General features: G+C 70.2%; 51 protein-coding genes (1 of these 51 running past the window's edge). 29 read left to right on the top strand and 22 right to left on the bottom strand.

Features of this window, described 5'->3' with window-relative positions:
* Positions 1-57: 57 nt before the first annotated feature.
* The 6 genes from sucD to AC3IF1_RS07515 form a co-directional block, all read right to left on the bottom strand.
* Positions 58-948, bottom strand: a complete 891-nt coding sequence (gene sucD, locus AC3IF1_RS07540; RefSeq protein WP_243967786.1) for a succinate--CoA ligase subunit alpha — start codon at positions 946-948, stop codon at positions 58-60.
* 14 nt (positions 949-962) lie between these two features.
* Positions 963-2,141, bottom strand: a complete 1,179-nt coding sequence (locus AC3IF1_RS07535) for a malate--CoA ligase subunit beta (RefSeq protein ID WP_243967787.1) — start codon at positions 2,139-2,141, stop codon at positions 963-965.
* Positions 2,142-2,440: 299 nt separating this feature from the next.
* Positions 2,441-3,082, bottom strand: coding sequence for a methenyltetrahydrofolate cyclohydrolase (fchA, locus tag AC3IF1_RS07530; RefSeq protein ID WP_489216929.1), 642 nt, complete (start codon positions 3,080-3,082; stop codon positions 2,441-2,443).
* Positions 3,083-3,092: 10 nt separating this feature from the next.
* A complete protein-coding gene (locus AC3IF1_RS07525; RefSeq protein WP_243967789.1) occupies positions 3,093-3,956 on the bottom strand; it encodes an NADP-dependent methylenetetrahydromethanopterin/methylenetetrahydrofolate dehydrogenase in 864 nt (287 codons plus the stop codon).
* Between the two features lie 274 nt (positions 3,957-4,230).
* A complete protein-coding gene (locus tag AC3IF1_RS07520) occupies positions 4,231-5,172 on the bottom strand; it encodes a D-2-hydroxyacid dehydrogenase (RefSeq protein ID WP_243967790.1) in 942 nt (313 codons plus the stop codon).
* A gap of 103 nt (positions 5,173-5,275) precedes the next feature.
* A complete protein-coding gene (locus AC3IF1_RS07515; RefSeq protein WP_243967791.1) occupies positions 5,276-6,484 on the bottom strand; it encodes an aminotransferase class V-fold PLP-dependent enzyme in 1,209 nt (402 codons plus the stop codon).
* A 516-nt stretch (positions 6,485-7,000) separates the two neighbouring features.
* Here AC3IF1_RS07515 and AC3IF1_RS07510 point away from each other — a divergent pair.
* From AC3IF1_RS07510 to rnhB, 3 genes are all read left to right on the top strand, one after another.
* The gene (locus AC3IF1_RS07510) at positions 7,001-7,816 is read left to right on the top strand and encodes a UDP-2,3-diacylglucosamine diphosphatase (protein ID WP_489216926.1); all 816 of its coding nucleotides are present in this window, start codon (positions 7,001-7,003) and stop codon (positions 7,814-7,816) included.
* Between the two features lie 11 nt (positions 7,817-7,827).
* Positions 7,828-8,874, top strand: a complete 1,047-nt coding sequence (locus AC3IF1_RS07505) for a glycosyltransferase family 4 protein (RefSeq protein ID WP_489220346.1) — start codon at positions 7,828-7,830, stop codon at positions 8,872-8,874.
* Positions 8,875-8,960: 86 nt separating this feature from the next.
* Complete coding sequence (gene rnhB / locus AC3IF1_RS07500; RefSeq protein WP_489220345.1) at positions 8,961-9,566, top strand: ribonuclease HII; 606 nt, start codon at positions 8,961-8,963, stop codon at positions 9,564-9,566.
* 4 nt (positions 9,567-9,570) lie between these two features.
* Here the strand turns inward: rnhB and AC3IF1_RS07495 are convergent, their stop codons facing one another.
* Positions 9,571-10,698, bottom strand: coding sequence for a PA0069 family radical SAM protein (locus AC3IF1_RS07495; protein ID WP_489216924.1), 1,128 nt, complete (start codon positions 10,696-10,698; stop codon positions 9,571-9,573).
* Between the two features lie 149 nt (positions 10,699-10,847).
* Here AC3IF1_RS07495 and AC3IF1_RS07490 point away from each other — a divergent pair, with 149 nt between their 5' ends.
* A complete protein-coding gene (locus AC3IF1_RS07490; RefSeq protein WP_489216922.1) occupies positions 10,848-11,378 on the top strand; it encodes a glycosyltransferase family protein in 531 nt (176 codons plus the stop codon).
* A gap of 135 nt (positions 11,379-11,513) precedes the next feature.
* Entirely contained in the window at positions 11,514-12,962 is a 1,449-nt protein-coding gene (locus tag AC3IF1_RS07485; protein WP_243967798.1) for an amino acid permease, read from the top strand.
* Between the two features lie 265 nt (positions 12,963-13,227).
* On the opposite strand, the gene moaB is transcribed toward AC3IF1_RS07485, so the two are convergent.
* Positions 13,228-13,785 (bottom strand): molybdenum cofactor biosynthesis protein B, encoded by a 558-nt coding sequence (gene moaB / locus AC3IF1_RS07480; RefSeq protein WP_243967800.1) that lies wholly within the window; start codon positions 13,783-13,785, stop codon positions 13,228-13,230.
* Positions 13,786-14,568: 783 nt separating this feature from the next.
* On the opposite strand from moaB, the gene AC3IF1_RS07475 reads away from it, so the two are divergent.
* The 5 genes from AC3IF1_RS07475 (at position 14,569) to AC3IF1_RS07455 (ending at position 18,386) form a co-directional block, all read left to right on the top strand.
* Positions 14,569-15,480: an aspartate/glutamate racemase family protein gene (locus AC3IF1_RS07475; protein WP_489216919.1), complete on the top strand. Its 912-nt coding sequence runs from the start codon at positions 14,569-14,571 to the stop codon at positions 15,478-15,480.
* Between the two features lie 122 nt (positions 15,481-15,602).
* Positions 15,603-16,250 (top strand): maleylacetoacetate isomerase, encoded by a 648-nt coding sequence (gene maiA / locus AC3IF1_RS07470; protein ID WP_243967803.1) that lies wholly within the window; start codon positions 15,603-15,605, stop codon positions 16,248-16,250.
* 148 nt (positions 16,251-16,398) lie between these two features.
* Positions 16,399-17,730, top strand: coding sequence for an NAD(P)/FAD-dependent oxidoreductase (locus tag AC3IF1_RS07465; RefSeq protein WP_489220344.1), 1,332 nt, complete (start codon positions 16,399-16,401; stop codon positions 17,728-17,730).
* 36 nt (positions 17,731-17,766) lie between these two features.
* Complete coding sequence (locus tag AC3IF1_RS07460; RefSeq protein ID WP_243967804.1) at positions 17,767-18,078, top strand: EthD family reductase; 312 nt, start codon at positions 17,767-17,769, stop codon at positions 18,076-18,078.
* Positions 18,075-18,386, top strand: a complete 312-nt coding sequence (locus tag AC3IF1_RS07455; RefSeq protein WP_489216916.1) for a hypothetical protein — start codon at positions 18,075-18,077, stop codon at positions 18,384-18,386. The genes AC3IF1_RS07460 and AC3IF1_RS07455 overlap by 4 nt, the downstream gene beginning before the upstream one ends.
* A gap of 193 nt (positions 18,387-18,579) precedes the next feature.
* Here AC3IF1_RS07455 and AC3IF1_RS07450 read toward each other — a convergent pair whose 3' ends face one another.
* The 4 genes from AC3IF1_RS07450 to AC3IF1_RS07435 form a co-directional block, all read right to left on the bottom strand.
* Entirely contained in the window at positions 18,580-18,789 is a 210-nt protein-coding gene (locus tag AC3IF1_RS07450) for a pentapeptide MXKDX repeat protein (protein ID WP_489216914.1), read from the bottom strand.
* Between the two features lie 114 nt (positions 18,790-18,903).
* Positions 18,904-22,230, bottom strand: coding sequence for an ATP-binding protein (locus tag AC3IF1_RS07445; protein WP_489216912.1), 3,327 nt, complete (start codon positions 22,228-22,230; stop codon positions 18,904-18,906).
* A gap of 170 nt (positions 22,231-22,400) precedes the next feature.
* On the bottom strand, positions 22,401-23,663 hold the full coding sequence (locus AC3IF1_RS07440; protein ID WP_489216910.1) for an O-antigen ligase family protein: 1,263 nt from the start codon (positions 23,661-23,663) through the stop codon (positions 22,401-22,403).
* A 184-nt stretch (positions 23,664-23,847) separates the two neighbouring features.
* A complete protein-coding gene (locus AC3IF1_RS07435) occupies positions 23,848-24,861 on the bottom strand; it encodes a CobW family GTP-binding protein (RefSeq protein ID WP_243967809.1) in 1,014 nt (337 codons plus the stop codon).
* A 294-nt stretch (positions 24,862-25,155) separates the two neighbouring features.
* Here AC3IF1_RS07435 and AC3IF1_RS07430 point away from each other — a divergent pair, with 294 nt between their 5' ends.
* The 3 genes from AC3IF1_RS07430 to AC3IF1_RS07420 all read left to right on the top strand — a co-directional run bounded on the left by AC3IF1_RS07430 (position 25,156) and on the right by AC3IF1_RS07420 (position 31,332).
* Complete coding sequence (locus tag AC3IF1_RS07430; protein WP_243967811.1) at positions 25,156-26,481, top strand: efflux RND transporter periplasmic adaptor subunit; 1,326 nt, start codon at positions 25,156-25,158, stop codon at positions 26,479-26,481.
* A gap of 16 nt (positions 26,482-26,497) precedes the next feature.
* Positions 26,498-29,647, top strand: coding sequence for an efflux RND transporter permease subunit (locus tag AC3IF1_RS07425; protein ID WP_489216907.1), 3,150 nt, complete (start codon positions 26,498-26,500; stop codon positions 29,645-29,647).
* A 143-nt stretch (positions 29,648-29,790) separates the two neighbouring features.
* Entirely contained in the window at positions 29,791-31,332 is a 1,542-nt protein-coding gene (locus AC3IF1_RS07420) for an efflux transporter outer membrane subunit (RefSeq protein WP_489220343.1), read from the top strand.
* Positions 31,333-31,339: 7 nt separating this feature from the next.
* Here the strand turns inward: AC3IF1_RS07420 and AC3IF1_RS07415 are convergent, their stop codons facing one another.
* The 4 genes from AC3IF1_RS07415 to AC3IF1_RS07400 form a co-directional block, all read right to left on the bottom strand.
* Positions 31,340-32,131 (bottom strand): flagellar hook basal-body protein, encoded by a 792-nt coding sequence (locus AC3IF1_RS07415; RefSeq protein WP_243967814.1) that lies wholly within the window; start codon positions 32,129-32,131, stop codon positions 31,340-31,342.
* A 133-nt stretch (positions 32,132-32,264) separates the two neighbouring features.
* On the bottom strand, positions 32,265-32,732 hold the full coding sequence (locus AC3IF1_RS07410; protein ID WP_489216905.1) for a secondary thiamine-phosphate synthase enzyme YjbQ: 468 nt from the start codon (positions 32,730-32,732) through the stop codon (positions 32,265-32,267).
* Positions 32,729-34,618: a cisplatin damage response ATP-dependent DNA ligase gene (locus tag AC3IF1_RS07405; RefSeq protein WP_489216903.1), complete on the bottom strand. Its 1,890-nt coding sequence runs from the start codon at positions 34,616-34,618 to the stop codon at positions 32,729-32,731. Before AC3IF1_RS07405 ends, AC3IF1_RS07410 begins: the two co-directional genes overlap by 4 nt.
* Positions 34,615-35,673 carry a ligase-associated DNA damage response exonuclease gene (locus AC3IF1_RS07400; RefSeq protein ID WP_243966658.1) on the bottom strand — a complete coding sequence of 353 codons (1,059 nt, stop codon included), beginning with the start codon at positions 35,671-35,673 and terminating at the stop codon, positions 34,615-34,617. The genes AC3IF1_RS07405 and AC3IF1_RS07400 overlap by 4 nt, the downstream gene beginning before the upstream one ends.
* 68 nt (positions 35,674-35,741) lie before the next feature.
* On the opposite strand from AC3IF1_RS07400, the gene AC3IF1_RS07395 reads away from it, so the two are divergent.
* Positions 35,742-36,689: a class I SAM-dependent DNA methyltransferase gene (locus AC3IF1_RS07395; protein WP_489216900.1), complete on the top strand. Its 948-nt coding sequence runs from the start codon at positions 35,742-35,744 to the stop codon at positions 36,687-36,689.
* Positions 36,690-36,757: 68 nt separating this feature from the next.
* Positions 36,758-37,552 carry a YoaK family protein gene (locus tag AC3IF1_RS07390; RefSeq protein WP_243966656.1) on the top strand — a complete coding sequence of 265 codons (795 nt, stop codon included), beginning with the start codon at positions 36,758-36,760 and terminating at the stop codon, positions 37,550-37,552.
* An 8-nt stretch (positions 37,553-37,560) separates the two neighbouring features.
* Here the strand turns inward: AC3IF1_RS07390 and arfB are convergent, their stop codons facing one another.
* Both arfB and AC3IF1_RS07380 read right to left on the bottom strand, forming a co-directional pair.
* Positions 37,561-37,992: an alternative ribosome rescue aminoacyl-tRNA hydrolase ArfB gene (arfB, locus tag AC3IF1_RS07385; protein WP_489216898.1), complete on the bottom strand. Its 432-nt coding sequence runs from the start codon at positions 37,990-37,992 to the stop codon at positions 37,561-37,563.
* A 140-nt stretch (positions 37,993-38,132) separates the two neighbouring features.
* On the bottom strand, positions 38,133-38,429 hold the full coding sequence (locus AC3IF1_RS07380) for a BolA family protein (protein ID WP_243966654.1): 297 nt from the start codon (positions 38,427-38,429) through the stop codon (positions 38,133-38,135).
* Between the two features lie 109 nt (positions 38,430-38,538).
* On the opposite strand from AC3IF1_RS07380, the gene AC3IF1_RS07375 reads away from it, so the two are divergent.
* The 4 genes from AC3IF1_RS07375 (at position 38,539) to cobT (ending at position 42,780) form a co-directional block, all read left to right on the top strand.
* On the top strand, positions 38,539-39,162 hold the full coding sequence (locus AC3IF1_RS07375; protein WP_489216895.1) for a J domain-containing protein: 624 nt from the start codon (positions 38,539-38,541) through the stop codon (positions 39,160-39,162).
* Between the two features lie 208 nt (positions 39,163-39,370).
* A complete protein-coding gene (gene cobS, locus AC3IF1_RS07370) occupies positions 39,371-40,354 on the top strand; it encodes a cobaltochelatase subunit CobS (RefSeq protein WP_489216893.1) in 984 nt (327 codons plus the stop codon).
* 17 nt (positions 40,355-40,371) lie between these two features.
* Entirely contained in the window at positions 40,372-40,866 is a 495-nt protein-coding gene (locus tag AC3IF1_RS07365) for a DUF29 domain-containing protein (RefSeq protein WP_489216891.1), read from the top strand.
* A gap of 6 nt (positions 40,867-40,872) precedes the next feature.
* Entirely contained in the window at positions 40,873-42,780 is a 1,908-nt protein-coding gene (cobT, locus tag AC3IF1_RS07360; RefSeq protein WP_489216889.1) for a cobaltochelatase subunit CobT, read from the top strand.
* A gap of 218 nt (positions 42,781-42,998) precedes the next feature.
* Here cobT and rpmB read toward each other — a convergent pair whose 3' ends face one another.
* The gene (gene rpmB / locus AC3IF1_RS07355; RefSeq protein WP_243966648.1) at positions 42,999-43,301 is read right to left on the bottom strand and encodes a 50S ribosomal protein L28; all 303 of its coding nucleotides are present in this window, start codon (positions 43,299-43,301) and stop codon (positions 42,999-43,001) included.
* A 352-nt stretch (positions 43,302-43,653) separates the two neighbouring features.
* Between rpmB and AC3IF1_RS07350 the strand changes: the two genes are divergently transcribed.
* The 8 genes from AC3IF1_RS07350 to AC3IF1_RS07315 all read left to right on the top strand — a co-directional run bounded on the left by AC3IF1_RS07350 (position 43,654) and on the right by AC3IF1_RS07315 (position 52,161).
* Positions 43,654-44,604, top strand: coding sequence for a DUF3108 domain-containing protein (locus AC3IF1_RS07350; RefSeq protein ID WP_489216886.1), 951 nt, complete (start codon positions 43,654-43,656; stop codon positions 44,602-44,604).
* 79 nt (positions 44,605-44,683) lie between these two features.
* Positions 44,684-44,974: a DUF1330 domain-containing protein gene (locus AC3IF1_RS07345; protein ID WP_243966646.1), complete on the top strand. Its 291-nt coding sequence runs from the start codon at positions 44,684-44,686 to the stop codon at positions 44,972-44,974.
* Positions 44,975-45,185: 211 nt separating this feature from the next.
* Positions 45,186-45,515, top strand: a complete 330-nt coding sequence (locus AC3IF1_RS07340; RefSeq protein ID WP_489216884.1) for a hypothetical protein — start codon at positions 45,186-45,188, stop codon at positions 45,513-45,515.
* Positions 45,516-45,632: 117 nt separating this feature from the next.
* Positions 45,633-49,016, top strand: coding sequence for a helicase-related protein (locus tag AC3IF1_RS07335; protein WP_489220342.1), 3,384 nt, complete (start codon positions 45,633-45,635; stop codon positions 49,014-49,016).
* Between the two features lie 11 nt (positions 49,017-49,027).
* Positions 49,028-49,327 carry an RNA-binding S4 domain-containing protein gene (locus AC3IF1_RS07330; protein WP_489216882.1) on the top strand — a complete coding sequence of 100 codons (300 nt, stop codon included), beginning with the start codon at positions 49,028-49,030 and terminating at the stop codon, positions 49,325-49,327.
* Between the two features lie 216 nt (positions 49,328-49,543).
* Positions 49,544-49,882: a ferredoxin FdxA gene (gene fdxA / locus AC3IF1_RS07325; RefSeq protein WP_489216880.1), complete on the top strand. Its 339-nt coding sequence runs from the start codon at positions 49,544-49,546 to the stop codon at positions 49,880-49,882.
* Positions 49,883-50,375: 493 nt separating this feature from the next.
* Complete coding sequence (locus tag AC3IF1_RS07320; RefSeq protein ID WP_489216878.1) at positions 50,376-50,975, top strand: CarD family transcriptional regulator; 600 nt, start codon at positions 50,376-50,378, stop codon at positions 50,973-50,975.
* A gap of 310 nt (positions 50,976-51,285) precedes the next feature.
* Positions 51,286-52,161 carry an RNA polymerase factor sigma-32 gene (locus tag AC3IF1_RS07315; protein ID WP_243966638.1) on the top strand — a complete coding sequence of 292 codons (876 nt, stop codon included), beginning with the start codon at positions 51,286-51,288 and terminating at the stop codon, positions 52,159-52,161.
* 166 nt (positions 52,162-52,327) lie between these two features.
* Here the strand turns inward: AC3IF1_RS07315 and AC3IF1_RS07310 are convergent, their stop codons facing one another.
* From AC3IF1_RS07310 to secB, 3 genes are all read right to left on the bottom strand, one after another.
* A complete protein-coding gene (locus tag AC3IF1_RS07310; RefSeq protein ID WP_489216876.1) occupies positions 52,328-53,560 on the bottom strand; it encodes an MFS transporter in 1,233 nt (410 codons plus the stop codon).
* A complete protein-coding gene (locus AC3IF1_RS07305; protein ID WP_489216874.1) occupies positions 53,533-53,922 on the bottom strand; it encodes a DUF4865 family protein in 390 nt (129 codons plus the stop codon). Before AC3IF1_RS07305 ends, AC3IF1_RS07310 begins: the two co-directional genes overlap by 28 nt.
* A gap of 187 nt (positions 53,923-54,109) precedes the next feature.
* Positions 54,110-54,610: a protein-export chaperone SecB gene (gene secB / locus AC3IF1_RS07300; protein WP_243966634.1), complete on the bottom strand. Its 501-nt coding sequence runs from the start codon at positions 54,608-54,610 to the stop codon at positions 54,110-54,112.
* Between the two features lie 333 nt (positions 54,611-54,943).
* Here secB and AC3IF1_RS07295 point away from each other — a divergent pair, with 333 nt between their 5' ends.
* Complete coding sequence (locus tag AC3IF1_RS07295) at positions 54,944-55,657, top strand: Tim44/TimA family putative adaptor protein (RefSeq protein ID WP_489220341.1); 714 nt, start codon at positions 54,944-54,946, stop codon at positions 55,655-55,657.
* Between the two features lie 19 nt (positions 55,658-55,676).
* Positions 55,677-56,013: the beginning of a murein transglycosylase A gene (gene mltA / locus AC3IF1_RS07290; RefSeq protein ID WP_489216872.1), read on the top strand. 848 nt of this gene lie beyond the right edge of the window; only the first 337 of its 1,185 coding nucleotides appear in the window; the start codon lies at positions 55,677-55,679; the stop codon falls past the right edge of the window.

Here is a 56,013-nt window from a genome sequence, read left to right as displayed (position 1 = left end):
TCCCGCCCCGCATCGCGGGGCACCCTCCCCCGCAGAGGGGGGAGGGTTGAGGGGCCGCTAAGCCGCCCGGGCCAGCACGTCGGCCACGGTCTGACCGAACGAGCCCGGATCCGGCGCCACCGTCAGACCGTACGAGCGCATGATCTCGGCCTTCTCGGCGGCGCTGTCGCCGGCCGCCGAGATGATCGCCCCGGCATGGCCCATGCGGCGGCCCTTCGGCGCCGTCAGCCCCGCCACGAACCCGATCACCGGCTTCGACATGTTCTCGCGAATCCAGGCCGAGGCCTCGGCCTCCTGCGGGCCGCCGATCTCGCCGATCATCAGCACCGCGTCGGTATCCGGATCGGTCTCGAACAGGGCGAGGTGGTCGAGGAACGACGAGCCGTTGATCGGATCGCCGCCGATGCCCACCGAGGTCGAGATCCCGAGCCCCAGTTCCTTCAGCTGCGCGGCCGCCTCGTAGCCGAGCGTGCCCGAGCGGGAGATCACCCCGACATTGCCCGGCAGGTAGATATGGCCGGGCATGATCCCGAGCATCGCCTTGCCGGGGGAGATGATGCCGGCGCAGTTCGGGCCGACCACCAGGGTGCGCCGGTCCCGGGGGTAGCGCATCAGGTAGCGCTTCACCCGCATCATGTCCTGGGCCGGGATACCATCGGTGATCGAGCAGACCAGCCGCAGGCCGGCATCGGCCGCCTCCATGATGGCGTCGGCCGCGAACGGCGGCGCCACGAAGGTGATCGAGGTCGTGGCGCCGGTGGCCGCCACCGCCTCCTTGACGGTGTTGAACACCGGAAGGCCGAGATGGCTGCGCCCGCCCTTGCCCGGGGTGACGCCGCCGACGACGTTCGTGCCGTAATCCAGCATCTCCTTCGCGTGGAAGGTGCCCTTGTCGCCGGTGATGCCCTGGACGATGATCGGGGTGGTCTCGTCGATGAGGATGCTCATGGCGCGGTCTCCCCTCAATGCTTGGTCTTGGCCGCCGCGCAGGCGTCGACCGCCTTGCGGGCCGCCTCCGACAGCGTGTCGGCGGTGATCAGGTCGAGGCCGCTCTCGGCCAGGATCTTCTTGCCGGCTTCCACGTTCGTGCCGGCGAGCCGCACCACGAGCGGCACGTCGATCTTCACCTCCCGGGCGGCCTGGATGACCCCCTCGGCGACCCAGTCGCAGCGGTTGATGCCGGCGAAGATGTTGACGAGGATCGCCTTGACGTTGCGGTCCGAGAGCACGAGCCGGAAGGCCGTGGCGACCCGCTCAGGCGAGGCGCCGCCGCCGACATCCAGGAAGTTTGCCGGCTCACCGCCCGCGTGCTTGATCATGTCCATGGTGGCCATGGCCAGACCGGCGCCGTTGACGATGCAGCCGATCTCGCCCTCGAGGCCAATGTAGCTGAGGTTGTGCTCGGCGGCCTGGGCCTCGCGCGGGTCGCCCTGCGAGGGGTCGTGCATGTCGGCGATGCCGGGCCGGCGGAACAGGGCGTTGTCGTCGAAGCTCATCTTGGCGTCGAGGGCCAGCACCCGGTCGTCCTTGGTGACGACGAGCGGGTTGATCTCCAGCATGGTGCCGTCGCAGTCGCGGAACGCCCGGTAGGCGTTCATGATGGTCTTCACCGCGGCCGAGACCTGCTTGATGTTGAGCCCGAGCTGGAAGGCGATCTCCCGCGCCTGGAACTGTTGCAGGCCGACCGCCGGCTCGACCACGACCTGGATGAGCGAATCCGGCTCGTTGGCGGCGATCTCCTCGATATCCATGCCACCGCGCTGGCTGGCGATGACCCGCACGCGCTCGGCCTTCCGGTCCAGCACGTAGCCGAGGTAGAGTTCGCGCTCGAACGGGTCCGCGGTCTCGACGTAGACCCGCTGCACCGGCTTGCCCTCGGGGCCGGTCTGGTGCGTGACGAGGCGCTTGCCGAGGAGATCCTTGGCGGCGTCGCGGACCTCGTTGTAGGTCCGGCACAGCTTGATCCCGCCGGCCTTGCCGCGGGCGCCCGCGTGGATCTGCGCCTTCACCGCCCAGAACGAGCCGCCGAGCTCGGTGGCGGCGTAGACCGCCTGGTCCGGGCTGAACGCGATGGCGCCCTTCGGGACGGCCACGCCGAAGCTCGCGAGCAGCTCCTTGGCCTGATACTCGTGAACGTCCATTCGGCGCCTCCTCCGCGGTTCGTTGCCGCCGTTGATGCGCTCTACTTTAGTTGAGTGGAAGGATTACGCCCGTCAAATTTTTTGAGATGCCGCTTCACGGGGGCTTTTTCGCAAACGCAACACGGATCGTATTCTATGGTGCATTGCAGCATACAGAAAAACAACGAGGCCGGGGCGTGATGCACCCGGCCTCGACTGTTGAGTCCGTGATTTGGGCGCATGCGCCGCCGATCGGGAGCTGGCCCTTCGGCACGCGCCCTGCCCTCCCCCCTCTGCGGGGGAGGGCAAGCGCGGCGCTGTCAGTTCACCTTGGCCTTCACCACGCCGTACACTTTCTCGCTGAGTGCGCCAGCCTCCGAGAGCAACTCCTCCAGCTCCGTCAACCGCTCGTCGGCGAAGTCGCGGTCGTCCAGCCCCTTGGCGTTGACGTAGACGTTCAGCGCCGCGCTGCGGAGGCCCGCATAGGCCGAGAGCACCGCCACGCCGGCATCCGACACGACGTTGAGATTGCCCTTCTCGGCGGTGATCGCCGCGAGGTCGATCACCGCCCGGCAGGCCCGGCAGCAGGCGAGCGGCACGTCGCAGGCGGTCTTGAGCGCCGCCTGAATCTTCTCGGCGCGCGCCGCCTTCTCGTCGTCGGTGGCCTTCGGCAGGCCGTAGGCGCCCATGACGGCGTCGAAGGCCTGGACGTCCTCGCCGATCATGCCGGTGAGAACGACCCGCAGGCCCTCGGATCGGGCCAGAACGTTCTTCAGCTCGGCCTCGACCTCGACGTACTTCTTCTTGCCGATGGTGAGGTTGCAGACCATCGACACCAGGGCCGCGCCCATGGCGCCGGAGATCGCCGCCGCACCGCCGCCCCCGGGGGTCGGGGCGGCGCTCGCGAGCTCCGCCAGGAACGTTTCGATGCTGTCGGTCTCGGGGCGATGCGTCTCGGTCATCACCGCCTCCTCAGGCCATCGACTTGGCGAGCGCATAAATCTCCTCGGCATCGAGCACCTGCTCGGTGCTCTCGAAGAGCTGGCCCACGCAGGCCCGGTGCAGCTTGAGCTTCAGGCCGCCGATCCCGAGGGCGCCGAAGGCCTTCTTGCCGTTGCGATCCTTGCCCTTGTCCATCACCTCGATGCCGCCGATGCCGGTCGGGGGCTGGGCGTTGTAGTCGGCCACGAACTCGATCGACGGGTCCTGCGCCCAAGCCGCCTCCGGCAGCAGCTCGACGCCGATGGCGCCGGCCGTGAACACGAGGTTGGTGCCCTTCACCAGCGCGACGCGGGAAGCCTCGTCGGGGGTCGCGGCGGCCTTCACGTTGACCTTGAAGCGGGTGTTGATCTGGTCCGCGGCAGCCTGGGTCTTGTCCAGCGACCGGCCCGCGATCGTCACCTCGGCGCCCTCGCCGGCGAGCAGCGCCGCCGAGCGCATGCCGACCGGGCCGGTGCCCGCCAGCACGACCGCCTTCTTGCCCTGCAGCGAGCCCGCGGCCTTGGCCACCAGCGCCACGCCGGCGGCGGCCGTGGTGTTCGAGCCGTTGGAATCGAGCATCACCGAGACCCGGAACGGGCCGAAGAAGCGCTTCTTGACCGCTTTGAAAAGCTCCTCGCCCGCCGCCATGCTGCCGCCGCCGACGAAGATCGCCGTGGACTTCTTCTCGGAGCCACCCCGGGTGTAGATCGTGCCGTCGACCAGCGCGCCGACATTGTCGGGGGTCACGCCGCCGTAGCCGGCGATGTGGTCGGCGCCGCCGTCATAACCGACCACCGTGTCGAACACGTTCGGGACCGCATCGGTGTCGAACAGGAACAGCAGTTTTTTTGTCATTTCGTCTCGGACCTTTCCGTCGCGCCTGTAGGGCGCCGTCGTGGTGTCTTTCCGATCATGATTGGCGTTCGGGGCGGGATCCGCGCCCCTCCCTCCCCCCATTGCGGGGGAGGGTGGCCCCCGAAGGGGGTCGGGAGAGGGGAGCGACGGTGCAGGACGAGACTATGCCCTCCGTGCCGGTCGCGCCCTGTCCGGAACCCGGGTTCCCCTCTCCCGACCCCTGCTGACGCAGGGGCCACCCTCCCCCGCAGAGGGGGGAGGGAGAACCCCCGCCTTACTCGACCACGTTCTGCGGCTTGCCCGCCACGAACGCCTCGACATTGTCGACGAGCTGGTCGGCGAGGATCTGCATCGCCTCCTTGCTGGCCCAGGCGACGTGCGGCGTGACGATCAGGTTCGGCAGGTCGGCCTCGCACAGGATGTTGCCGTCCTTGGGCGGCTCCTGCGCCACCACGTCGAAGCCCGCCCCCGCGATGGTGCCGTCCTTGAGCGCGGCCAGAAGCGCCGCCTCGTCCACCAGCCCGCCCCGGGCCGTATTGATCAGGATGGCGTTCTTCTTCATCCGCTTGAGCTCGGCGGCGCCGATCAGCCCCTTGGTGTCGGGGGTCAGCGGCACGTGCAGCGTGATCACGTCGGACTGGGTGAGGATCGTCTCGAAATCGACGAGCCCGTCCTGCGGGAACACGTCGTAGGCCAGCACCTTCATGCCCAGCGCCTCGGCGCGCTTGCCGATCGACTTGCCGAGCGCCCCGTAGCCGACGATTCCCAGCGTCGAGCCGGCGATGTCGTAGATCGGGTAGTCGAAGTAGCAGAACTGCTTGGACTTGGCCCAGTCGCCCCGCCGCACCGAGTTGGCGTAGGGCACGATCGCCCGGCGCAGGGCGAACATCAGCCCGACCACGTGCTCCGGCACGGTGTTGAACGCGTAGTTGCGGATGTTGACGACCGTGACCCCTTGAGCCTTCGCCTGGGCCTTGTCGACCACGTCGGTGCCGGTGGCGGCGACCGCGATCAGCTTCAGGTCGGGGAGCTGCTTCAGCGTCTCGGCCCGCATCGGGACCTTGTTGATCAGCGCGATCTCGGCACCCTGGAGGCGGGACACCGTGTCCTCCGGCGTCCAGGTCGAGTCGTGCTCGACGTATTCGTGCGGGAAGTCGAACGGTCGGACCCTGGCATCGAGGGATTCACGGTCCAGGAACACGATCTTCTTGGTCATAGGACCCCTCTCGGACGACGGGCGGTTTCCTCGATAGTCTTGTTCTTACTTGCGCGTCGGGGCGGGTCCGGCAACCCGGTCCCGCCCCGATCGCGTGCGCGGCTTACGCCTTATGTAGCGGATTCTCGCGCAGGTAGCTGGACGCGGCGGCGACGCCGGAGCCCGGCGTGACCGTGATGCCGCAATCGAGCATCGCCATCTCGGCGCCCGCGATGGCACCGAGCAGCGACAGCTCGTTCAGGTCGCCCAGGTGGCCGATGCGGAACACCTTGCCGGCGACTTTCGACAGGCCGGCACCCAGCGAGAGGTTGTAGCGGTCATAGGCGTGGGTAATCACCTTGGCGGCGTCGGCGCCCTCCGGCACCACGATCGCCGTGACCGTGTCGGAGTTCCACTTGGGCTCCTTGGCGCAGGGCTTCAGGCCCCAGGCCGCCACCGCCTGGCGGGTCGCCTCGGCGAGCACGTGATGGCGGTGGTAGATGTTCTCCAGCCCCTCCTCCTTCACGATCGCCAGGGCCTCGCGCAGGCCGTAGAGCAGCGGCAGGACGGGGGTGTAGGGGAAGTAGCCCGTGGCGTTGGCGGCGAGCTGGTCCTTCCAGGCGAAGTAGGCGTGGCCGAGCCGGTCGTTGCGGCCGGTTCCGCCCTCGGCGATCTTCAGCGCCTTGGGGCTGATGCAGATCAGGCCGAGACCGGCCGGCAGCATGAAGCCCTTCTGCGAGCCCGCGATGGCGCAGTCGACCTTCCACTCGTCCATCTTGAACGGCAGCGAGCCGATCGACGAGATGCCGTCCACGAACAGCAGCGCCGGGTGTCCGGCGGCGTCGATCGCCTTGCGGACCGCGGCGATGTCGCTGGTGACGCCGGTGGCGGTCTCGTTGTGGACGACCATCACGGCCTTGATGGCGTGATCCTTGTCGGCCCGGAGCGCCTCCTCGATCTTCTGCGGATCGGCGCCGGTGCCCCACTCCTCCTCCTGGACGACCACGTCGAGGCCGAGGCGCTGGGCCATGTCGACCCAGAGGTGGCTGAACTGGCCGTAGCGCGAGGTCAGCACCTTGTCGCCGCGGCACAGGGTGTTGGACAGGGCCGATTCCCAGATGCCGGTGCCCGAGGACGGGAACAGGATGATGGTCCCGGCGGTCGAGCCGAACACGATCTTGGAATCCTGGAGGAGCGGCTTCACCAGTTCGGGGAAGCTCGGCGAGCGGTGATCCTCCGACGGCACGTGCATGGCGCGCAGCACGCGGTCCGGGATGTTGGTCGGACCCGGGATGAAGAGGTGGTTACGACCGGGGCGCCGGGTTGCGGCCATGATGTTTCCTCCGAAAAATTCGTTGCGCGCGGGCACGGGCCCGCGCCGGGTGGTTCGAGCGTCCTCGGGAGTCGGTCCGGCGCCGGCGGACGCGGCTCCCGCCGCGCATGCCCGAACGCCATCTCCGCCGTAGATCGGGGGGCGCAGCGGAGCGGCAGGCGGCCTCACGCCGCTCGCGTCGCGACACGCCCCCGCGTGCCGGTCGCCTCCGAAATGCCGTCCCGTCCGACGGCCCCAGGGCCGTCCTCGCCGCCTTCCTGTCATGCCCGACGTGGCTCGCGCCGAGCCGCCGGTTATTTGGCATTATGAGGCGGTGACGCTCGAAAGGAAAACCGGAAAAACTTCCGGAACTTGGCAAAAAAATTTTTTGTGCGCCGCAGCGATGCCGATCTGCGGTTGAGAAGCTTTGCCGCACTGCACCAGAACGCCCGGGGCGCCCAGCCCGGCGCGTCATCAAACTGAGACGTGATCCCGGTCAGGATTCCGGCATCGTTCAGCCCCCGGGAGAGGATTGCCGTGGCCGAGGTTGAGGAGATGCCGGTCCGGGTCCGGACTCTGTTCCTGTCCGATCTGCATCTCGGCACGCGCGGCTGCCAAGCCGGGCTGCTGCTGTCGTTCCTGAAGGATTACGACGCCGACACGATCTACCTCGTGGGCGATATCGTGGACGGCTGGCAGCTGCGTTCCGGCTGGTACTGGCCTCAGGAACATAACGACGTCGTGCAGAAGCTCCTGCGCAAGGTCCGCAAGGGCACGCGCATCGTCTACCTGCCGGGCAACCACGACGAGTTCCTGCGCGACTATGTCGGCACGAATTTCGGCGGGATCGAGCTCGCGGAGACGGCGATCCACGAGGCGGCCGACGGGAAGCGCTACCTCGTGATCCACGGCGACCAGTTCGACATGGTGGTCCGCCACTCGCCCTGGCTCGCCCATCTCGGGGACGGGGCCTACACGCTGGCCCTGACCCTCAACACGCTGATCAACCGGGTGCGGCGCCGCCTCGGCCTGTCCTACTGGTCGCTCTCGGCCTGGGCGAAGCTGCGGGTGAAGAACGCGGTGAGCTTCATCGGCCGGTTCGAGACGATCCTGGCCGAGGAGGCGCGGCGGCAGGGGGCCGACGGGGTGATCTGCGGCCATATCCACCATGCGGCCGACCGGCCGATCGGAGACCTGCGCTACCTCAACACCGGCGACTGGGTGGAATCCTGCACCGGGCTGGTGGAGCATTACGACGGCCGCATCGAGGTGCTGCACTATCCGAGCCTGCTGCGCGCGCGTGAGGCGGAGACCGTGCCGCAGGCGGTTCCCGGCCGGCGCGCGGTGGCGTGAGGGCGCCCACCGTGAAGCTCCTGATCGCCAGCGACGCCTGGCATCCGCAGGTCAACGGCGTGGTGCGCTCCCTGGAGCAGATGGTGCGCCGCGCCCCCGAGCACGGGTTCGCGACGGCGTTGCTGTCGGCGGCGGATTTCCCCTCGCTGCCCCTGCCCGGCTATCCCGAGATCCGCCTCGCCCATGCCGGGCGGGAGCGGGTGGCGGCGCACTGGCGGGGGGAGCAGCCGACCCATGTCCACATCGCCACCGAGGGCCCCGTGGGCTACGCGGTGCGGCGGCATTGCCTGGCCAACGGTCTGCCCTTCACCACGAGCTACCACACGCGCTTTCCGGAATACCTCGCCGCCCGTCTGCCCGTCCCGGAGGCGTGGTCCTACGCCTATCTGCGCTGGTTTCATGGGGCCGCCCGCGGCACGATGGTCAGCACCGCCTCACTCCAGGGCGAATTGGCCGACCGGGGCTTCACCCGGCTGATGCGCTGGACCCGCGGCGTCGATACCGAGCGGTTCCGCCCCGCCGCCCCCGGCGCGACGCCGCCGGCCGAACTCGCCGGCCTGGAGCGGCCGCTGTTCCTGTATGTCGGCCGGCTGGCGGTGGAGAAGAACATCGCGGCCTTCCTGAATCTCGACCTGCCCGGCACCAAGATCGTGGTCGGGGACGGGCCGGACCGGGGACGGCTCCAGGGGCTGGCGCCCGGCGCGCGGTTCCTGGGCACCCGCACCGGCGCCGCGCTCTCGGCCGTCTACGCGGCCTGCGACGTGTTCGTGTTCCCGAGCCTGACCGACACGTTCGGGATCGTGCTCCTGGAGGCCCTGGCCTGCGGCCTGCCGGTGGCGGCCTTCCCGGTACCGGGCCCGAACGACGTGATCGGCGGCACCCGGGTGGGGGTCCTGGACCAAGACCTGGGGGCCGCCGCGCACGCCGCCCTCGACCTGTCCCGGGCCGAGTGTCGGGCCGAGGCCCTGCGCCGGGGCTGGGACGTGAGCGCGGCCCAGTTCTTCGGCAATATCATCGAGGCCCATGGCGGCGAGCGGCGGACCCGGGACGCGGCCTGACGGGTGACGGCGCCCGCGCGCAATGGCAGGAGGGGGCCATGCCCCCCATCGATACGCCCCCCGTCAGCAGGCCGACCGCCCGGGGCATGCCCCGCGCCCCGGCGCGGCCGTTCGATCCGTTGCATGCCGCCGCCTATCCCGCGGTGATCGGCTGCGACGAGGTCGGGCGCGGGGCGCTGTGCGGCCCCGTCGTGGTGGCCGCGGTCTGGTTCGATCCGGCGGCGCTCCCGCCGGCGCTGCTCGCAGCCCTCGACGACAGCAAGCGCCTGCCCGAGCCCGAGCGGGACCGGCTGGCGCCGCTGATCCGCGCCCAGGCCCGCGTCGCCGTCGCCGCGGGGTCCCGGGCGCTGATCGACCGCATCAACATCCGCGCCGCGACCCTCGACGCCATGGCGCGCGCGGTCGCCCGCCTCGGGATCCCGGCGCCGGTCCTGGTCGATGGACGGGACGCGCTGCCCGACTGGCCCGGCCGGGCGGTCGTGGGCGGTGACCGGCTGGTGCCGCAGATCGCCGCCGCCTCGATCGTCGCCAAGGTTTTTCGCGATGCGCTGATGCGGCGCCTGGCCGCGCGCCATCCCGGCTACGGCTGGGAGCGCAACGTCGGCTACGGCACCGCCGTCCACCGGGCCGGCCTGACCACCCTCGGCCGGAGCCCGCACCACCGGCTCAGCTTCACCCGGGGCTTCGGATGACGCCTCAGAACAGCGCCAGCTGCGCCCCCGGCTTGCGGAACGCCGCCCGGTTCAGCGGCATCCGCCCGAAGGCGAAGCCGAGCCGGGTGCCGGCGAGCCGGACCCGCGCGCCGAGCATCTCGGCATAGGCCCCCTCCCCGCGGAAGCGGTGCCCGAAGCGGGGATCGTTCTCGCGGCCGCCCCGGACCTGACGCAGCAGCGCGAAGGCGCGGTCCTTCCGCTCCGGGTAATGCTCGACGAACCAGTCGGCCATCAGGTCGGCGACTTCGCCCGGGAGCCGCAGCAGGGCATGGCCGATGCGGCTCGCGCCGTGCGCCCGGGCGCGGGCGAGGATCGCCTCGATCTCGTGATCGGTCAGGCCCGGGATGATCGGCGAGACATTGACCATCACGGGCACCCCCGCGGCGCTCAGGCGCGCCATCGCGGCGAGCCGCTTGTCGGGCCGGGGGGCCCGGGGATCGAGGCGGCGGGCGAGGGCCGGATCCAGGGTCGGCAGCGAGAGTGCGACCAGGACGAGATCCTGCGCGGCCATCTCGGCCAGGAGGTCGAGGTCGCGCAGCACGAGGTCGGATTTGGTGGTGATGGCGACGGGATGGCGCGCGTCCCGGAGGACCTCCAGCACCGCCCGGGTGATGCGGTGATCCCGCTCCACCGGCTGATAGGGATCGGTGGCCGTGCCGAGGGCGATCGTGTCCGGACGATACCCCGGCGCCGCGAGTTCCCGGACGAGGAGCCGGGCGGCCTCCGGCTTGGCGAAGATCCGCGACTCGAAATCGAGCCCCGGCGACAGGCCGAGATAGGCATGGGTCGGGCGGGCGTAGCAGTAGATGCAGCCGTGCTCGCAGCCGCGATACGGGTTGATCGACCGGTCGAACGGGATGTCGGGCGATGTGTTGCGGGCGATGATCCGGGCCGAGCGTTCGGGCGTGACCTCCGTGCGCAGGGGCGCCGGATCGTCGGCCTCCCAGGCCGCCGCCCCATCCGCCTCTCGGAACGCCTCGCGCCGGGCCGCCTCGAAGCGGCTGGCGGGATTGGCCGTCGCCCCGCGTCCGCGCCGCCGGCCCTCCGGCGGCGTGCTGGCGTCGAGTCGCCGGTCGGGGCCGAACTTGGACGCGTCCGCTGGTGCCGCCATGATGAACCCCCTGTTTCACGTGAAACATACCGTGAACACCGAGCGTTTCAGCGCCTGTTTTTAAGGCAAACGTGGCTTGTGCGCGTCTCTCGGTCGCGTCGGTACTTCGAGGCGGCGGGTCAACGGTTTACGGCAGCGCAAAATCGGTTATGCGCGCGCTGATGCTCTCCGCGGTGACCTATCTGGCCAACCCGTCCGATCCGGACGCGATCGATCGCCTTGCCGACACGCTCAGCGTCCTGGTGGCCGGCGTGGCCGGCGGCCTGGTCGGCGACGCCGTGATCGTGGCGGGGCAGGCGAGCGACGCGGTGGCGGCCGTCGCCGAGGCGACCGGCGCGACCCTGATCCTCCACCCGGCCGGCAGCCCCTACACGGCGGGCGCCGCCGCGGCCCGCCGGGACTGGATTCTGTGCCTGGAGGCCGGGGACGTCCCGGCCGAGGGCTGGATCCGCACCCTCGACCGTTTCGTCGGCACCGCCCGGCCGGAGATCGGTCTCGGTCGCCTGCACCGCCCGGCCGCCGGCTGGCGCGGCCGCCTCGTCGGCCGGTTCGAGACCCTGGCCGGTGCCCGGCAGGCCAGGGCCGGCGACGTGGTCCGGCGCGAGGCGCTGCGGAACGGCCCGGTCTTCGCGAAGCGGCTCAAGGTCCGCCCGCTGATCGCGCGTATCGACCGGGCCTGATCGCCTTTATACGACATTCGCTTTGTCCTTTAGCGTCGAATGTCCGTGAAACGCCTGGCGCGATGGCAGAAAACTTGCTGAACTGATGGATCTGGCGGGAGGCCTGCCCGGCTGCGCCGTGAAGGGGATGCTGCGATGGATGCGTCGGGCCTGATGGGGCGGAAATCCGTCGATTCCATTATCGAGAGCGGCGAAGGCGAACAGCAGCTCTCGAAGACGCTGGGCGCCCTCTCGATCACCGCCATGGGCATCGGGGCGATCATCGGCGCCGGCATCTTCGTCCTGACCGGCACCGCCGCGGCGCATTATGCCGGGCCGGGGATCATGCTGTCCTTCGTGCTCGGCGGCATCGCCTGCACCTTCGTCGGCCTGTGCTACTCCGAGATGGCGGCGCTGATCCCGGTCGCCGGGTCGAGCTACACCTACACCTACGCGACGCTGGGGGAGTTCTTCGCCTGGCTGATCGGCTGGGACCTGATCCTGGAATACGCCATGGGTGCCGCCACGGTGGCGGTGGGCTGGTCGGGCTACGTCACCAGCATCCTGAAGGACGCGGGCCTCGTGATCCCGCCCCAACTCGCCCACGCGCCGGGCACCGCGATCGAGGGTGGCGGCACCGCCCTGTTCAACCTGCCGGCCGTGGTGATCGTGGCGCTGATCACGCTCCTGCTGATGCGCGGCACGAAGGAATCGGCCCGCCTCAACAACATCATGGTGGCGGTGAAGCTCACCGTGGTGGTGGCCTTCATCGCGCTGGGCTGGGGCCATGTCGACACGGCGCATTGGAGCCCGCTGATCCCGCCGAACGAGGGGTCCTTCGGGCAGTTCGGCTACAGCGGCATCCTGCGCGGGGCGGGCGTGGTGTTCTTCGCCTTCATCGGCTTCGACGCGGTCTCCACCGCCGCCCAGGAGGCGAAGAAGCCCCAGAAGGACATGCCCATCGGCATCCTGGGCTCGCTCGCGATCTGCACGATCCTGTACGTGCTGGTGGCCGCCGTGCTCACCGGCCTCGTGCCCTATAAGGACCTGAACGTCCCCGACCCGATCGCCAAGGGCGTCGACGCGATCGGCATCGGCTGGTTCTCGATCCTGATCAAGCTCGGGGCGCTCACCGGCCTGACCACGGTGATCCTGGTGCTGCTCTACGGCCAGAGCCGGATCTTCTTCACCATGGCCCAGGACGGCCTGCTGCCGAAGACCTTCTCGCACGTCCACCCGACCTACCAGACGCCCTACCGCAGCCAGGCGCTCATCGGGGTCGCGGTCGCCCTGGTGGCGGCTCTGGTGCCGATCGACATCCTGGGCGAGATGGTGAGCATCGGCACGCTGGCCGCCTTCATCCTGGTCTGCGGCTCGGTGATCTACCTGCGGCGGACCGACCGGGCCATGAAGCGCCCGTTCCGGGTCCCCGCCGTGCCGGTGGTGCCGATCCTGGGCATCCTGTTCTGCCTGTTGCTGATGATCGGGCTGCCGCTCGACACGTGGCTGCGGCTGGTGATCTGGATGGCCATCGGGCTCGTCGTCTACTTCTTCTACGGCCGCAAGCACTCGGTCCTGCGCCGCAAGGAGGGGAATGCCGCGTAGGCGCCGCCCGGGACCGAAGGTCGGTCGGACGGCTCCCGATCGCGGACGCATCGGTTCGCGAAGCAGGACGCGGATTCCCCCCTGCGGGGGCTCGCGGATCTATGCATCGCGTTCGGCAGCAGGCTTTTGAGACGCCGGGCTATCTCCCCACCCCGCAAGGGCTACGGACGGCACAGGTTTTGACCGTCGCCGTAATCACGCCCTAGGCGCAGAAGGCGATGTGTGAAGCCGTTGGCCGCCGCGGGGGAAGCGGAGGCGCAACGCCTCACACCGAAAGACTCGCCCCCCGCCGCAGGTGCTCGTCGAGCCGCGGCATGATCTCCACGAAATTGCAGGGCCGGTGCCGGTAGTCGAGCTGCTGGGCCAGGATCCCGTCCCAGGCGTCCCGGCAGGCGCCCGGCGAGCCCGGCAGCACGAACACGTAGGTCGCCCGCGCGACCCCCGCGGTGGCGCGGGACTGCAGGGTCGAGGTGCCGATCTTGTCGTAGGAGATCCGGTGGAACACCGCCGAGAAACCGTCCATGCGCTTCTCGAACAGCGGCTCCAGCGCCTCCGGGGTGACGTCGCGGCCGGTGAAGCCGGTGCCGCCGGTGGTGATCACCACGTCGACCCCCGGGTCGCGCAGCCATGCCTCCACCTGCCCGCGGATCGCCGGGATCTCGTCCGGCACGATGGCCCGGCCCGCGAGCCGGTGGCCGGCCTCCGTGAGCCGCTGGACCAGCGTGTCGCCGGAGCGGTCGTCCTCCGGGCGGCGCGTGTCCGACACGGTGAGTACCGTGATCGCCAGGGGGATGAAGCGGCGTGTGTCGGTCTGATCGGCCATCGTGAGGACTCTCCGGGACGCGGTCCGATATGGGCCGCAGGCCCCCCGTTGTCGCCCCCCTGACCTGCCGCCTCGGATTCGGATCCGTCGATGCGGGCGGCTCCGGGATGGGCACCGGCATCCCGAACCAGGCGCATGGCAACGCCGGGATATTATTTTCGGACTGAAACTATTTTTTCAGTATCGACCACGATCATGCGATCACAAAAATGTGATACTATGAATTGATCAAGAAAGACTCGTCGAACATCGTGCTCGAATCATACAAGACCGCGCCGGGACTGCATCGGGCGCGCGCACCGTGTTCAATGGTCATGCCAACGCGATCAACACAGTGACGGAGTTATATTGAATCCTGAGACACAAACAGAAATGAAGGGTTTGAAATTCCTTGGCGCGCAGCCATCATGCGCATGCCGCAGCGTCTCCGTGCGCTGCGGATCGCCACCGACAGAGCCGATCGGCCGTCGTTCGCGCGTCGATACCGGAGCCGAGACCGCCTCCCGGCTTTTCAACACCGACACGACCGAGGTTCTGCGCGCGAATCGAGGCCGGATCGCCGTCCCGCTCTTGGAGCTGTCGAGCTAGGGGCGACAGCATTCCAAGCGCGGGCCTCGGTCTCATTCGCGTCCGACACCGCTTCCGCAACCCGCACGTCACGCTTCGCCCGGGACCCGACACGCACCGGTCGTCGATGCACCGCACATGTACCCGCGCATCCGAGCGGATTTCGCTTCGGACGCCAGACCATTCGACATGACGCCGAACAGGGGGGAGCGCACGATGACCGTCACCGTGAGGAGGTTGGGCGTCCTAGGCGGGCTCAGCCGGTCTTCGACGATCCGATGTCACCAGATGCTCAATCGCGAGGTGCTGAAACTGACGGGCAACCGCGCTGCCGCGGACCTCGTGACGTGGAGTCTCGATCCGGACACGATCATCCGCCTCCTCTCGGCGGAGGGGCCGCCAACGATCGCCCGTCAGATCGAGGAGGCCACCGCGAACCTTCTTCTCGAAGGCATCGATGGCCTGATGATCGCCAGCGATACCATTCACTGCGCCCTCGAGCAGGACCCGATTCATCTTGCCGTGCCGGTGATCCAGATTCGAGACGCGTTGGCCGAAGAGCTCCGACGCTGGCCCCTGGAGCGGATCGGTTTCATCGGAACCTCGGTGACGATGAGCAGCGCCTATTACCGCGACCTGATCGCGGGCGCCGAAGGCGTGGATGTGGTGCTGCCCAGTCAGAGCCTATGGGTGAACATCGATTATTCGATCTGCAATCGAATCTACAACGGCGAGAGCACGGTGCTCGAAATCGAAACCTACAATCAGATCATGTCCGAATTCGAGGCGCAGAACGTGGACATGATCGTCGTCGCATCGCCGGAGATTGCTCTGGCGTTCAACAAGCCGAAGCCGATTCCGGTGCTGCACACGGTCGAGATCTGTGCCGCGGCGGCGGCGCGATGGTGTGTCGCCGACCGCGACACCGCCCGATCGACGATACCCTTGTACGACGAAGTTCGGCGCGCGTCGCCGGGATCCGGCAACGCCCCCGCGAGCGACCTGTCGAACATCCGGTTCAAGAAACCCAAGCGGGGCGCTTTTTTCGATCGCCGCAAGGGCAAGGCCGGTGCTTCATCCCGCGCCTCGAAAGCGTCATCGGGCGGGCAGCGGCCGTCCGGCTCGTAGCGGCGCCCACCCGGGCGGGGCGATGGCCAACCGCGCCGGCCGTCGCGACTTGCCGCGGACAACGAAGTACGGTGTCCTCGCGCACGTAAGTGTCGAACACATCGCAATTCGGAATCCAGTCCATGCACATGTACGGCAACTGGCGCTCGGCCGCCGCCTTCCGGGTGCGAATCGCCCTGAAGCTGAAGGGCATCCCCTACGAGGAGACCTTCATCGACCTCGACGCGGGCGACCAGCACAAGCCGGAATTCCGGGCGATCAACCCGCAGGGGGCGGTGCCGGCCCTGTTCGACGGCGACGGGCCGCCGCTCACCCAGTCCCTGGCGATCCTCGACTATCTGGAGGAGACGCAGGGGGGCGTGCGCCTGCTGCCGGAGGAGCCCCGGGCGCGGGCGCGGGCGCGCTCCCTGGCGCAGGTCGTGGCCTGCGACACGCACCCGCTCTACGTGCCGCGGGTGCGCACCTTCCTGATGGAGCATTACGATCTACCCCGGGAGCGGATGCTCGACTTCCTGCGCAACGCCTTCGAGACCGGCCTGAAGACCCTCGAAGCGCGGCTGACCCGGGAGCCCGGAACCGGCCGGTTCTGCCAGGGCGACGCGGTCAGCCACGCCGATCTGTGCCTCGTCAGCCTCTGGGTCGGCACCGGCATCTTCGGTGTGGACACCGCGGCCTATCCGACGGTCGGGCGGATCGCCGCAGAATGCCTCGCCCTGCCGGCCGTGGCCGAGGCGCATCCCCTGCGCCAGCCGGGCGCTCCGGGCGCGTGATCCGGTCCCGATGATGGGAACTCCGGCGAGGCATGCTCGTCAGCGTGCTCTTGCCGTGCTGTTGGCGGGCAGATGTGGCAATCGGACACCCGACCCGTGTAAGCAGGGCGGCGTTCTAATCCCGGTACGGGAGCATTGAAGAGTGGCTATGGCATCGGTCGAGAACGAGTCCGGTCTGCATCGCGTCGTCGTGGTCGGTGGCGGCGCCGCCGGGCTCCAGCTGGTGACGAAGCTCGGCGACAAGCTCGGGCGGGGCAAGCGCGCCCACATCACGCTGGTGGACCGTGCCCGCACCCATATCTGGAAGCCCCTGCTCCACGAGGTGGCGGCCGGCAGCCTCGACGTGGGCCACCACGCGGTGGATTACCTGCACCACGCCCACATGCACGGGTTCCGCTACCGGATCGGCCGCATGACCGGGCTCGACCGGCAGACGCGCACGGTCCAGCTGGCGGCCAGCCACGATTCGGAGGGCCGCGAAGTCACGCCCGAACGGGCGGTGCCCTACGACACGCTCGTGATGGCGGTGGGCTCGACCACCAATGATTTCGGCACCCCGGGCGTCGCCGACCACGCCATCGCCCTGGATACCCAGGATCAGGCGGTACGCTTCCATCAGCGCCTCGTGAACGCATCCCTGCGGGCCCACACCCAGGCCGGCCCGGTCCGGGCCGGCCAGCTCCACGTCGTGGTGATCGGCGCGGGCGCCACCGGGACCGAGCTCGCCGCCGAGTTGCACCGGACCCTGCGCCACGTGGTCTCCACGGGGCTCGACCGGATCGATCCGGGCAAGGACATCCGCATCACCCTGGTGGAGGCGGCCGAGCGGATCCTGCCGGCGGTGCCGCAGCGGCTCTCGACCGAGGTGATGCAGCTCCTCGACAAGATCGGCGTCGAGGTGCGCGTGAAGGCCCGGGTGACGGAGGTGCGGACGGACGGCGTGCAGCTCGCCGACGGCACCTTCATCCCCTCGGAGCTGGTGGTCTGGGCCGCGGGGGTGAAGGCGCCGCCGTTCCTCCAGGGCATCGGCGGCCTGGAGACCACGCGGACCAACCAGCTCGTGGTCACCCCGACTTTGCAGACGACCCGGGACCCCGACATCTTCGCGCTGGGCGACTGCGCCTACTTGGTCGAGGCCGGCTCGGACACGCCGGTGCCCCCCCGCGCCCAGGCCGCGCACCAGCAGGCGAGCCACCTCGTCGGCCAGATCCAGGCCAAGATCGACGGCAGGCCGCTGAAGCCGTTCCGCTACAAGGATTTCGGCTCGCTGGTGTCGCTCGGCGAGTACTCGACGGTCGGCAGCCTGATGGGCTTCGTGCGCGGCAAGAACATGCTGATCGCCGGCCTCTTCGCCCGGATGATGTACCGCTCCCTCTACAAGATGCATGAGCGGGCGCTGCACGGCACCGCCAAGACGGTGCTCGACACCCTGGCCCGCGCCCTCACCCGGCGCACCGAGCCGCGGGTGAAGCTGCACTGACCCGTTCCCGATTTCCCGACAGGAGAGACGACGGCCATGATTCTGGTGAGCGTGATGTACCCCGCCGGCCCGAGCTTCGACATGGGCTACTACCTCGGCCACCATATGCCGCTGGTGCGGCAGCGCTGGTCCTCCCTGGGTCTCCACGACGCGAAAGTGGTCAAGGGCGCCGGTACGCCGGACGGGGGCACCGCTCCGGTCCAGGTCATGGCCCTGCTCACCTTCGAATCGGTTGAGGCCTTCCAGAAGGCCGTGGCGGCCCACGGCGAAGAGATCTTCGCCGACATCCCGAACTTCACCCCGGCCCAGGCCCAGGTGCAGATCAACGACTTCGCGGAACACCCGTGATCGACATCGTCAAGGCGGTTCAGGGGGCCGATCCCAGTCTCGGCACCTACGTGGTCGTGCTGCGGGGCGATTCCCGGGCCCTGGACGGGCCGGAACGCCTGACCGCGGATGCGCAGGCCTGGATCGGGCAGAACGCCCCGGGCGGCCGTCTGGCCCGGGTGACGGTCCGGCTCGCCCCCTATCCGGGGGCCGAGCCGACCGAGCGCAGCGTGAGCGTGATGGCCTTCGGCAACGCCCGGGAACTGGCGGCCTTCGCCACGACCTGGACCGGTGATCCGCTGCCGGAGGAGGATCCGGAGCGCGCCTGATTTGCGCCTCCGGCCACGGTCGAAACGTGATCAGGGCGGGCGTGCGCAGGACCACGCCCTGAGGGGTACGTCGGCGGGATGCGCATCGCGACGATAAAACGGCGCCGCAGCCGAAAGGGGAAGCGCCCCCTCGGCTCGGCCCGAACGGGCTCGGAAGCCAAAAACGGCCGCCCGTCCTTATTCCGGGTCGCTTCTACTTCTTCATCGTATCCTTGCTCGTGTCATCCTTGCCCATGGTTCCCTGCCCCATGGCATCCTTCTTCATCGAATCCTTATGCATGGCGTCTTTGCCCATCGAATCCTTGTGCATGGCATCCTTGCTCATCGACTCGGCGGCGTAGGCAGGAGCCACGACCATTGCCGAGGCAAGGACGGCGGCAATCACGCTGAACGGAATGCGCATTTCAGTATCCTCTCGTTCAGTGCCTTATTGGCACCTGACGAGACTTCGACGGTTCGATATCGTCGGTTACATCGATGCGATTGACTTCCATCGGCCGAAGATCCGGTCGCGGCCTCACGCGGCGCGCAGCTGCCGGATCGCCCGCAGGGCCGTCGCGCGCTGCACCTCCAGGCGGCGGATCAGCGGCATCAGGTCGGCCCCCGCATGGGCGGCCGCCTCGACCTCCCGGCACAGGCTCGACAGGCCGACGAAGCCCAGGAGCCCCGCTGCCGCCACCAGGGCGTGCGCGTCGTGGGCGATCTGGAGCCGGTCGGTCTCGCTCGGACGGAACCGCTCGGACAGCTCGTTGGCCAGGAGATCCAGCAGCGCACCGACCCGGTCCGTCCCGAAGCTCGCCTCCATCTCCGACAGAACCGCGGCGTCGAGGACGGCGGAATCCACCGGCGCGCTGCGCCGGGGCTCCTCCGGCCGCGCCGCACGGCGCGCCCCCGGCGCCGTCCAGCGGCTGATCGTGGCGAAGAGGTCGGCCCGGCGGAACGGCTTGCCGACGTAATCGTCCATCCCGGCCCCGCGCAGGTCCTCGATCTGGGTCGGCAGGACGTTGGCGGTCATGGCCACGATCGGGATGTCGCAGGCGGGGGGCGCGAGGGCGCGGATCCGCCGGGTCGCCGTGAGCCCGTCGACCCGGGGCATCTGGACGTCCATGAGCACGAGGTCGTAGGCGCGCCCGGCCGCGACCGCCGCGGCGACCGCCGTGATCGCCTCGGCTCCGTCCCCCGCCACGTCCACCGCGTAGCCCTGCGATTCGAGGACCGCGCAGGCGAGTTCCTGATTGAGCGGCACATCCTCGACCAGCAGGAGTCGCAGCGGCGTCGCCGAGCCCGCCGGCGCAGAGTCCGTCGGCCGGAGAGCCGCCGCGCCGGTCTCGGCCCGCGCGCTCGGGGCGTGGGCCGCCGCGGCCGCCCGCGGCAGGGTGAGCCGGAACCAGAAGGTCGACCCCGCGCCCTCGCGGCTCTCGACGCCGATCTCGCCGCCCATCAGCGTCACGAGGTGGCGGGAGATGGCCAGTCCGAGGCCGGTGCCGCCGAAGCGCCGGCTGATCGAGCCGTCGACCTGGCTGAAGCGCTTGAACAGGCGATCCTGCCGGTCCGGCGAGATGCCGATCCCGGTATCGGTCACGGCGAAGCGGATGACGTCGCCGGAGCTGCCGTCGGGGGCCGGGCCCGCGCCCTCCCGCTCCACGGTCACGGTGACGGAGCCCGCCGGCGTGAATTTCACGGCGTTGTTCAGCAGGTTGAGGAGCACCTGCCGCAGGCGGCCCGGATCGCCGATCACGCTGTCGGGCAGGCCCGGATCGATCCGGGCTTCGATCGCGAGGCCGCTCCGGATCGCGCTGCCGCGCACGATCGAGACCGCGGCGTCGACGGTGGAGATCAGCGGGAAGGCGACCGGATCGAGGGACAGCTCGCCGGCCTCGATCTTCGAGAAGTCGAGGATGTCGTTGACGACGGTGAGCAGGGCCGCGCCGGAACTCTGGATCAGCTCCAGGCGGCGCCGGTCCTCGTTCCGGATCGTCCCCTCGTCGAGGAGCAGGTCGGCATAGCCCAGGATGCCGTTGAGCGGCGTGCGGATTTCGTGGCTCATGGCGGCCAGGAACTCGCTCTTGGCCGCACTCGCCCGTTCCGCCTCCGCGCGGGCTGCCTCCGCGTCCCGGGTGGCCGCCCGCAGCGCGGCCTCGGCCGCCTTGCGCTCGGTGATGTCGAGGTGGAGGCCGACCATGCGCTGCGGCAGCCCCTCGGGCCCGAACAGCGTCCGCCCGCGCGCATAGAGCCAGCGCCGGCCCACCCGGAACTCGGCCGCGTAGGGCGTGGTGGTCTCCACCGCCCGCCGGACCTCGTTCCAGACGTCGCCGACATCCTCCGCATGCAGGAGCGCGGTCCATTCCGCGGCGGGCAGCACGTGCGGCGCGCCGGTCTCCGGGAGCCCGTGCATGCGCGCGCTCTCGGGGCTCAGGGTGGCGAGCCCGGTGCGCATGTCCCATTCCCAGGTGCCGGCCTCCGCGGCGTCCAGGGCGATCCCCAAAAGGCCCCGGGCCTCCTCGACGGCGAGCCGCGCCGTGACGATGTCGTCCACGTCGAGGGCGGTGCCGAGCCACTCCGCCACGGCGCCATCGGTGGGATTGAGGCGGATCGGGATCAGCGAGAGCTTGTGCCAGCGGTAGACGCCGTCATGGCGCCGGATCCGCCACTGGCCGCCATAGCCCGCGCCGCTGGCGAGCGCCCGGTTCCAGGCCGCCTCCATGGCGGCGGCATCCTCGGGATGGTTGCGGGCGAGGCGTTCGGCCCGCTCCGGCCCGATCGGCCCGTAATAGGCCTGGAACTGCGCGTTGACGTAGGTCGCCTGCCCGTCGCCGACCCGCATGGTCCAGACCAGGAGCGGCAGCGTCTCGGCCAGGCCGCGGTAGCGCGATTCGCTGCGGCGGACCTCGTCCTCGGCGCGGCGCCGCTCGGTCACGTCGATGAGCACGCCGACCAGGCCGGCGGCGGCGCCGTCCCCCCGGTACTCCCCGCGCACGACCACGTCGCGGATCCCGCCATCGGGGCGCAGCAGCCGCGCCTCGAAGTCGAAGCGCGTCCGGCGCGCGATGGCGTCGGCCACGATCGCCGCGAGCCGATCTCGGTCCTCGGGATGGTAGACCTGCGCGAACACGTCGAGGCGCGGCGGCGGCGTCCCGGGATCGCGGCCGGCGATCTCGTAGAGGCTGGCCGACCAGACCGGCTGGCCCTCGGCCAGCTCGACCCGCCAGTTGCCGATGCTGGCGAGCTGCTCGGCCATGGTGAGCTGATGATTCGCCGCCTCCTGGGCGCGGGCCCGGGCGTTGATCTCGCGGTGCTGCTCGCGGATCACGGCCTCGCGGATCGCCGCCTGCGCGATCTCGTGGCCGCGGCGGGCATTGGCCTCGGTGAGCCGCAGATGGGCGAGGACGATCTCGGCGAGGTCGCGCAGGGCCGCCGCCTCGTCGTCGGAGAAGCCGTCGCGGGGCTCCGGATCGATCAGGCAGAAGGTGCCGATCCGCAGGCCGGGCCGCAGGCTCAGGGGCAGGCCCGCGTAGAAGCGGAAGCCGTCCGGGGCGGCGACCCCCGGGAGGTCGCGGAAGCGCGGATCGGCCCGGGTGTCTGGCACGACCAGCAGGCCGTCGCCGCGGATCGTGTGGTCGCAGAGGCTGCCGGCGCGCGGGATCGCCCCCGGCACGTCGATGCAGGGGGTCTTGGGCCACAGGTCGGTGTCGTCAATGAAGGCCACCAGGGCGCTGCGCACCTTGAACAGGCGGCGGGCGGTGCGGCAGACGGCGTCGAAATGCGGCTCGGGCGCCGTGCCCAGGATCCCGAGCGCCCTGAGGGCCGCGACCCGATCGTCCTCGCTGTCCCGCTCTGTGTTCAACTGACCGTCTCCGGGTGCGCGGCACGGTGATCCGTTCGGCGGCCGACGAGCGATGCCGCGCCCGGGGCCGCGTTTCAAGCGCGCCGGGGCGCGGCGGACCGCGCGTGATCTTTTTCCGAAGGCCGGCGGCCGTCTTTCGGGGCGATGCTACAATCCTCAGCCCGGCCGCTTCATGTCTCCGGAGGCCGACGACCAGCTCCCGGGACGAAGCGCCCGCCCACGCGCAGCCGCGCGGCCTCCAGGGCCCAGACCATGCCGAGCATCATGTAGACATGGCGCCACTTCTCGATGTCGATCTGGAAGGCCTGGAGGAAGAACATCAGCAGCGCCGGCCACACGATCTGCGCGTGCGCCCGGTAGGGCGACGGCCGCACCAGGAGCCGGAATCCGACGACGCTGGTGGTCAGCACGAGGCCGATGAACACCGCGCCCCCGAGCCAGCCGCCATTGGCGAAGGAGCCGATGTAGGAATTGTGCGGCTCCAGCCCGAAGACCAGCCGCCAGTGCATCGGCCCCATCCCGAAGGGGCGTTCCAGGAGCATGGCGAGGCCGCGGATCTGATTGCCGAAGCGGCCGGTCTCGCCCTCATCGTAATCCTGGGTCAGGGACGCCCGGGTCTCGAACATCTTGTGGACGTGATCGACCGAGAGCAGGCCGATCACCGCCACGGTGCCGAGCACGATCGTCGCCAGGGTCAGGAGCACGATGCGGCGGCGCAGGCGGACTGACGTGCTGCCCGCGTAGACCGAGCCGACCATGAGCAGCACCGCGACCGCGCTCCCGCCCCAGGAGCCGCGGGAGAACGACAGGAAGATGCCGGCCACGATGATCAGCAGGCCGAGGAGCGAGGCCAGCGGCCGCCGCGCCGCGCCGGTGAGCAGGCCGTGCATCAGGTAGAGGGCACCCAGCGTCAGGAACGAGCCGAACACGTTCGGATCCTGGAAGGTGCCCGACGCCCGGTCGTACTTGTAGAACAGGTCCTCGATGCCGAGCCATTGCAGGTAGCCGACGATGCCGAGCGCCGCCGAGAACACGCAGCTCGCCGTGTAGGCCTTCAGCGCCAGCTCCATCCGGGCCTGGGTGTCGTCGGCGAAGAACATCGCGAAGAAGATGCAGGTGATCGACAGGTAGATCAGCTGCACCGTCCAGGTGACCGGGAAGTCCTCGTTCAGGTACGGGAGCAGGGCGGTGACGATGGCCGCCAGATAGAGGAGCAGGAGGCCGAGCAGCGGCAGCGCCCCCCGGTGCAGCCGCACGCCGAGGCAGAGCCACAGCAGGATCGTGGGGATCGCCACCGCGTCGTAGGGCGAGGTCTCCGAGAAGGCGAAGCAGGCGAAGAAGATGAAGGCGGCAAACAGCGCCTTCGCCAGCCCCTCCACGACCACGATGAGCGGGATACCGGGCGCGGTTCCGGCGGCTGCGCTGTGGGCCATGATACGCGGGCTCCGCGGGCCGAGTACGCAGGCCCGCAGCCTCTAGAGTGACATTCAATCGTTGAGAATCGGCTTCGTGGGCGGAAAAGGACGTGTTGGCGTTTGCGCGCATGAGATTTCGGAGCCGCCGGGCACCCCCTCCCCCCTCTGCGGGGGAGGGAAACACACAGCGCCTCTCAGGCCCTCACACCCGGCAGTCCTCGAACCCCGCCTTGATCGCCGCCGGATCGAGGTTGCGGCCGATGAACACCACGCGGGACACCCGCGGCTCGTCCGGTCGCCAGTCGCCCTGCACGTCCCCGTCGAGGATCATGTGGACGCCCTGGAAGACGAAGCGCTTCGGCTCGTCCGGGAAGGCCACGATCCCCTTGCAGCGCAGGATGTCGGGGCCCTGGACCTGGGTCAGGTTCGAGATCCAGGGCATGAATTTTTCCGGGTCGACCGCGCCCTCGATCCGCGCCGAGATCGAGCGGATGTCGGAATCGTGGTGGTGGTGGTGCCCCTCCTCCAGGAAGTCGGGCTCCACCTCGAGGATCCGGTCGAGGTCGAAGGCGTTGCGCTCCAGCACCGCCTCGAGCGGCACCGCGCAGTTCTGGGTGCGATGGAGCTTGGCCAGCGGATTGATGGTGCGGATCTCGGCCTCGACCCGGTCGAGGTCCGCCGGGGCCACGAGATCGCTCTTGTTGAGCAGGATCACGTCCGCGAAGGCGATCTGGTTGCGGGCCTCCGGGGCGTCCTTCAGGCGGTCGGAGAGCCACTTGGCATCCGCCACCGTCACCACGGCGTCGAGCCGGGCGGCCTCGCCCACGTCCTGATCGACGAAGAAGGTCTGGGCCACCGGCGCCGGGTCGGCGAGACCCGTGGTCTCGACGATGATCGCGTCGAACTTGCCCCGGCGCTTCACCAGCCCGTCCATGATCCGGATCAGGTCGCCGCGCACCGTGCAGCAGACGCAGCCGTTGTTCATCTCGAACACTTCCTCGTCCGCGCCGACGACGAGGTCGTTGTCGATGCCGATCTCACCGAACTCGTTGACGATCACGGCGTAGCGCTTGCCGTGATTCTCGGTGAGGATCCGGTTCAGCAGCGTGGTCTTGCCCGCGCCGAGATAACCGGTGAGCACGGTGACCGGGATCTTGCCGGCGGGGGATCCGGCGGGGGATCCGGATTTGGCGGAAGCGGGGCTCGTGTCGGACATGGCGGCTTCTTCGACGGGGTGACGGGAGCGGGCGGGGCGGTTCGCCGGGAACCGTTGTCATATTGTAACAAATCCCGGCAAAGGAAGACGGTGTCACACGGTTTCGCGACCGGTGCCGCCAATCGATTGCACGCCGGACAAGCTTTGCTCTAGGCAGGCTGGGCCGCTGGGGAACACCCGCGCGGTTCGCCACAGAAAAGCACCAGCGGTCGCATTGATGTGAGTGGCGTTCCGGCGCGAATCGTACCCGTCTCAGCCAGCCCGGTCACTTCGTCCGGACGCAGAAGAACAGCCATGGACGCCCGAAACCCGCTGGAACAGGACGAGACCACCCTGGCACCGCCGCGCAATCGCCGGTGGTCGAGGCCCCTCGTCGTCGTCGCGCTCCTGGTGGTCGCGGGCGCCCTCGCCTTCGCCTTCCCGGATCGGGCCCGCGAGGCCGGCTCCGGCCTCCTCGCCTCGGTGACCGGCCTGTTCGGCGCCTCGGGCAACGCCGATCCGGGCATCGACGCGGTGAAGGCCGGCCCGGTGGAGCGGGTGTTCCGACCCTCCAAGGAGCAGCGCGCCGCCTTCGAGATCCTGCCGGTGGCGACCCAGATGTTCCGCCCGGAGGGCTCCGCCGAGGGCCGCATCGCCCTCAACGACGACGACAACGTGCCGGTGGTCTCGCCCTATGCGGGCCGGGTGACCAAGGTGCTGGTCCGGGCGGGCGACGACGTGAAGGCCGGCGACGTCCTCCTGACCCTGGAGGCCACCGACATGGTCCAGGCGCAGAATGACTATCAGGCGGCGCTCAACACGCTCCAGAAGCAGCAGGCGCTCCTGAAGCTCGACCAGACCATCGCGTCGCGCCAGCAGGAGCTGTTCCAGGCCCACGCCACGGCCCTGAAGGACTACCAGTCGGCCCAGAACGACGTGATCGCCGCCCAGAGCGACCTGAAGACCGCGGAGGCTTCCCTCGACGCGGTGCGGAACCGCCTGCGGCTCCTGGGCAAGACCGCCGCCGAGATCGCCGCCTACGAGAAGAACGGCACGATGAGCCCGGAGACGCAAATCCGGGCGCCGATCGCCGGCACGATCGTCCAGCGCAAGGTCGGCATCGGGCAGTACCTCTCGGCCTCCAGCGACCCGGTCTTCGTGATCGGCGACCTGTCGACGGTCTGGCTCGTCGCCAACGTCCGCGAGAGCGAGATCCCCAAGATCCGGAACGGCCAGGAGGTCGAGGCCAAGGTGGCGGGTTTCGGCACGCGGGTGTTCAAGGCGCGGGTGAATTACATGGCCTCCAGCCTCGACCCGGCGACCCGGCGGCTGGCGGTGCGCAGCGAGGTCGACAACCCGGACCGGGTGCTGCGCCCGGAGATGTTCGCCACCTTCACGATCATCACCGGCAAGGGCGAGCCGAGCCCGAGCGTGCCGGTCGCCGCGATCGTCTACGAGGGCGACCGGACCCATGTCTGGGTGGCCCGGCCGGACGGCGCCGTCGAGGCCCGTGACGTCAAGCTCGGGCTGATCAACGGCGACAGCGCCCAGGTGGTCGACGGGTTGCGGCCGGGCGAGCAGATCGTGACCCGCGGCGCCCTGTTCATCGACCGGGCGGCCACCGGCGACAAGGCGTCGTGAGCGAGGATCCGGCCCGATGAACGCCCTGATCGCCTTCTCGCTCCGGCAGCGCGTGCTGGTGGTTCTGCTGTTCGTCATGATGCTGGGCATCGGCTACGGCGCCTACACGCAGCTGAACATCGAGGCCTATCCCGACCCGGTGCCGCCGCTGGTCGACGTGATCACCCAGAATCCGGGTCAGTCCGCCGACGAGATCGAGCGCTACATCACCATCCCGCTGGAGGTGGCGCTGGCCGGCATCCCGAACGCCCAGGTGGTGCGCACCATCTCGCTGTTCGGCCTGTCCGACGTGAAGGTCCAGTTCAACTACGAGTACACGTACGAGGAGGCGCTGCAGCGGGTGCTCAACCGCCTGTCGCAGGCCCCGACCCTGCCCAACGGCGCCACGCCGCAGATCTCGCCGACGAGCCCGGTGGGCGAGATCATGCGCTACAAGCTCGTGGGCCCGGCGGGCTACTCGCCGATGGACATGAAGACCCTGCAGGACTGGGTGCTCCAGCGCCGGTTCAAGGCGATCCCCGGCGTGGTCGACGTCACCGCCTTCGGCGGCAAGGCCAAGGAATACGAGGTCGCCGTCGACCTGAACCGCCTGCAGGCGCAGGGGCTGACCCTGGTCCAGCTGACCACCGCGCTCAACAACGCCTCGATCAACGTCGGCGGCCAGACGCTGAATGTCGGGCAGCAATCGGCGGTGGTGCGCGGCATCGGCCTGATCCGCGACATGGACGACATCAAGGACACGATGATCAGCCTCGTCAACGGCACGCCGGTGCTGGTGCGGGACGTGGCCGAGGTGCGGGTGTCGAACGCGCCGCGGCTCGGCATCGTCGGCCATGATGACCAGCGCGACGTGGTCGAGGGCATCGTGCTCATGACCCGCGGCGGCAAGAGCCTGCCGACGCTGGAGCGGGTCGAGGCCGAGATCGACAAGATCAACAACTCCACGGTCCTGCCGCCGGACGTGAAGATCGAGCGGATCTACGACCGCTCGGGCCTGATCCACACCACCACCCACACGGTGATGCACAACCTCGTCTTCGGCGTGGTGCTGGTCTTCGTGGTGCAGTGGCTGTTCCTCGGTTCGCTCACCAGTGCGATCATCGTGGCGGCCACGATCCCGTTCGCGCTGGGCTTCGCGATCCTGATCCTGGTGGTGCGCGGCGATTCGGCGAACCTCCTGTCGCTCGGCGCCATCGATTTCGGCCTGATCGTCGACGCGACGGTCATCATGGTCGAGAACGTGTTCCGCCACCTCGCGGAGCCCAAGCACGTCAAGGGCGAGGCGCCGCCCGCCGGCCTGACCGGGCGGCTCGGCACCATCGCGATCGCGGGCCGCGAGGTGAACCGGGCGATCTTCTTCTCGGCCACGATCATCATCGTCGGCTTCCTGCCGCTCTTCACCATGACGGGCGTCGAGGGCCACATCTTCGGGCCGATGGCCAAGACCTACGCCTACGCGCTGATCGGCGGCCTGCTGGCGACCTTCACGGTCTCGCCCGCCCTCGCCGCGCTGATCCTGCCCCGGAAGCTCGAGGAGCGCGACACCCTGATCGTGCGGCTCACGCGCTTCGGCCACGAGCGGATCCTCGCCTTCGGCCTGAAGAACCGGGTCCTGACGCTCGCGGTGATGCTGGCGATCCTGCTCGTCTCGGGGCTGGTGGCGCGCAACCTCGGCCTGGAATTCCTCCCCCGCCTCGAGGAGGGCAACCTCTACGTGCGCGGCACCATGCCGTCCTCGATCTCGCTGGAGGCCGGCAACGCCTACGTCCAGCGCATGCGCAAGATCTTCCAGGAGGTCCCGGAGGTCACCACCGTCCTGTCGCACCAGGGCCGCCCGAACGACGGCACCGACGCCACCGGCTTCTTCAACGTCGAGATCCTGGCGCCGCTCAAGCCGATCGACCAGTGGCGCAAGGGGCTCGAAAAGGAGACCCTAATCCAGGATCTGAGCAGGAAGCTGGAAGACGAATTCCCGGGCATCGAGTTCAACTTCTCACAATATATTGAGGACAACGTCCAGGAAGCGGCCTCGGGGGTGAAGGGCGAGAACTCGGTCAAGGTCTACGGCAACGACCTCGTCCAGCTCACCAAGACCGCCAACGCCGTGAAGGCCGCGCTGGCCTCGGTGCCGGGCATCACCGACCTCTCGGTGTTCGAATCCCTCGGCCAGCCGACGGTGCGGATCGACGTCGACCGGCACAAGGCCGCCCGCTACGGCCTGTCGATCGGCGACGTGAACACCACGATCCAGGCGGCGATCGGCGGCCAGACCGCGGGCGACCTCTACGAGTACGGCTCGGACCGCCACTTCCCCATGCGGGTGCGGCTCGCCAAGGAGTACCGCTCGTCGCTCGCCGGCATCCGCAACATCGCGGTGGGCGCGCAAAATCCCAATGGCGGCGTGATCCAGGTACCGCTCTCGGAGATCGCCGATGTCGATCTCGTCTCCGGCGCCTCGTTCATCTACCGCGAGGATCAGGAGCGCTACATCCCGGTGAAGTTCTCGGTGCGCGGCCGCGACCTCGGCAGCACGGTGATCGAGGCCCAGCGCAAGGTCGCCGAGGCGGTGGACCTGCCGCCGGGCTACCGGCTGGAATGGGTCGGGCAGTTCACGAACCTCAAGGAGGCGGCGGCCCGGCTCAGCCTCGTGGTGCCGGTGACCCTGCTGCTGATCGCGCTGCTCCTGTACATCAACTTCTCCTCGGTGGCCGACATGCTGCTGACGCTGTCGGTGATCCCGATGGCGATGATCGGCGGCATCTTCGCCCTGTCCCTGACCGGCACGCCGTTCTCGATCTCGGCGGCGATCGGCTTCATCGCCCTGTTCGGCATCTCGACAATGGAGGGCGTGATCCTGCTGGCCTATTACAACCAGCTCCTCGAGGAGGGCTGGAAGCCCCAGGAGGCGGTCTGGCACGCGGCGGTGGTGCGCATGCGCCCGGTGATGATGACCTGCGTGGCCGCCTGCGTCGGCCTGCTCCCGGCCGCGATCTCCACCGGCATCGGCTCGCAGGTGCAGAAGCCGCTGGCGCTGGTGGTGGTCGGCGGCATCATCCTGGCGCCGAACCTGATCCTGGTGGTCATGCCGGTGCTGATCTCCCTGTTCTCCCGGCGCAGGCCGAATCTCGCGGCGCGGGCCCCGACCGAGCATCGGGCCGCCGCGTGAGCCGCCTCACGACCCTGCGGACCGGCCGGCAGCACGTTGCAGGCGGGCCACAACCTGCGCCCCGCGCACGCCATCTGGGGACGCCCGCATTGACTTGGCTGCGCGCCGCGCCGCTCTACCAGGGTATGGTCTTCGGGGGCGGAATGGTGAGCTGTGCGCCGATTCGGTGCGGACGGGCGGTCGCCGTGCTGGCCGCGACCGTGTCGCTGTCCCTGTCGGCCTGCGCGGTCGGGCCGAACTACGTGCCGCCCGAGGATCCGCCGGTCGGCCGCTACACCAAGGAGCCGCTGAAGAACCCTTCGGCCGCCGACAAGGTCCGCACCCGGCAGGGCGGCTCGGCGGATCAGAGCTTCGTCTCGGGCGCGGACATTCCCGGCTCCTGGTGGACCCTGTTCCACTCCGCGGCGCTGAATCGCCTGGTCGAGCAGGCCCTCGCCAACAATCCGAACCTCGAAGCCGCGCAGGCCTCGCTCCGGATCGCGCAGCAGAACGTGCTGGCCCAGAAGGGCACGCTCTATCCGAGCCTGACCGCGAACCCGCAGATCCAGGGCATCCTCGCCCCCGGCCTCGATCTGCAATCGCCGCTCAACAACCAGGCCCAGTACCTCTACAGCCTCTCCACCCCGCAGGCGGTGGTCTCGTACAATCCGGACGTGTTCGGCGGGAACCGCCGGCAGATCGAGTCCCTGGAGGCCACCACCGAGAACCAGCGCTTCCAGCTGGAGGCGGCCTATCTCAGCCTCACCGGCAACGTGGTGGCGGCCGCCATCCAGGAGGCGTCCCTGCGGGCGCAGATCGAGGCGACGCGCAAGGTCATCCAGGCGCAGACCGAGATCCTGCAGCTCTACAACAAGCAGCTGTCGCTCGGGCAGATCGCGGGCGCCGACGTGGTCCAGCAACAGGCCGCGCTGGCCCTGTCGCAGCAGCTGCTGCCGCCGCTGGAGAAGGCCCTGGCGCAGCAGCGCAACCTGCTCACCGCGCTCGCCGGCCGCCTGCCCTCCGACGAGGTCAGCGAGACCTTCGTGCTCTCAGCCCTGCGGCTGCCGACCCGGCTGCCGGTGAGCCTGCCCTCGCGCCTCGTGCAGCAGCGACCGGACGTGAAGGCCGCCGAGGCCCTGGTCCAGCAGGCCAGCGCCAGCGTCGGCGTCGCCGTGGCCAACCGCCTGCCGCAGTTCAACCTGACGGCGACCGGCGGGTCGAGCTCCACGCGGATCGCGCAGGTGACCAACCCGGGTGCCGCGTTCTTCACGATCATCGGGCAGGCCACGGCGCCGATCTTCGATGCGGGCACCCTGTTCCGGCGCCAGCGGGCGGCGGAGGAAGGGCTCACCCAGGCGCAGGCGCAGTACAAGGCGACCGTGCTCGGCGCCTTCCAGAACGTCGCCGACGCCCTGCGGGCGCTGCAGGCCGACGCCAGGGCGGTGGCGGCGGCCGACGCGGCGGTGAGCGCCACCAACCAGAGCCTCGGGCTGATCCGCAAGCAATACACCGCGGGCGCGGTCACCTCCTCGCAGGTGCTGATCGCCCAGCAGGGCTACCTCTCGGCGCTGATCACCTCGGCGAGCGCGCGGGCCACGCAATACGCCGACACCGCGGCCCTGTTCGTGGCGCTCGGCGGCGGCTGGTGGAACCGTGTGGACGTGGCGCCGCCCCCGCCCGAGACGGACCCGCTCAAGATCCTGTGACGCCGCCTCAGGCGTACATCGCGATGGCGTCCTGCAGCATCTGGTCGGCGGTGCTCATGACCTTGGTGTTGGCCGTGTAGGCCTGCTGCGTCTCGATCATCTTCGAGAACTGGTCCGAGATGCTGGAATTCGACTGCTCGACCGATCCGGCCGTCAGGGTCGCGCCGTTGAGGCCGTAGCTCGGCGTGCCGGACTGGCCGTTGGCCACGTAGGTTCCGCCGTCCAGGGAGGTCAGGTTGTCCTGCGTGCCGAACTGCGCGAGCGTCAGCGCGCCAAGCGGCACCGTGCTGCCGTCCGCGGCGGTGCCGGAGAGGGTGCCGGCGGGGGAGACAGCGAGGCTCGACAGGGTGTTGGCCCCGGTGGGCACGGTGACCGGCGCCGTCGCCGAGGCCCCGGCGAACAGGTAGTAGCCCGCGCCGTTGACGAGGTAGCCGTTGGCATCCGGCGTGAAGTCACCGCGCCTTGTGTAGGCCGTCTGGCCGGTGAAGCTCGGGCTCTGGTCCGTGCCGGAATTCGCCCGGACGATGAAGTAGCCGTTGCCCGAGATGCCGAGATTGGTCGATACGCCGGTGGATTGCAGCGTGCCCTGGATGCCGAGGGTGTCGCGGGTGTTGCTCGACACGCCGCCAGCCGGCTGCATCCCGCCCTCGGTCTGCGCGAGCATGTCGGCGAAGCGCGTCTCGGTGGTCTTGAACCCCGCCGTCTGGGTGTTGGCGATGTTGCCCGAGATGTTGTTCAGCGCGAAGGACTGGGCCGACGCACCGGAAATCGAGTTCGAGAGCGCGTCGAAAAGGCTCATCGGGGTCTCCCTGCGCCAGACCGGCATACCCACCGGTCTCACGGACACCCATCAGCACACGACATGGTTAACCGCCGGTGTGTGACCCGGTGTTGCCGATGCGCGTGGGCGCAATGCGACGCGCCGGCCGGCGTCACGCGCCGATCACGGTGAGCACGATCTCCCTCCGGTGCGGCCGGTCGCGATGCTCGATCAGATAGATCCCCTGCCACGTGCCGAGCGCCAACCGCCCATCGACCAGGGGGATGCTCAGGGCGGAATCCGTGATCAGGGTGCGGATATGGGCCGGCATATCGTCCGGCCCCTCGGCCCCGTGGACGTAGCCGGCATGTCGCGGGGCCAACCCGTCCAGGGCGGTCATCAGGTCGGTCTGGACGTCGGGGTCGGCGTTCTCCTGGATGGTCAGCGAGGCCGAGGTGTGCCGGCAGAACACAGTCACCAGCCCGTTCCGGATTCCGCTGCCGCGCACGAAGTCGGCGACCGCCGCGGTGAAGTTCGTGAACCCCGGCCCCGGGGTCGCGATGGTGAGGCGCCCGCTGGCGTGGCGCTCCACCGCGCCGGAGGCCAGCGGCTCCACCGGCCCGATCCTGCCCTGTTTCATGCGGTCGTCTCCCTCAGCGTCGCGCCCGGCGCGATCTCGCGCTCTCCCCGAGCGAGGATCCGCTCCAGCACGTCGATCCGGTCGGCCTCCGCGGGGGGCTTGTCCCAGCGGATGCGGCTGACCCGGGGGAAGCGCATCGCCACGCCCGACTTGTGCCGGGTCGAGCGCTGCACGCCCTCGAAGGCGATCTCCAGGACGAGGCCGGAATCCCGTCCGTGCGCGACCTCGCGGACCGGGCCGAAGCGTTTGGTCGTGTTGTTGCGGACGTAGCGGTCGAGCTTGGCGAGTTCCGCGTCCGTGAAGCCGTGATAGGCCTTGCCGACCGGCACCAGTTCGTCCCCGCCCTCCGGGGCCTCCCGCCAGACCCCGAACGTGTAGTCCGAGTAGAAGGACGAGCGCTTCCCGTGGCCGCGCTGGGCGTACATCATCACCGCGTCGACCACGTGCGGTTCGCGCTTCCACTTCCACCACGGCCCCTTGGGCCGGCCCGGGAGATAGGGGCTGGTGCGGCGCTTGAGCATGATGCCCTCGATGGCGTCCGCATCGGCGCCGGCGCCCACCGAGGCCGGGTCGGCCCGGGCGGCGGCCAGCGCCTCCCAATCCGCGAAGGGCACCAGGGGCGAGATGTCGATCCGCGCATGGTCGAGGCGGGTGACCAGGGCTTCGAGCGCCTCCCGCCGGTCCGCGAAGGGTTCCGCCCGCAGGTCGTCGCCGTCGAGGGTCAGGAGGTCGTAGGCGCGGACATGGGCGGGGAACTCCTCCAGGAGCTTGCCCGTCACGGCCTTCCGGTTCAGGCGCTGCTGGAGCACGTTGAAGCTCTGCACCCGCCGCTCGCGCAGGATCAGCAGTTCCCCGTCCAGCGTCCCCGTGAAGGTGATCGCCTCGGCCAAATCCGGGAACGCCCCGGTGATGTCCTCGCCGGTGCGGGAATAGACCTTCCCGATCTGGGCGCCCGCCCGGTCGCGGCCGCCGACCAGCTGGACGCGGATGCCGTCCCACTTCCACTCGGCCGAGAACGCCTCCGGCTCCAGCTTCTCCAGATCCGACTCCTCCTCGATCGGGTGCGACAGCATCGGCGGCCGGAACGGGGCCGGGTTCAGGGTCTCGGGCCGCGCGGCCCGGCCCTCCACCCAGGCGAACAGGGTCTCGAACGGCGGCGTGAGCCCATGCCAGACCTCCTCCACGGCATCGGCGTCGTGGCCGCCCAGCGCACCGACCGCATTCTTGGCGAGCCGCGCCGAGACGCCGACGCGGAGATTGCCGGTGACGAGCTTCAGGAGCGCCCAGCGCCCGGTCTCGTCGAGGGCGTCGAGCCAGTCGGCGAGGTGCCCGGGCAGATCCTTCTTCGGAATGGTCGCCAGGGTCTCCACGACCTCGGCCAGGGTCGGGACGTGCGGCGGCGGGTTGTTGTGGCCGATCCCGGCGCGCACATCCCCTCCCCCCTCCGCGGGGGAGGGTGGCCCCCGAAGGGAGTCAGGAGAGGGGAGAGACGGTGCAAGAGAGGGCGCGGCTTTGATGAGGGCATCCGCCCCATCCTGAAGCCGGGTTCCCCTCTCCCGACCCTCGCTGACGCGAGGGCCACCCTCCCCCGCAGAGGGGGGAGGGAGATCCTGCGGTGTTGGCCAGATCAGCGCCGTGGTCTCGGCGAGATCGCCCACGTAATTGTGCGACAGCCGGAACAGCACCGGGTCGATCCGCGCCTCCACCAGCCCCCGGATCAGGGCCGGCTTGGCCTCGCGAAAGCTCAGCGTGCCGGTCATGGCGCCGAGCGCGTAGCCGCGCTCCGGGTCGGGCGTGCGCGAAAAATAATCCTGCAGCATCCGCAGCTTGGCATTGCGCCTCGGCTCGTAGGCGAGGCGGTCGAGGAGGTGGGCGAAGTCGTTCACGCGGCCACCTCCGGCTCGGGACCGGTCTCCGCGGGGCCGGGCTCGGCCTCGCCGTCGTCGCCATACCCCAGGAGATGCAGCGGCCGCGCCGCGATGCCCTGCGTCCCGCACCAATGGACCAGGGCGTCCTCCTGGCCGTGCGTCACCCAGACCTCCCCGGCGCCGGTGTCGCGGATGGTGCGGCACAGGTCGGGCCAGTCGGAGTGATCGGAGATCACCAGCGGCAGCTCGACGCCCTTCTGGCGGGCGCGGGCGCGCACCCGCATCCAGCCCGAGGCGAAGCAGGTCACCGGGTCGGGGAATTTCCGCGACCACAGGTCCTGGATCGACGAGGGCGGGCAGATCACGATCGCCCCGTGCAGATCCTTGCGCTCGGCCGCCGCCACCTTCGGCGTGTCGCCGAGCGGCACGCCCTCGTCCTTGTAGAGGGCGGTGAGCTTCTCCATCGCCCCGTGCAGATGGATCGGCCGGTCCCAGCCCTCCTCGCGCAGCAGCGCCATCACCCGTTGCGCCTTGCCGAGCGCGTAGGCGCCGACGATGTGGGCCCGCTCCGGGAACAGGGCCACCGACGCGAGGAGCTTGCGGACCTCGCCGCGGGTGTCGGGATGGGTGAAGACTGGCAGGCCGAAGGTCGCCTCGGTGATGAACACGTCGCAGGGCACTACCTCGAAGGGCAGGCAGGTCGGGTCCGGCGCCCGCTTGTAGTCGCCCGAGACCACCACCCGGGCGCCCTCGTGCTCGATGGCGATCTGCGCCGAGCCGAGGACGTGGCCCGCGGGGGCGAAGCGCACGGTGACGTCGCCGATGCGGATCGCTTCCCCGAGCCGGGCCTCCTGGCGCTGCGCGCAGAAATCCGCCCCGTAGCGCACCGCCATGATCCGCAGGGTCTCGGGCGTCGCCAGCACGTGGCGGTGGCCGGACCGGGCGTGGTCGGCATGGCCGTGGGTGATCAGCGCGCGCTCCACCGGCCAGGTCGGATCGACGTGGAAGCGCCCGAGCGGGCAATAGAGACCCTCGCGGGTCAGGGTCAGGAGATCGCTGGCGCGTATCGGCATCGGGTCCGTGCTGCCGGTGGAATCCGCCGGTGGCCCCGGTATATAGGCGCCCCCGATCCGGCAGACGCATGGCCTCGCAGCACAGTTCCGGCGACCTCCTCGCCGACCGCCGCTATCGTTACGCGGAAGCCTGCCTGGCTGAGGGCGACCATGAAGCCGCGGCGGACCTCGCCGGGCAGGTCCTGGAGCGTGCGCCACGCTACGCGCCGGCTTGGCTGCTGCTCGGCCGGGCCCGGGAGGGGTTGTCGGTGTCGCGCGGCGATCCGGACCTGCGGGACGCGGCGGCCCGGGCCTATGCCTGCGCCCTCGACATCGACCCGGACGACACGCTCGGCGTGCGGGCGCAGCTCGTCCGCCTGGGGTTCGGCGACGGCCTGCCGGCCCTCTCCCCCGCCTATGTCAGGGCGCTGTTCGACGGCTACGCGCCACGCTTCGAGCGCCATCTGGTCGAGGGCCTGGGCTATGTCGGCCCCGAACTGGTCCGGGCCGCGCTCCCGCCGGACCCGGCGCAGTTCGCGACAGCGCTCGATCTCGGCTGCGGCACCGGCCTGATGGGCGCGGCGATCCGCGACCGGGTCGACCATCTCACAGGCATCGATCTGTCCCCCGGGATGCTGGCCCTGGCGCGGGCCAAGGCGTGGCAGGGCCGGCCGCTCTACGACCGTCTCGCCGAGGGCGAGCTCGGCGCGTTCCTGGCCGGACAGGCGGACGGGTCGGCCGACCTCTGCCTCGCCGCGGACGTGCTGATCTACGTTCCGGACCTCGGTCCCGTCCTGGCGGGGATCTGCCGCGTCCTGCGGCCGGGGGGCCTCGCCGCCTTCACGGTGCAGTCCCACGACGCGGCGGGCACTGCGCTGGGCGCGGACGGGCGCTACGCCCACGCGGATTCGCATATCGCGGCGGCCGCCGCCGTGGCCGGCCTGGAGATCCTGACCCTGCAATCCGCCGATGTCCGCCGGGAGGGTGGCGCGCCGGTGCCGGGGCGCGTCGTTGTGTTGCGCCGCACTGCGGCATGAAACCGCTGCGCTATACGTCCATTGTCAGTCGGTCGCGGCGGACGCGGCCGCTGCATCGGGGGATCAGCATGGCGGAGTACGGCAACCGGACCGGAGGAGGCGTGTCGGAGCGCAAGCCCGAACCGCCGGCGGACAAGTCCTTCCCGGCCGATCCGCGCAGCCGCATCGCCTTCGCCATCGCGCTGGCCCTGCTGGCGGGCTGCGCGGATTCCATCGGCTTCCTGGAATTCTCGCAGCTGTTCATGTCGTTCATGTCGGGCAACACCACGCGCTTCGGCGTGGCGGTGGCGAACGGCGACTGGGAGAACGTCACACGGGTCGCCAGCACCATCAGCCTGTTCTGCTTCGGCGCCTTCCTGGGGACGCTGATCGCCGCCTGGGTCGGGCGCTGGCGCCTGGCGGTGCTGCTGACGCTCCAGGCGCTGCTGCTCGCCGGCGGCCTGCTGATGCCCTGGGGCACCTTCGCCTATCCGCTGCACGCCTATCCGATCGTGCTGGCGCTGGGGCTCCAGAACGCGACGCTCCAGGACGAGGGCGGCCGCTCCCTGGCCCTGACCTACGTGACCGGCGCCGTGGTGCGCTTCGGCACCGGCTGCGCCAACCTCCTGCTCGGCACGGTGGCGCCCTCGTTCTGGATCCAGGCGCCGCTCTGGGCCGGGCTCAGCACCGGCGCGGTGATCGGCGGCCTCCTCGACATCCGCTACGGCGAATCGGCCTTCCTGTTTCCGGCCGCCCTCGCGGCGCTCCTGGCCCTGATCGCCATCGCGATGACGATCGCCCGGCCGGGCAGCACCCTGGTGGCGGGCTCGTCCCCGGCGCCGGACGCGAACCCGAAGGCCGCGGTGATCGACGCGATCCACTGAGGGCGGTCTCAGCTGTCGGAATCCCGGTAGCTGCCCCGCCCCTGCTTGATCGTGGCGCGGCTCTTCTTGGCGACGATCCGCCGTTCCTTCGAACCCTTGGTGGGCTTCGTCGGGCGGCGGATCGGGGGCGGCGGCTTGGCCGCCTCCGCCACCAGATCGACGAGGCGCTGCAGGATGTCGGCCCGGTTGCGCTCCTGCGTCCGGTGCCGCTGCCCGGTGAGCACGAGGACGCCGTCCTTGGTTATCCGCCGCCCGGCGAGCCGCACGAGGTTCGCCTTCACGCGCTCGTCCACGGAGGGCGAGCCGAGGATCGACCAGCGGAGCTGGACCGCGGTCTCGACCTTGTTGACGTTCTGGCCGCCCGCCCCCGAGGCGCGCAGGAACGACAGCTCGATCTCGTCGTCGCCGATGGCGATGCGCGGGGTCACCCTCAGGGACATGTCGGCCTCCGGGCGCGGTTACCCCGCAGATGGGGCGGCGCGGACCCGCGCGCCGCGGGGATGCGTGCCGGGGCCAGCATCGCCATGTCTCCTCCCGAAAGCCGCGTGCCCATCGGGAACGAGGCCGGACGCGCCCGGGTTCAGGCCGCCTCGTCCGGCGTGCGCGCGCGCAGGGCCAGGGCGTGGAGGCCGCGCTTGAACGCATCGTCCATCAGCGCGTTCACCAGCCGGTGCCGTTCGACGCGGCTCTTGCCCGCGAAGGCCGACGCGACGATGTCGAGCCGGTAGTGGGTCTCGCCCCCCGGCCGTGCCCCGGAATGGCCGGCATGCAGATGCGACTCGTCGATGACGTCGAGCCGCGCCGGCGCGAGCTGCTCGCGCAGCCGTGCCTCCATCCAGTCCCGCAGGGTTCCCCCGCCGCCCGCACCGTCAGCCATCGCACCCTCGCGTCGTGTTCAGGAGATTCCGTCAAGCCCGATCCCGCGCATGCGTCATCAGGCCCGATGCCCTTGTGTCTCAGGTCCACCCCCTCATAATCGGCCCGTCATGGATCTCAACTCGCGCCTGTTCGACAGCATCCGGATCAAACCGTCCTGCGACGAGCCGAAGGCCGCGGCCGAGGCGACGTGCGAGAGCCCGGGCTGCACGCAGCCGGGCCCGCATCGCGCGCCGAAGGGTCGAAAGGCGGAGGGCCAGTACTGGCGCTTCTGCATCGACCATGTCCGCGCCTACAACGCCAGCTACAACTATTTCGACGGCATGAACGACGCCGCCGTGCAGGCCTATCAGAAGGACGCGATCATCGGTCATCGCCCGACCTGGGCGATGGGGGTGAACCCGGCCGGCCAGGGCAAGCCGGCCGAGGAGCCGACCCGGGATTGGGCTTATGTCGATCCGCTCGGCATCCTGCGCGGTGCGGGCGTCGACGACGGACGCCGCCGCGCCCGCCAGCCCGAGCCGGAAAAGCCCCGCCGCACCGCCACGGTACGCCGCGCCCTGGACGTGATGGGCCTCGAAGAGGGGGCGGACGCCCCTGCCATCAAGGCGCAGTACAAGGCGCTGGTGAAGCGATTCCACCCCGACGCGAATGGCGGCGACCGCTCGTTCGAGGAGCGGCTGCGCGACATCATCCGCGCCCACGACGTGCTGCGCACCGCCGGCCTCTGCTGAACGGCACGAAGGATGCACGCCGGTTCGACCCCAGGATGGGGAAACCGCGCGACGCGGCCCTATATGGAGGCCATGCCGGTCGGTGGCGCCTCGGCGCGTCGCCGTCTAAGGATGGCTCCGCCCCGCCGCGGAGGCCCGGCTCGACGTTCTTCCGCGCGGATGCGCCACCGGTTCAGGGTGGCGTCGTCCGCGCCTCACGAGGTTCCGAATGCTCTCTGACGACACGCCCGCCCGGCTCCCCGACCGCACCGTCTCCGTCCGCGAGGTCTTCGGCATCGACCTCGACCTCAAGGTCCCGGCCTATGCCGAGTCCGGGGAGCACGTTCCCGATCTCGATCCGGACTACATCTTCGATCGGGAGACGACGCTGGCCATCCTGGCCGGCTTCGCGCGCAACCGGCGCGTGATGGTCACCGGCTACCACGGCACCGGCAAATCGACCCATATCGAGCAGGTGGCGGCCCGGCTGAACTGGCCCTGCATCCGCATCAACCTGGACAGCCACGTCTCGCGCATCGACCTCGTCGGCAAGGACGCCATCGTCCTGCAGGACGGCAAGCAGGTGACCGCCTTCCAGGACGGGATCCTGCCCTGGGCGCTTCAGAACAACGTCGCCCTGGTGTTCGACGAGTACGATGCCGGCCGCCCGGACGTGATGTTCGTGATCCAGCGCGTGCTGGAACTGTCGGGCCGGCTGACGCTGCTCGACCAGAAGCGCGTGATCCGCCCGCACCCGGCCTTCCGGCTGTTCGCCACCGCCAACACGGTGGGGCTGGGCGACACGTCGGGCCTCTATCACGGCACCCAGCAGATCAACCAGGGCCAGATGGACCGCTGGTCGATCGTCACCACGCTGAACTACCTGCCGCACGACCGCGAGGTCGACATCGTGCTGTCGAAGGCGGTGCATTACCGGGGCGACCAGGGCCGCGACATCGTCAACCGCATGGTGCGGGTGGCGGACCTGACCCGCAACGCGTTCATGAACGGCGACCTCTCCACCGTCATGAGCCCGCGCACGGTGATCACCTGGGCCGAGAACGCCGACATCTTCAAGGATGTCGGCTTCGCCTTCCGGGTGACGTTCCTGAACAAGTGCGACGAGCTGGAGCGGACCCTGGTGGCCGAGTTCTACCAGCGCGCCTTCGGCAAGGAGCTGCCCGAGAGCGCGGTGAACGTCGCCCTGAGCTGAACCGCATGGAGGACGCGATGGCGCATCCGGCCCTGACACGCGAGGACGCTCCAGCGGCTTCGTATACCGAGGGGCGGACGCGCTACGCGGACGACCTCTACACCTGGGTCCAGGCGCAGGTGGCGCTGCTCCGCGCCGACCGGGTGGACGTGCTCGACCTCGAGAACATCGCCGAGGAGCTGAGCGACGTGGGCCTGAGCGAGTGTTACCGGCTCCAGAGTGCGGTCGAGATCATCATCCTGCACATGCTGGAGTGGGACCATCAGCCGGAACGACGAAGCCACAGCTGGGCGCTCAGCATCGCCGAACATCGAGAGCGAGCTCTGATTCAACTGCAGAAGAGCCCAGGTCTGAAGTCGAGCCTCGATGAGATCCGCCACAATGCGTTCCGGCTCGGTCGCCTCGGAGCGGCCCGGCAGATGAAACGCGCACCCAAATCCCTGCCCGCGGAATGTCCCTACACCTGGGACGAGACCCTGAATCGCCCCTTCGACTTCGACGACGACCGGTAGCCGCGCATGTCCATCTCCAACCGCAAGCCCGGCGAGCGCCGCGAACCCGTGGCCGAGCCCCTCAAGCGCTCGGTGGCCGGATGCCTGCGCGCCATCGCCCGGCGCTCCGAGGTCGAGGTCACCTACGCCACCGACCGGCCGGCGCTCACCGGCGACAAGGCCCGCCTGCCCGAGCCGCCCCGGAAACTCTCGGCGCAGGATGTCGCGGTGCTCCGCGGCAACGCCGACGCCATGGCTCTGCGCCTCGGCTGCCATGACATCACCCTGCACCGGCGCTTCGCCCCGGAGAACGCGGCCGCTCGGGCGGTCTACGACGCGGTGGAGCAGGCCCGGGTCGAGGCGATCGGCTCGCGCCGGATGGCGGGTGTCGCCAGCAATATCACGGCGATGCTGGAGGACCGCTACCACCGCGGCGGCAAGTACGAGAGCATCACGGATCGGGCCGACGCGCCGATGGAGGACGCGGTCGCCCTGATGGTGCGCGAGCGCCTGACCGGACAGAAGCCGCCCCAGGCGGCCGACAAGATCGTCGCGCTCTGGCGCGAGCATATCGAGGCCAAGGCCGGCCCGAACCTAGACGGGCTGCTCGGCTCGATCGAGGACCAGCGCAAGTTCGCCCGCTCGGTCCGCGACCTGCTCACCTCGCTGGACATGTCGGACGAGACGCCGTTCGACGCCGAGGACGACGACAACGACGACGACAACGACGCCCAGGACGACGAGCAGAACCCGAGCGAGGGTGATTCGGAGGAGAAGAGCCAGGGCGAGCGCGCCGAGATCGAGACCTCCGAGGAGGCCTCCGACGAGATCGAGGAGGGCGCCCAGGAATCGGCCGACGCGCCCTCGGGCGAGTTGCCCGAGGAATCCGAGGACGCCGAATCCGAGGAGGCCTCCGAGGCGTCGCGGCCGCCGCAGCGCCAGGGCAACGAGGCGCGCGGGCCCGAATACCGGGTGTTCAACCCCCGGTTCGACGAGGTCATCCACGCCGAGGAACTCTGCGACGCCGACGAACTGTCACGCCTGCGCGCCTATCTCGACAAGCAGCTCTCGCATCTGCAGGGCGTGGTCGGCCGCCTGGCCAACCGGTTGCAGCGCCGGCTCCTGGCCCAGCAGAACCGCGCCTGGGATTTCGACCTGGAGGAGGGTCAGCTCGACCCGGCGCGGCTCGTCCGCGTGGTGATCGATCCCTACCAGCCGCTCTCCTTCAAGCAGGAGAAGGACACCAACTTTCGCGACACGGTCGTCACCCTGCTCCTGGACAATTCCGGCTCGATGCGCGGCCGGCCGATCACCGTGGCGGCGACCTGCGCCGACATCCTGGCGCGGACCCTGGAGCGCTGCGGCGTCAAGGTCGAGATTCTCGGCTTCACCACCCGGGCCTGGAAGGGCGGCCAGAGCCGCGAGGCGTGGCTGGCCGCCGGCAAGCCGCCGAACCCGGGCCGCCTGAACGACCTGCGCCACATCGTCTACAAGTCGGCCGACGCCCCCTGGCGGCGGGCGCGAAAAAACCTCGGTCTGATGATGCGCGAGGGGCTGCTCAAGGAGAACATCGACGGCGAGGCCCTCGACTGGGCGCACAAGCGCCTGCTCGGCCGGCCGGAGCAGCGCAAGATCCTGATGGTGATCTCCGACGGCGCGCCGGTGGACGATTCGACCCTGTCGGTGAACGCCGGCAACTACCTGGAGCGGCACCTGCGCTGGATGATCGAGGAGATCGAGACCCGCTCGCCGGTTGAGTTGTTGGCGATCGGCATCGGCCACGACGTGACGCGCTACTACCGCCGTGCCGTCACGATCATCGACGCCGAGGAGCTGGGCGGGGCGATGACCGAGAAGCTGGCCGAGCTGTTCGAGGAGGATGGATCGCCCACGCCCACCGGTCGGGCGCTGCGCGCGGCCGGCGGCCGGCGTTAGGAGCGGGGTTCCCGAAGGGCTCAGCCCTTCGGCGGGATTCGGGGGCGGAGCCCCTGATCTTCGCGGGGCCCTGCCCTGGACCCGCAACGGGTCTCAGACCTTTTGAGACCCTGACTTGTCCAGACTCGATCCCGTCCGGGCATGCGCAAACCGCCGCAGCCTGAATGGCTGCGGCGGTTTGCTTCGTCGGATAACGGTCGCGCGGAAGCGCCCGAGGCTCAGGCCGCCTCAGCCGGGGTCTCGGCGAGCTTCTTGTGAAGCTCGCGCTTCAGGAGGCGGGCGGTCTGCGACAGGTCGCCCTCGCCGGCCTTGATCAGGAAGGCGTCGAGTCCGCCGCGATGCTCCACCGAGCGCAGGGCGTGCGCGGTGACCCGCAGGCGCACGCGCTTGCCGAGCGCGTCGGACTGCAGGGTGACATTGCACAGGTTCGGCAGGAACCGGCACTTGGTCTTGTGGTTCGAGTGGCTCACGAGGTGGCCGACCTGAACGGCCTTGCCGGTGAGTTCGCAGCGGCGCGCCATGATGACTTTAGATCCCGTCTCGTTCCGCCCGATGAGACCCGATCGCGGCCGGCGCGATCGTCGTCGCAGCGGGCGGCGCCCATTGCGTGTTCCAGGTCCAGCGGAGTCCTGTTGAAGGCGCGAGCCTATAGGCGACGGAAGGGCGATGCGTCAAGGGAGCGGCGCCGAGACGGGCCGCATCCGCGATCCAACGGTCTGTTAACCACGATGCCGGGATATAACCTTCATCCGCTCGCAGAAAGGCGCCACGCCCGGCACTTGCCGTCGCGGGGAGGCCGTCATGCAGGCGAGTTCGAGAGGGCGTGCGCAAGCTGGTGTCTTGGGCCGCCGTCCTTGGGATGCGATCCGGATCATGAGTGCCACGCCAGCCCTTCGGACGATCGAGCCTTTGACGACGCACGCCGCCGGCCGACTCGCGGGCGGCCTCCTGGCGCTCGCACTCCTGGCGGGGCCGGCCGATGCCGGCGCGCGCGGGGCGCGTTCGAAGCGGGCGGCCGCGGCCCCCGCGACCGTGGCGGTCGATTACGGGATCAACCTCGCCGGCCTGCCGATCGGCACCGCGCGGCTGGCCGGGGCGTTCGAGCGCGACCGCTACGTCATGGACGTATCGGCGGTGCTGACCGGCCTCGTCGGCGCGATCACCGGCGGCAAGGGCTCGGCCCGCGCCTCCGGGACCTTCGCGGCGGCGCCCCAGCCCGGCGCCTTCGCGATTGCCACCCACACGGCGAGTTCCGGCATCGCGGTGCGCATGGCCCTGGCCCGCGGGACCGTGGTCCAGGCGGAGATCACCCCGCCGCTCGTGGACATGCAGGACCGGGTGCCGGTCACCCAGGCCGACAAGCGCGGCATCATCGATCCGGTCAGCGCGCTGCTGATGCCGACCCAGGCGCGCGGCGAGCCGCTCGACCCGGAGAACTGCAACCGGACCCTGCCGGTCTTCGACGGCGCGACCCGCTTCAACGTGGTGCTGAGCTACGCCGAGACGCGGCCCGTGCAGAAGCCCGGCTATGCCGGCCCGGTCCTCGTCTGCACGGCCCGCTATCAGGCGGTGGCGGGCCACCGCCCGGACCGCCCGGGGGTCAAGTTCATGGAAGAGAACCGCGAGATGTCGGTCTGGCTCGCCCCCGTCGAGGGGACGCGGGTGCTGCTCCCGCTGCGCATCTCGGTGCTCACCACCATCGGCACCAATATCATCGAGGCGACGCGCTGGACCCAGGGTGGCCCCACCGGGACCGCCGGTGCCGGCGCGACAGGCACCGCCGCCGCGCAGGCGAGCCTGCAAGAACACCCGCCGGGACAGTAGCCACGCGGATCGCTTTGACCGGCGGGCGATTTCCCGGCACGCATGCCCGGCGCGGCACACGCGCCAGGGAGGTCAGCCGGTGCCCAAGGGCTACATCATCGTCCGCATGACGGTCACCGACCCGGACACCTACCGGGACTACGCCGCCATGGCCTCCGAGGCCATGCGACAGTACGGCTGCAAACCGCTGGTCCGCGGCGGGCGCAGCGAGGCGCTGGAGGGCGAGGCCCGGCCGCGCAACGTCGTGCTCGAGTTCGACTCCTACGAGGCGGCGCGGGCCTATTACTTCTCCCCCGAATACCAGGCGGCCAAGGCGAAGCGCCTGCCCGCCGGGATCGGCGAGGTGGTGCTGGTCGAGGGCGCGGACTGACGGGTCCTTGGGTGTCCGGGCGGAGCGATCCGTTGGCTTGAGCCACCGCGTCATCACGCCCGCAGCGCAGGGGCTCAAACCGGCGCGGCCGAGCGTGGGACTGCTGGATCGCTTCACTCCGCTCGCAAGGACGATGGCATCGGAGACGGCAACCGGAGGCCCAAATGGCGGCCGGAAGCGAAATCTTCACGGTCCGGGCGATACTGCGCGGATGCGTGCGCCCCCGCTCCGATTCGCCCTCGCCCTGGTCGCCCTCACCGGATCGGCCGCCGCCCGCCCGCTCACCGCAGGCCCCGTGGAATCTGGCTGCGGCGGCGACGCCTTCTCGTCCGCGGAGGTCGTCGAGAACCGGCCCGGGCAGGGTCGGCCCCGCGGCGGCCCCCTCGTGGCGATCCCCGATACTTTGTGCGCCGACCTCGCACCCCAGCCGGGGGCGCCGGCGATGCAGATCGACGTCTATCCGCTCGTCACGCCGCAGGTTGGACCTGGCGGCGCCGGCATCCCATATGGGGGTGGAACGACCCGGCCCTATCGTCCCTGACGCGACCGGTCGATAAGCCCCCTCCCCGCTCGCGCCATAACGGCGCCGCGACGGCCTTCTCGTCCGAAGGAACCGCCGACCATCGACGCGCCGCTCCGCCCCTCGCCCAGCCGCTCGCTGCCCCGCGACGTCCGCGCCCGCGGCGTCACGGCGGTCCTTGGGCCGACCAACACCGGCAAGACCCATCTCGCCATCGAGCGGATGCTCGCGCACCCGACCGGGATGATCGGGCTGCCCCTGCGGCTGCTCGCCCGCGAGGTTTATTTGCGGGTGGTGGCCAAGGTCGGGCCGGAGAAGGTCGCGCTCGTGACCGGGGAAGAGAAGATAAAGCCCGATCGGCCGCGCTACTGGATCTGCACCATCGAGGCGATGCCCCGCGATCTCGACGTGGCCTATGTCGCCATCGACGAGATCCAGCTCGCCGCCGACATGGACCGCGGCCACGTCTTCACAGACCGCCTGCTCTACGTCCGCGGCCGGGAGGAGACGCTGCTGATCGGCTCCTCGACCATGCTGCCGCTGGTCCAGAGCCTGATCCCGAACGTCCACACCACCACCCGGCCGCGGCTGTCGCAGCTGACCTTCGCGGGGGAGAAGCGGCTGGCGCGCCTGCCCCGGCGCACGGCGATCGTCGCCTTCTCGGCGGAGGAGGTCTACGCCATCGCCGAGCTGATCCGCCGCCAGCGCGGCGGCGCCGCGGTGGTGCTGGGCGCGCTCTCGCCCCGGACCCGCAACGCCCAGGTCGAGATGTACCAGGCCGGCGACGTGGACTACCTCGTCGCCACCGACGCGGTCGGGATGGGCCTCAACCTCGACGTCGATCACGTCGCCTTCGCGGCCAACTGGAAGTACGACGGGACCCGCTTCCGCAAGCTCACCCCCGCCGAGATGGGCCAGATCGCCGGCCGGGCCGGGCGCCACCTCGCGGACGGGACCTTCGGCTCCACCGGACGCTGCCCGCCCTTCGAGGCCGAGCTGGTCGAGCGGCTGGAGAGCCACGATTTCGACCCGCTGCGCATCCTGCAATGGCGCAACCCGGATCTCACCTTCGGCAGCCTGGAGGCGTTGCAGGCGAGTCTCGACACGCACCCGCGCGAATCGGGCCTGACCCGCGCCCCGATGGGCGAGGACCAGCAGGCCCTCGAGATCCTGATGAAGGAAGACGACATCCGCGACATGGCGCGCGGCGCCGCCACGGTCCGGCGGCTCTGGGACGTCTGCGGCGTGCCGGATTACCGCAAGGTCCACCCGCAGGTGCACGCCGACCTCGTGGCGCAGCTCTACCGATTCCTCATGAAGGGCATGGCCGGACGCATCCCCGATACGTGGTTCGCCGAGCAGGTGGCGATGATCGACCGCACCGACGGCGATATCGACACCCTGTCCCGCCGGATCGCCCAGGGGCGCACCTGGACCTTCGTCGCCAACAGGCCCGACTGGCTGCGCGACCCAGAACATTGGCAGGGCGAGACGCGTCGGGTAGAGGACAGGCTGTCCGACGCCCTGCACGAACGCCTCGCGAGCCGCTTCGTCGACCGGCGCACAAGCGTCCTGATGCGGCGCCTGAGAGAGAACACGATGCTCGAAGCCCAGATTACCGCCGACGGTGACGTCACCGTCGAGGGTCAGCATGTCGGCCACCTCCACGGATTCCTGTTCGTTCCGGATGCCAGCGCCGAGGGACACGAGGCCAAGACTCTGCGGAGCGCCGCCGAGAAGGCGCTCGCCGGCGAGATCGAGGCCCGGGCCGAGCGGTTCGCCGCCACGGCCGATTCGACCCTGGTGCTGGCGCATGACGGCACGATCCGCTGGACCGGGGCGCCCGTCGCCAAGCTCACCCCCGGCGAGAAGCTGTTCGCCCCGCAGATCCGGCTTCTCGCCGATGACAGCCTGACCGGCGCCCATCGCGAGAAGGTGGAGGCTCGCCTCGACGCGTGGCTGAAGGCCCATGTCGTCCGCCTGCTCGGCCCGCTGATGGAGATCGAGACCGCCGCCGACCTCACCGGCCTCGCCAAGGGGATCGGCTATCAGGTGGTCGAGGCGCTCGGGGTGCTGGAGCGTTCGAAGGTGGCGCACGAGATGCGCAGCCTCGACCAGGACGGTCGCGGGGCGCTGCGCCGGCACGGCGTCCGCTTCGGCGCCTATCACATCTTCCTGCCGGCGCTGCTGAAGCCGGCGCCGCGGACGCTCGCGGCCCAGCTCTGGGCCCTGCGCAACGGCGGCCTCGACCAGCGCGGCCTCGACGAGATCGCCCATCTCGCGGGCTCGGGCCGCACCTCGATCAAGGTCGACCGCGAGATCGCCAAGGGCCTCTATCGCGCGGCCGGCTTCCGGGTCAGCGGCGAGCGGGCGGTGCGCGTCGACATCCTGGAGCGGCTCGCCGACCTGATCCGCCCGGCGATCGCCTACCGGCCCGGCACCACGCCCGGCGCCCCGCCGGAGGGCACCGCCGACGGCGACGGCTTCGTGGCCACCGTCGGCATGACCTCCCTGGTCGGCTGCTCGGGGGAGGATTTCGCCTCGATCCTGAAATCCCTGGGCTACAATGCGGAGGCCCGCCCCGGGCCGGCCATCACGGTGCCGCTCCTCCCGGCCGCCGCGACGACGCCGGCCGCGGCGACCGCCGCCGCCGAGGCCTCCTCCGACGAGGCGGTCACCGTGCAGGCGGACGCCGCCGAGCCCGTCGGCGACGAGGCCCCGGCCGGCGCGGCGCAGGCCGCGTCTGACGCCGACATCCCTGGCGACGACATCCCTGGCGACGCGCCCGTCGCCGGGGCGGAGCCCGCCGAGGCGGCAGGCGTTTCGGACGCGGTCGCGACCGAGGAGCCCCCAGTCGAAGCGTCCGAGGCCGCATCCGAGCCCGTCGAGGCCGCTGCCGAGGCGCACGGCCCGGCCGACGCTCCTGCGGCGGAGCATAGCGAAGCAGAGCATCCCGAGACGGAGCCGGCGGCCGAGCCCGACGCCACCCTGGAGGCGGCGACGCCGGAGCCCGGGACCAGCGAGGCGGAGCCGGTTGCGGCGGCCGATCTGGCCGGCGCGGAGGCGGCGCCCGAGACCGCTGGGGCGGAGGGCGAGCCCACCGGCGAGGTGCCCCAGATCGAGGTCTGGCGTCTCCAGCGCCATCAGCGTCCGGCCCATCAGCGCCCGCAGAACCGTCCGCGCGGCGCGGGCCGCGGCCGGGACGGCGGCCCGCAGGGCCAGCACGAGGGGCCGGGTCGCCCGGAGGGTCGTCCGGAACCGCGCCGCGCCGAGGGCGGCGAGGATGCGGCCCGCAACGGGCGGGATCGGGGACCGCGCCGTGACCGCTTCGAGGGCGGCCGGCCCGAACGCCGCGAGGCGCCGCGGCGGGACGACCAGCGCAACGCCGAGCCGCGCGCCTCCGGTCCGCGGCCCGACCAGCGTCCCCCCCGGCGCGAGCGCGCGCCCGATCCGGATTCGCCCTTCGCCAAGCTGGCGGCGCTCAAGGCGCAGCTCGAAGCCGGCGACGGCGGGAAGCGCTGAACCGCCCAGGGATGCGGGAGGACCGGCAGCGGCTCGACAAGTGGCTGTGGTTCGCCCGCTTCGCGCGGACCCGGTCCCTCGCGGCGCGGCTCGCTGCGGAGGGCTTCGTGCGGGTGAACGGGGTCCGGGCCGAGAATCCCGCCAAGGGCATCGGAATCGGCGACGTCGTGACCGTGGCCGCACCTCACGCCACGCTGGCGGTGCGGGTGCGCGACCTGGGCGTGCGGCGGGGCCCGGCTCCCGAGGCGCAGTGCCTCTATGACGACCTCTCGCAGGGCCCCTCGGGCGCCGCATCGCCCGGGCCCGAGTGATGAGGCCGGGCCACAGCCGCCGGGACAGCGACCGAACGCCGAGGGGATGCGGCGCCCGCGCGCTTGTCAGCCCGGGAGGCAGAGTCTAGAGCCGTTGCCTCCGAAGCCCGGCTCCGAGCCGTGCCGCACCGGCATTCCCTCGCAGTGCCACCCGGGCGTGCGGGCCGTCCCGAGGCTCCGCCCGAGCCAAGTCGTGTTTGAGGACGAAGATATCCGATGACCTATGTCGTCACCGACAATTGCATCAAGTGCAAGTATACCGACTGCGTCGAAGTCTGTCCGGTGGATTGCTTCTACGAAGGCGAGAACATGCTCGTCATCCACCCGGACGAGTGCATCGATTGCGGCGTCTGCGAGCCGGAATGCCCCGCCGAGGCGATCAAGCCCGACACCGAATCGAACCTCGACACCTGGCTGAAGCTGAACGCCGACTACGCCAAGACCTGGCCCAACATCACCCAGAAGAAGGAAGCTCCGGGCGACGCCAAGGATTGGGACGGCAAATCCGGAAAGCTCGAGGCTCACTTCTCGCCCAATCCGGGTACGGGCGACTGAGCACGGCCGCAGGCCGACAGGATTCAAGGTCGGCTCCCGGAGATGGATGCGGGAGCCGGGTCAATCCGCGGACGCCCCCCCGGCCTGGGCTGATCTGCGTCTCGGGAAGCCCAGATCCGCGGTGGGGTCATTTCTAGGCCGCTGCGCCGGTGTAAAACGCTCGAGCGCCGCATAGCGCCTGCGCGCGTCTTCAGGGATGCTTTGCTCTACGCGCCGGATTGTGGTAGACAATCTGCCTGCCGTCGCTCGCGCCTGACGTGCTTCCTCCGGCCGAAACGCCTTCGATCTTCGTGGCTTAGGAGTGGTACGCGATCGACCGCCGAAGGTCTCTTCGGTGGGCGATCCAGACGTTTGCACGGCCGCGCCGGGGAATGCCCGGGTCCCCCCACGTGGCGGGGATCTCGGGAGCGGCGAGGCAAACCGGGAGTCCCACCCGGAAGAACACGGTTCCGTGCGGCGCTGAACGCTGCGCGCCAGTGGAGGCCCTTCTCGCATGACCACAGCCAAGAAGACGACGACCACAGGCCGGCAGGGTTTCAAGACCGGCGAGGCCGTCGTGTATCCGGCCCACGGCGTCGGTCGCATCACCGCGATCGAGGAGCAGGAGATCGCGGGCTACAAGCTTGAGCTGTTCGTCGTCTCGTTCGAGAAGGACAAGATGGTCCTGCGCGTCCCGACCGCGAAGGCCAACAGCGTCGGCATGCGCAAGCTGGCCGAGCCGGAACTGGTGAAGAAGGCCCTGGACCTGCTGACCGGCCGCGCCCGGATCAAGCGGACCATGTGGTCGCGCCGGGCCCAGGAATACGAGGCCAAGATCAACTCGGGCGACCTGCTCGCGGTCACCGAGGTGGTGCGCGACCTGTTCCGCTCCGAGGCGCAGCCCGAGCAGTCCTACTCGGAGCGTCAGCTCTACGAGGCGGCCCTCGACCGGATCGTGCGCGAGATCTCCTCGGTGAACCGTATCACCGAGACCGAGGCCCTGAAGCTCATCGAGCAGAGCCTCGCGAAGTCGCCCCGCCGGGCCAAGAGCGAGGCGGAACCGGAGGCCGAGGCTGAGGCCGACGGCGAGGACATCCAGGAAGAGGCCGCCTGAGCGCAGCCCTCCGCAACGACGACAAACCCGGCCCAGGCGGCCGGGTTTTTTTTCGCGCCGACGGATGCCGCCCGAGGGGGCAGCGCTTTTTTCGCGGTGCCGGGACTGGACGGGGGACCGCCCACGCCCATGTTTTCTCGACGGAACACGAAATCGTGGCCGTCCGGGTGTCGCAATCCGGGGCATTCAGGCGGAACTTTCCTATTCGGCCTCCCGTTGTCGCTGGCCTGGCGTCGCTTCGCGGCGGCGCCTGTGCGCCGGGCAGCAGGTCCGGCGCCGCAACAGCGCTCGACAATAAGAGGCAGGCGGAATGGCTGAGATCGCGGGAATACGCAGGCAGTTCATACGGACTGCGATGGAGGCGCCTTTCCTGGCCCGGGAGGAAGAGCGCGGCCTCGCCGTTCGCTGGAAGGACGACCGCGACGAGCGCGCCCTCCATCGCCTGATCTCCGCCCATATGCGCCTCGTCATCGCCCTGGCGGGGCGTTTTCGTCACTACGGCTTGCCGATGGCCGATCTGGTCCAGGAAGGCCATGTCGGCCTGATGGAGGCCGCTGCCCGTTTCGAGCCTGAGCGGGACGTCCGGTTCTCGACCTATGCGACGTGGTGGATCCGGGCCTCGATCCAGGACTACATCCTGCGCAATTGGTCGATCGTCCGCGGCGGGACCTCCTCGGCCCAGAAGGCCCTGTTCTTCAACCTGCGGCGGCTGCGCGCCCGGCTGATGCAATCCACCGAGGAGCATGTCGGCGATGAGATCCATCGCCGCATTGCGACCGCCATCGGCGTCTCGCGCGACGACGTCGCCTTGATGGACGCTCGCCTGTCCGGGCCGGACATGTCGCTCAACGCCCCCGTCGGCGAGGACAGCGACGCCTCCTCCGAGCGGATGGACTTCCTGGTCGATGGGGCCGCCCTGCCGGACGAGACCGTGAGCGCCACGGTGGACGGCGAGCGGCGCCTGAGCTGGCTCCAGCAGGCCCTGACCGTCCTATCCGAGCGCGAGTTGCGCATCCTGCGGGAGCGTCGCCTCGCCGAGGACCAGGCCACCTTGGAAGCACTGGGGCAGCGCCTCGGCATCTCGAAGGAGCGGGTCCGTCAGATCGAGAACCGCGCCCTGGAAAAGCTCCGGCGCGCCCTGGCCGACCGGTTCCCGGCGGCCACCGGCAGCCCGCATATCGGCTGAATCGCCTCACCAGCTCTGCCACGAGCCCGGCAATCGGCCGGGCTTTCGTGTTTTCGACCGAACTCACGCCCTCCCTCCCCTTTTTGCGAGGAGGGTGCGTGGCGGGCTCGGGGCACGTTTCAATCGACCGTCGACTCCGAACGCCATCGGAGTCCGCCACGCTCCTTTACGCCCGCTGCATCGCCGCACTGCGTCGCTCCCGGCGCTTGCGGCGGCGACCGGGCTCGGGCGTCGCATCGAGCCAGATGACCAGCACCAACGCGAGCAGGGCCGGAACGCCGAGGGCCAGGAACGCCCCCGTCCAGCCGAACAACCCGTAGGAGAGGCCGCCGTACCAGCCCGACAGGGCGCCTCCGACCCCCTGCACGGCGTTGACGCTGCCCAGCGCCGTCTGGGTCCGCCCGGACCCCCAGGTCAGGTCCGCCACCACCACCGGCACCGCCACCCCGACGATCCCGGACGCCACGCCGTCGAGGATCTCGGCGGCGAGGAGCCAGACCGGGTCGTCGATCAGGCCCGACAGGAGGGCCCGCACGGGCAGTACCGCGAAGGCGACCATCAGGAGTTGGCGCCGCCCGCGCCGGTCCGCGAGCGAACCGGCGAACAGCGCCACCGGCACCATCACGAGCTGCGCCACCATCACGTAGCGCGCCGTCCAGGTGGTGGCGTCGGCGGCGGTCGCCACCAGCTTCTGGCCGAGCAGCGAGAGCATGCCGCCGTTGCCGAGGTTGAACAGCGTCAGCGCCACCGTGAGCACCAGCAGCCGCCGGTTGCCCAGGACCTGCCGGAGACCGCCGCGTGCCGGCTCGTCCTCCGCATCCTCCTGCCAACCCACCGCCCGGCGCCGGTTCCAGGCCCCCGCCGGCGTCGTGAGGCTCGCGACGATCGCCGCGACCGCCATGCCGCCGAGCACCCAGAAGGCGATCGCCGGGCCGAAATAGCCCGTGCCGAGGCTGATGCCGCCGGCCGCGATCAGGATGCCGAGATGGTTGAAGGCCTGGTTGCGGCCCTGCTGCCGGGGAAACCCGTCTTTCCCGACGATCCCGAGGGTCAGGGCCGCGACCGCCGGCAACAACAGCGTGCCCCCCGCCGCGGCCAGCAGCTGGGCGAACAGCACCGCGCCGAAGCTGCGGGCCGGAAGCAGCATCAGCGTGCCGGCCAGGATGCCGCCGCAGGCCAGGGCGATCAGCAGGCGCGGCCGGGGGAAGCGGTCGACCAGGGCCCCGAACGGGCCGCTCAGGAACAGCGTCCCGAACCCGACCAGCGTGATGACGAAGCCGACCCGCGCGGGGCTCCACGCGCCCGCCTCCGCCAGCCATGTCCCGAGGAAGGGGCCGAGGCCCCCCTGGATGTCGCCTATGAAGACGTTGATCAGGGCGGGGTGTGCGGTGGGAGCCATGCGATCTCGGAGCTGCAATCGGCCCCGGACCTGGACTCGGTCCCCACAACGGTCAAGCCTGCCTTCCGCGACGCGGAGCGTTCGCCGGCCGGGCCGCGAGATCGTCTCCGGGACCGACGAGCCGGGTTGTCTCGGGTGGGTCCACGCGTCGCCGTGGAGGAACCGAACGCCGCCGCGCAGACCCGCCAGGTCTCGATCCGGGGCCGGCCGAAGCCCTCGACCGCGGCGCGAAACCCCGAGCCGGAGAGGAAATCCGCGGCCGCGCCGGCCTCCCGCCAGAGGGAGAGCGAACCGGAGGCGTTGGCCGCGGCTTCCCTGCCCTGGATCGGGGTGTTCGTCGGCGGCGGCGTGCTGGCCGTCATGGCGGGGCTCGCGGTGGCGGCCCTGGCGCCGTTAAGGTCGGGGGACGCTTCGGGCTGCCCGAACTGCCCCGGACCTGGATCGTGCTGCGCGCCCGCCCCTTGAGGGGGCCGGCCGCGGATGCGCCGCGCGCCCTGGCGGCGGCCTATCGCGGGTCCGGCGGCCGTTGACGGGCCGCCGGAGGCGACCTCAGGACGCGAGCGGGCCCTGCGCGCCCTGCTGCTCGATCATCTTCTGCCGATAGAGGCCGACGAAGTCGATCGGATCGATGTACAGGGGCGGGAAGCCGCCGTTGCGCACCGCCTCGGCCACGATCTGGCGGGCGAAGGGGAAGAGCAGGCGCGGGCACTCGATCATCACGGCCGGGTGGATCTGGTCGGCCGGGATATTCAGCAGGCGGAACACGCCCGCATAGGTCACCTCGAAGGCGAACAGCACGTCGTTCTGGACCTTGGCGTCGCCGTCGAGCTTCAACTCGACCTCGAAGTCGGTGTCGGACAGCTGCGCCGCGTTGACGTTGACCTGAATATTGATCTGCGGCCCCTGGCCCTCCTTGGGCTGCAGCGAGCGCGGCGCGTTCGGGTTCTCGAAGGAGAGATCCTTCGTGTACTGCGCCAGGGCGTTGATCATCGGCATATCGCCCTGCGGCATGCCGCCGCCGTTGCCGTTCGCTGCCGGTGAATCGGCCATGCGGGTCATCCTTCTCGATCGGCCGGCGGGGCCGGCGCGCGTTGTCACAGCGGGAGCCGCTGGATTGCGCCGCGGAACCGTCCCGAATGGGAGGGCCGCTAACACGCGCGCCCTGCGTGGACAAGCGAGCTGGCGCGACGCTGGCGGCGGGCACCGCGGCGACCCATATCGCGTGCGACACGGAGCCGGCTTCGCGTGCGGTTACAACCGGCTCGCCCCCGGCGCGTTGGTCAGATATGAGTCGCAAGGACGATGCGCGCCTTGACGGCGCCGCACCGCGCATGACCTGAGCAAGGGGCACAGGGTCTCGTCGCGGCCACCATCGGATCGATGATGCAGGATAGTTTCGACGTTACGACGATCATCTTCCTCGCGCTCGCAGTCTTCGTGATCTGGCGTCTGCGCTCGGTGCTCGGCCAGAAGACCGGCGCGGAACGCTCGCCGTTCAAGCCGATCGACCGCAGCCGCACCGAGCCCCAGGCGCGCAGCGAGGGCGACAACGTCGTGCGCCTGCCCGGGGCCGACCGGGTTCAAGCGGTCGCGCCGCCCGCCCCGGCGTCGCGGGACTGGCGCGGGATCGCCGAGCCCGGATCCGAGGTCGCCCGCGGGCTCGAAGCCTGCGTCCAGGCGGAGCCCGGCTTCGAGCCGCGCGCCTTCCTGGAGGGCGCGAAATCGGCCTACGAGGCGATCATGATCGCGTTTGCCAAGGGCGACCGGAAGACCCTGCGCGGGCTCCTCTCCAAGGAGGTCGGCGAGGCGTTCGAGCGGGCGATCACCGAGCGCGAGCGCAACAAGCAGACCCTGGAAACCACCTTCGTCTCCATCGACAAGGCCGAGATCGTTGCGGTCGATGTGCGCAACCGCGTGGCGCAGGTCACCGTGCGCTTCCTGTCGAACCTCATCACCGCCACCCGCAACGCGGAGGGCAAGGTGGTGGACGGCAGCGCCGAGACCGTGGTCGAGGTGCCCGATGTCTGGACCTTCGCGCGCACCCTGGGCTCGCGCGACCCGAACTGGCAGCTCGTGGCCACCGAGGCCGGCGCCTGACGTTCGTGACACCCTTGCCGTGCCGCTCCCGCGCGCCTGGTCCGGTTCTGCCCCGGCCGCCCTCCTCGCATTCCTCCTGACCGGCGCGTCGGCCGCTTCACCGGAGACGGTCGGCGGCGCGGCCCTGATCCCCGTCGCCTTCGCGGCCGTGCCGGGTTTCCCCGGTCGGGACCCGAACGCGGCCCTGGACGCGTTCCGCCGGGTCTGCGCCGCCCCGGCCCCCGCCCCGCCGCAGGCCGCGGGGGTCGCGGGCGATCCGGCCGCCCTGGAGGGGGCCTGCGCGGCCGCCGCGGGGGACGTGCCCGACGCCGCCGCGTTCTTCCGGACGCATTTCGATGCCTTCCGGGTCGAGCGGC

It is taken from the genome of Methylobacterium sp. E-012, from assembly GCF_057836545.1.
Note: the sequence above shows the minus strand (reverse complement) of the source record. Positions and strands in the feature narration are given on the sequence as shown.

Coding starts and splice junctions, on each gene's coding strand:
- AC3IF1_RS07435 (WP_243967809.1), bottom strand. CDS start 24,861: ATGTCCGACACGAGCCCCGCTTCCGCCAAATCCGGATCCCCCGCCGGA.
- AC3IF1_RS07315 (WP_243966638.1), top strand. CDS start 51,286: ATGGCTGAGATCGCGGGAATACGCAGGCAGTTCATACGGACTGCGATG.
- AC3IF1_RS07295 (WP_489220341.1), top strand. CDS start 54,944: ATGCAGGATAGTTTCGACGTTACGACGATCATCTTCCTCGCGCTCGCA.
- AC3IF1_RS07420 (WP_489220343.1), top strand. CDS start 29,791: ATGGTGAGCTGTGCGCCGATTCGGTGCGGACGGGCGGTCGCCGTGCTG.
- AC3IF1_RS07340 (WP_489216884.1), top strand. CDS start 45,186: ATGCGTGCGCCCCCGCTCCGATTCGCCCTCGCCCTGGTCGCCCTCACC.
- AC3IF1_RS07535 (WP_243967787.1), bottom strand. CDS start 2,141: ATGGACGTTCACGAGTATCAGGCCAAGGAGCTGCTCGCGAGCTTCGGC.
- AC3IF1_RS07365 (WP_489216891.1), top strand. CDS start 40,372: ATGGCGCATCCGGCCCTGACACGCGAGGACGCTCCAGCGGCTTCGTAT.
- AC3IF1_RS07380 (WP_243966654.1), bottom strand. CDS start 38,429: ATGGCTGACGGTGCGGGCGGCGGGGGAACCCTGCGGGACTGGATGGAG.
- AC3IF1_RS07425 (WP_489216907.1), top strand. CDS start 26,498: ATGAACGCCCTGATCGCCTTCTCGCTCCGGCAGCGCGTGCTGGTGGTT.
- AC3IF1_RS07320 (WP_489216878.1), top strand. CDS start 50,376: ATGACCACAGCCAAGAAGACGACGACCACAGGCCGGCAGGGTTTCAAG.
- AC3IF1_RS07440 (WP_489216910.1), bottom strand. CDS start 23,663: ATGGCCCACAGCGCAGCCGCCGGAACCGCGCCCGGTATCCCGCTCATC.
- AC3IF1_RS07395 (WP_489216900.1), top strand. CDS start 35,742: ATGGCCTCGCAGCACAGTTCCGGCGACCTCCTCGCCGACCGCCGCTAT.
- AC3IF1_RS07330 (WP_489216882.1), top strand. CDS start 49,028: ATGCGGGAGGACCGGCAGCGGCTCGACAAGTGGCTGTGGTTCGCCCGC.
- AC3IF1_RS07390 (WP_243966656.1), top strand. CDS start 36,758: ATGGCGGAGTACGGCAACCGGACCGGAGGAGGCGTGTCGGAGCGCAAG.
- AC3IF1_RS07475 (WP_489216919.1), top strand. CDS start 14,569: ATGACCGTCACCGTGAGGAGGTTGGGCGTCCTAGGCGGGCTCAGCCGG.
- AC3IF1_RS07450 (WP_489216914.1), bottom strand. CDS start 18,789: ATGCGCATTCCGTTCAGCGTGATTGCCGCCGTCCTTGCCTCGGCAATG.
- AC3IF1_RS07520 (WP_243967790.1), bottom strand. CDS start 5,172: ATGACCAAGAAGATCGTGTTCCTGGACCGTGAATCCCTCGATGCCAGG.
- cobT (WP_489216889.1), top strand. CDS start 40,873: ATGTCCATCTCCAACCGCAAGCCCGGCGAGCGCCGCGAACCCGTGGCC.
- AC3IF1_RS07515 (WP_243967791.1), bottom strand. CDS start 6,484: ATGGCCGCAACCCGGCGCCCCGGTCGTAACCACCTCTTCATCCCGGGT.
- AC3IF1_RS07495 (WP_489216924.1), bottom strand. CDS start 10,698: ATGGCGGCACCAGCGGACGCGTCCAAGTTCGGCCCCGACCGGCGACTC.
- AC3IF1_RS07485 (WP_243967798.1), top strand. CDS start 11,514: ATGGATGCGTCGGGCCTGATGGGGCGGAAATCCGTCGATTCCATTATC.
- AC3IF1_RS07415 (WP_243967814.1), bottom strand. CDS start 32,131: ATGAGCCTTTTCGACGCGCTCTCGAACTCGATTTCCGGTGCGTCGGCC.
- cobS (WP_489216893.1), top strand. CDS start 39,371: ATGCTCTCTGACGACACGCCCGCCCGGCTCCCCGACCGCACCGTCTCC.
- AC3IF1_RS07305 (WP_489216874.1), bottom strand. CDS start 53,922: ATGACGGCCAGCACGCCGCCGCCGACGAACACCCCGATCCAGGGCAGG.
- AC3IF1_RS07525 (WP_243967789.1), bottom strand. CDS start 3,956: ATGACAAAAAAACTGCTGTTCCTGTTCGACACCGATGCGGTCCCGAAC.
- AC3IF1_RS07460 (WP_243967804.1), top strand. CDS start 17,767: ATGATTCTGGTGAGCGTGATGTACCCCGCCGGCCCGAGCTTCGACATG.
- fdxA (WP_489216880.1), top strand. CDS start 49,544: ATGACCTATGTCGTCACCGACAATTGCATCAAGTGCAAGTATACCGAC.
- sucD (WP_243967786.1), bottom strand. CDS start 948: ATGAGCATCCTCATCGACGAGACCACCCCGATCATCGTCCAGGGCATC.
- maiA (WP_243967803.1), top strand. CDS start 15,603: ATGCACATGTACGGCAACTGGCGCTCGGCCGCCGCCTTCCGGGTGCGA.
- rpmB (WP_243966648.1), bottom strand. CDS start 43,301: ATGGCGCGCCGCTGCGAACTCACCGGCAAGGCCGTTCAGGTCGGCCAC.
- AC3IF1_RS07400 (WP_243966658.1), bottom strand. CDS start 35,673: ATGCCGATACGCGCCAGCGATCTCCTGACCCTGACCCGCGAGGGTCTC.
- AC3IF1_RS07430 (WP_243967811.1), top strand. CDS start 25,156: ATGGACGCCCGAAACCCGCTGGAACAGGACGAGACCACCCTGGCACCG.
- secB (WP_243966634.1), bottom strand. CDS start 54,610: ATGGCCGATTCACCGGCAGCGAACGGCAACGGCGGCGGCATGCCGCAG.
- AC3IF1_RS07490 (WP_489216922.1), top strand. CDS start 10,848: ATGCGCGCGCTGATGCTCTCCGCGGTGACCTATCTGGCCAACCCGTCC.
- arfB (WP_489216898.1), bottom strand. CDS start 37,992: ATGTCCCTGAGGGTGACCCCGCGCATCGCCATCGGCGACGACGAGATC.
- AC3IF1_RS07410 (WP_489216905.1), bottom strand. CDS start 32,732: ATGAAACAGGGCAGGATCGGGCCGGTGGAGCCGCTGGCCTCCGGCGCG.
- fchA (WP_489216929.1), bottom strand. CDS start 3,082: ATGACCGAGACGCATCGCCCCGAGACCGACAGCATCGAAACGTTCCTG.
- moaB (WP_243967800.1), bottom strand. CDS start 13,785: ATGGCCGATCAGACCGACACACGCCGCTTCATCCCCCTGGCGATCACG.
- rnhB (WP_489220345.1), top strand. CDS start 8,961: ATGCCCCGCGCCCCGGCGCGGCCGTTCGATCCGTTGCATGCCGCCGCC.
- AC3IF1_RS07375 (WP_489216895.1), top strand. CDS start 38,539: ATGGATCTCAACTCGCGCCTGTTCGACAGCATCCGGATCAAACCGTCC.
- AC3IF1_RS07310 (WP_489216876.1), bottom strand. CDS start 53,560: ATGGCTCCCACCGCACACCCCGCCCTGATCAACGTCTTCATAGGCGAC.
- AC3IF1_RS07465 (WP_489220344.1), top strand. CDS start 16,399: ATGGCATCGGTCGAGAACGAGTCCGGTCTGCATCGCGTCGTCGTGGTC.
- AC3IF1_RS07350 (WP_489216886.1), top strand. CDS start 43,654: ATGAGTGCCACGCCAGCCCTTCGGACGATCGAGCCTTTGACGACGCAC.